Origin of the sequence: Terribacillus halophilus (genome assembly GCF_900101385.1) — a bacterium.
GTDB lineage: Bacteria > Bacillota > Bacilli > Bacillales > Amphibacillaceae > Terribacillus > Terribacillus halophilus.
In genome coordinates, this window is record NZ_FMZB01000001.1 from 630,304 (window position 1) to 677,014 (window position 46,711).

48 protein-coding genes, 1 rRNA gene, 2 riboswitches and 1 other annotated feature (1 of these 52 cut by a window edge) are annotated in these 46,711 nt (G+C 46.0%); of the genes, 28 read left to right on the forward strand and 21 right to left on the reverse strand.

The features are described 5' to 3' along the window. Both BLQ53_RS03040 and BLQ53_RS03045 read right to left on the reverse strand, forming a co-directional pair. Positions 1–355 carry the 5' portion of a Crp/Fnr family transcriptional regulator gene (locus BLQ53_RS03040; protein ID WP_093725781.1) on the reverse strand. It extends 338 nt beyond the left edge of the window, so the window shows 355 of its 693 coding nt (coding positions 1–355); its start codon is at positions 353–355; its stop codon lies beyond the left edge, outside the window. Positions 356–502: 147 nt separating this feature from the next. Next, the gene (locus BLQ53_RS03045; RefSeq protein ID WP_093725782.1) at positions 503–1,108 is read right to left on the reverse strand and encodes an esterase/lipase family protein; all 606 of its coding nucleotides are present in this window, start codon (positions 1,106–1,108) and stop codon (positions 503–505) included. A 271-nt stretch (positions 1,109–1,379) separates the two neighbouring features. On the opposite strand from BLQ53_RS03045, the gene BLQ53_RS03050 reads away from it, so the two are divergent. Next, positions 1,380–1,847, forward strand: a complete 468-nt coding sequence (locus BLQ53_RS03050; protein ID WP_093725783.1) for a GNAT family N-acetyltransferase — start codon at positions 1,380–1,382, stop codon at positions 1,845–1,847. A 175-nt stretch (positions 1,848–2,022) separates the two neighbouring features. Further along, a complete protein-coding gene (locus BLQ53_RS03055) occupies positions 2,023–3,498 on the forward strand; it encodes a sugar porter family MFS transporter (RefSeq protein WP_093725784.1) in 1,476 nt (491 codons plus the stop codon). Between the two features lie 51 nt (positions 3,499–3,549). On the opposite strand, the gene BLQ53_RS03060 is transcribed toward BLQ53_RS03055, so the two are convergent. From BLQ53_RS03060 to BLQ53_RS03070, 3 genes are all read right to left on the reverse strand, one after another. After that, complete coding sequence (locus tag BLQ53_RS03060; RefSeq protein ID WP_093725785.1) at positions 3,550–4,005, reverse strand: ASCH domain-containing protein; 456 nt, start codon at positions 4,003–4,005, stop codon at positions 3,550–3,552. A gap of 126 nt (positions 4,006–4,131) precedes the next feature. Further along, positions 4,132–4,929, reverse strand: coding sequence for an MBL fold metallo-hydrolase (locus tag BLQ53_RS03065; RefSeq protein ID WP_093725786.1), 798 nt, complete (start codon positions 4,927–4,929; stop codon positions 4,132–4,134). A 104-nt stretch (positions 4,930–5,033) separates the two neighbouring features. Then, positions 5,034–6,017, reverse strand: coding sequence for an NAD(P)/FAD-dependent oxidoreductase (locus tag BLQ53_RS03070; RefSeq protein ID WP_093725787.1), 984 nt, complete (start codon positions 6,015–6,017; stop codon positions 5,034–5,036). Positions 6,018–6,318: 301 nt separating this feature from the next. On the opposite strand from BLQ53_RS03070, the gene BLQ53_RS03075 reads away from it, so the two are divergent. Together BLQ53_RS03075 and BLQ53_RS03080 are read left to right on the forward strand one after the other, a co-directional pair. Continuing rightward, the gene (locus BLQ53_RS03075) at positions 6,319–7,536 is read left to right on the forward strand and encodes an NAD(P)/FAD-dependent oxidoreductase (RefSeq protein ID WP_093725788.1); all 1,218 of its coding nucleotides are present in this window, start codon (positions 6,319–6,321) and stop codon (positions 7,534–7,536) included. 49 nt (positions 7,537–7,585) lie between these two features. Beyond that, positions 7,586–7,825 (forward strand): hypothetical protein, encoded by a 240-nt coding sequence (locus tag BLQ53_RS03080; protein ID WP_139180831.1) that lies wholly within the window; start codon positions 7,586–7,588, stop codon positions 7,823–7,825. On the opposite strand, the gene BLQ53_RS03085 is transcribed toward BLQ53_RS03080, so the two are convergent. The 3 genes from BLQ53_RS03085 to deoD form a co-directional block, all read right to left on the reverse strand. Beyond that, positions 7,781–8,254, reverse strand: a complete 474-nt coding sequence (locus tag BLQ53_RS03085) for a divergent PAP2 family protein (protein ID WP_093725790.1) — start codon at positions 8,252–8,254, stop codon at positions 7,781–7,783. The genes BLQ53_RS03080 and BLQ53_RS03085 overlap by 45 nt on opposite strands. Positions 8,255–8,329: 75 nt before the next feature. Next, a complete protein-coding gene (locus tag BLQ53_RS03090; protein ID WP_093725791.1) occupies positions 8,330–8,920 on the reverse strand; it encodes a biotin transporter BioY in 591 nt (196 codons plus the stop codon). Positions 8,921–9,028: 108 nt separating this feature from the next. Continuing rightward, positions 9,029–9,739, reverse strand: a complete 711-nt coding sequence (gene deoD, locus BLQ53_RS03095) for a purine-nucleoside phosphorylase (RefSeq protein WP_093725792.1) — start codon at positions 9,737–9,739, stop codon at positions 9,029–9,031. 194 nt (positions 9,740–9,933) lie between these two features. Here deoD and BLQ53_RS03100 point away from each other — a divergent pair, with 194 nt between their 5' ends. Next, positions 9,934–10,194, forward strand: coding sequence for a phosphocarrier protein HPr (locus BLQ53_RS03100; RefSeq protein ID WP_093725793.1), 261 nt, complete (start codon positions 9,934–9,936; stop codon positions 10,192–10,194). 224 nt (positions 10,195–10,418) lie between these two features. On the opposite strand, the gene kapB is transcribed toward BLQ53_RS03100, so the two are convergent. The 3 genes from kapB to BLQ53_RS03115 form a co-directional block, all read right to left on the reverse strand. After that, on the reverse strand, positions 10,419–10,802 hold the full coding sequence (gene kapB / locus BLQ53_RS03105) for a kinase-associated lipoprotein KapB (protein ID WP_093725794.1): 384 nt from the start codon (positions 10,800–10,802) through the stop codon (positions 10,419–10,421). After that, positions 10,799–11,977, reverse strand: a complete 1,179-nt coding sequence (locus BLQ53_RS03110) for a MalY/PatB family protein (RefSeq protein WP_093725869.1) — start codon at positions 11,975–11,977, stop codon at positions 10,799–10,801. The genes kapB and BLQ53_RS03110 overlap by 4 nt, the downstream gene beginning before the upstream one ends. 70 nt (positions 11,978–12,047) lie before the next feature. Beyond that, on the reverse strand, positions 12,048–12,860 hold the full coding sequence (locus BLQ53_RS03115) for an alpha/beta fold hydrolase (RefSeq protein WP_093725795.1): 813 nt from the start codon (positions 12,858–12,860) through the stop codon (positions 12,048–12,050). A 267-nt stretch (positions 12,861–13,127) separates the two neighbouring features. Between BLQ53_RS03115 and yugI the strand changes: the two genes are divergently transcribed. After that, positions 13,128–13,493 (forward strand): S1 domain-containing post-transcriptional regulator GSP13, encoded by a 366-nt coding sequence (gene yugI / locus BLQ53_RS03120; RefSeq protein WP_093725796.1) that lies wholly within the window; start codon positions 13,128–13,130, stop codon positions 13,491–13,493. A gap of 45 nt (positions 13,494–13,538) precedes the next feature. Here the strand turns inward: yugI and BLQ53_RS03125 are convergent, their stop codons facing one another. Further along, the gene (locus tag BLQ53_RS03125) at positions 13,539–13,772 is read right to left on the reverse strand and encodes a DUF378 domain-containing protein (protein WP_093725797.1); all 234 of its coding nucleotides are present in this window, start codon (positions 13,770–13,772) and stop codon (positions 13,539–13,541) included. A gap of 145 nt (positions 13,773–13,917) precedes the next feature. On the opposite strand from BLQ53_RS03125, the gene BLQ53_RS03130 reads away from it, so the two are divergent. Continuing rightward, positions 13,918–15,264 (forward strand): glucose-6-phosphate isomerase, encoded by a 1,347-nt coding sequence (locus BLQ53_RS03130; protein WP_093725798.1) that lies wholly within the window; start codon positions 13,918–13,920, stop codon positions 15,262–15,264. 41 nt (positions 15,265–15,305) lie between these two features. Here BLQ53_RS03130 and BLQ53_RS03135 read toward each other — a convergent pair whose 3' ends face one another. Continuing rightward, on the reverse strand, positions 15,306–16,307 hold the full coding sequence (locus tag BLQ53_RS03135) for a potassium channel family protein (RefSeq protein WP_093725799.1): 1,002 nt from the start codon (positions 16,305–16,307) through the stop codon (positions 15,306–15,308). 58 nt (positions 16,308–16,365) lie between these two features. On the opposite strand from BLQ53_RS03135, the gene BLQ53_RS03140 reads away from it, so the two are divergent. Then, positions 16,366–17,163 (forward strand): phosphotransferase family protein, encoded by a 798-nt coding sequence (locus tag BLQ53_RS03140; protein ID WP_170829559.1) that lies wholly within the window; start codon positions 16,366–16,368, stop codon positions 17,161–17,163. 51 nt (positions 17,164–17,214) lie between these two features. On the opposite strand, the gene BLQ53_RS03145 is transcribed toward BLQ53_RS03140, so the two are convergent. Then, the gene (locus BLQ53_RS03145; protein ID WP_093725801.1) at positions 17,215–17,772 is read right to left on the reverse strand and encodes a thioredoxin family protein; all 558 of its coding nucleotides are present in this window, start codon (positions 17,770–17,772) and stop codon (positions 17,215–17,217) included. 111 nt (positions 17,773–17,883) lie between these two features. On the opposite strand from BLQ53_RS03145, the gene BLQ53_RS03150 reads away from it, so the two are divergent. Next, positions 17,884–18,942: a M20/M25/M40 family metallo-hydrolase gene (locus BLQ53_RS03150; RefSeq protein WP_093725802.1), complete on the forward strand. Its 1,059-nt coding sequence runs from the start codon at positions 17,884–17,886 to the stop codon at positions 18,940–18,942. A 57-nt stretch (positions 18,943–18,999) separates the two neighbouring features. After that, positions 19,000–19,148: riboswitch (FMN riboswitch) on the forward strand. A 178-nt stretch (positions 19,149–19,326) separates the two neighbouring features. After that, entirely contained in the window at positions 19,327–19,905 is a 579-nt protein-coding gene (locus BLQ53_RS03160) for an ECF transporter S component (protein WP_093725804.1), read from the forward strand. 186 nt (positions 19,906–20,091) lie between these two features. Here BLQ53_RS03160 and BLQ53_RS03165 read toward each other — a convergent pair whose 3' ends face one another. The 3 genes from BLQ53_RS03165 to BLQ53_RS03175 form a co-directional block, all read right to left on the reverse strand. Beyond that, positions 20,092–20,475: a TraR/DksA C4-type zinc finger protein gene (locus tag BLQ53_RS03165; RefSeq protein WP_244499222.1), complete on the reverse strand. Its 384-nt coding sequence runs from the start codon at positions 20,473–20,475 to the stop codon at positions 20,092–20,094. 14 nt (positions 20,476–20,489) lie between these two features. Beyond that, positions 20,490–20,876: a PaaI family thioesterase gene (locus BLQ53_RS03170; protein WP_093725806.1), complete on the reverse strand. Its 387-nt coding sequence runs from the start codon at positions 20,874–20,876 to the stop codon at positions 20,490–20,492. A gap of 85 nt (positions 20,877–20,961) precedes the next feature. After that, a complete protein-coding gene (locus tag BLQ53_RS03175; protein WP_093725807.1) occupies positions 20,962–21,906 on the reverse strand; it encodes a 1,4-dihydroxy-2-naphthoate polyprenyltransferase in 945 nt (314 codons plus the stop codon). A 212-nt stretch (positions 21,907–22,118) separates the two neighbouring features. Between BLQ53_RS03175 and BLQ53_RS03180 the strand changes: the two genes are divergently transcribed. From BLQ53_RS03180 to BLQ53_RS03215, 8 genes are all read left to right on the forward strand, one after another. After that, positions 22,119–23,474: an isochorismate synthase gene (locus tag BLQ53_RS03180; protein WP_170829560.1), complete on the forward strand. Its 1,356-nt coding sequence runs from the start codon at positions 22,119–22,121 to the stop codon at positions 23,472–23,474. Continuing rightward, the gene (gene menD, locus BLQ53_RS03185; RefSeq protein ID WP_093725809.1) at positions 23,471–25,216 is read left to right on the forward strand and encodes a 2-succinyl-5-enolpyruvyl-6-hydroxy-3-cyclohexene-1-carboxylic-acid synthase; all 1,746 of its coding nucleotides are present in this window, start codon (positions 23,471–23,473) and stop codon (positions 25,214–25,216) included. Before BLQ53_RS03180 ends, menD begins: the two co-directional genes overlap by 4 nt. Continuing rightward, on the forward strand, positions 25,209–26,021 hold the full coding sequence (gene menH, locus BLQ53_RS03190) for a 2-succinyl-6-hydroxy-2,4-cyclohexadiene-1-carboxylate synthase (protein ID WP_244499223.1): 813 nt from the start codon (positions 25,209–25,211) through the stop codon (positions 26,019–26,021). The genes menD and menH overlap by 8 nt, the downstream gene beginning before the upstream one ends. Beyond that, positions 26,021–26,839: a 1,4-dihydroxy-2-naphthoyl-CoA synthase gene (gene menB, locus BLQ53_RS03195; RefSeq protein ID WP_038565044.1), complete on the forward strand. Its 819-nt coding sequence runs from the start codon at positions 26,021–26,023 to the stop codon at positions 26,837–26,839. The genes menH and menB overlap by 1 nt, the downstream gene beginning before the upstream one ends. A gap of 71 nt (positions 26,840–26,910) precedes the next feature. Further along, positions 26,911–28,386, forward strand: coding sequence for an o-succinylbenzoate--CoA ligase (locus tag BLQ53_RS03200; RefSeq protein ID WP_093725811.1), 1,476 nt, complete (start codon positions 26,911–26,913; stop codon positions 28,384–28,386). Then, complete coding sequence (menC, locus tag BLQ53_RS03205) at positions 28,383–29,483, forward strand: o-succinylbenzoate synthase (protein ID WP_244499224.1); 1,101 nt, start codon at positions 28,383–28,385, stop codon at positions 29,481–29,483. The genes BLQ53_RS03200 and menC overlap by 4 nt, the downstream gene beginning before the upstream one ends. Positions 29,484–29,519: 36 nt before the next feature. Continuing rightward, a complete protein-coding gene (locus tag BLQ53_RS03210) occupies positions 29,520–29,717 on the forward strand; it encodes a YqaE/Pmp3 family membrane protein (RefSeq protein WP_093725871.1) in 198 nt (65 codons plus the stop codon). Positions 29,718–29,825: 108 nt separating this feature from the next. Further along, on the forward strand, positions 29,826–30,572 hold the full coding sequence (locus BLQ53_RS03215; RefSeq protein ID WP_093725812.1) for a SurA N-terminal domain-containing protein: 747 nt from the start codon (positions 29,826–29,828) through the stop codon (positions 30,570–30,572). Positions 30,573–30,611: 39 nt separating this feature from the next. Here the strand turns inward: BLQ53_RS03215 and BLQ53_RS03220 are convergent, their stop codons facing one another. Beyond that, positions 30,612–31,433 carry a DUF6612 family protein gene (locus tag BLQ53_RS03220; protein WP_093725813.1) on the reverse strand — a complete coding sequence of 274 codons (822 nt, stop codon included), beginning with the start codon at positions 31,431–31,433 and terminating at the stop codon, positions 30,612–30,614. A 400-nt stretch (positions 31,434–31,833) separates the two neighbouring features. Here BLQ53_RS03220 and BLQ53_RS03225 point away from each other — a divergent pair, with 400 nt between their 5' ends. Beyond that, the gene (locus BLQ53_RS03225) at positions 31,834–32,349 is read left to right on the forward strand and encodes a hypothetical protein (RefSeq protein WP_093725814.1); all 516 of its coding nucleotides are present in this window, start codon (positions 31,834–31,836) and stop codon (positions 32,347–32,349) included. Positions 32,350–32,376: 27 nt separating this feature from the next. Then, positions 32,377–32,853, forward strand: coding sequence for an RNA deprotection pyrophosphohydrolase (ytkD, locus tag BLQ53_RS03230; protein ID WP_093725872.1), 477 nt, complete (start codon positions 32,377–32,379; stop codon positions 32,851–32,853). Between the two features lie 43 nt (positions 32,854–32,896). Here the strand turns inward: ytkD and pckA are convergent, their stop codons facing one another. After that, complete coding sequence (gene pckA, locus BLQ53_RS03235) at positions 32,897–34,480, reverse strand: phosphoenolpyruvate carboxykinase (ATP) (RefSeq protein WP_425288277.1); 1,584 nt, start codon at positions 34,478–34,480, stop codon at positions 32,897–32,899. 188 nt (positions 34,481–34,668) lie between these two features. Further along, a riboswitch (SAM riboswitch) is annotated at positions 34,669–34,773 on the forward strand. A gap of 182 nt (positions 34,774–34,955) precedes the next feature. Between pckA and metK the strand changes: the two genes are divergently transcribed. Further along, complete coding sequence (gene metK / locus BLQ53_RS03240; protein WP_093725815.1) at positions 34,956–36,155, forward strand: methionine adenosyltransferase; 1,200 nt, start codon at positions 34,956–34,958, stop codon at positions 36,153–36,155. A gap of 134 nt (positions 36,156–36,289) precedes the next feature. Beyond that, positions 36,290–38,197 (forward strand): asparagine synthase (glutamine-hydrolyzing), encoded by a 1,908-nt coding sequence (gene asnB, locus BLQ53_RS03245; RefSeq protein WP_093725816.1) that lies wholly within the window; start codon positions 36,290–36,292, stop codon positions 38,195–38,197. Between the two features lie 33 nt (positions 38,198–38,230). Here asnB and BLQ53_RS03250 read toward each other — a convergent pair whose 3' ends face one another. Beyond that, complete coding sequence (locus BLQ53_RS03250) at positions 38,231–38,740, reverse strand: gamma carbonic anhydrase (protein ID WP_093725817.1); 510 nt, start codon at positions 38,738–38,740, stop codon at positions 38,231–38,233. Positions 38,741–38,828: 88 nt separating this feature from the next. Here BLQ53_RS03250 and BLQ53_RS03255 point away from each other — a divergent pair, with 88 nt between their 5' ends. Then, positions 38,829–39,911, forward strand: a complete 1,083-nt coding sequence (locus tag BLQ53_RS03255; RefSeq protein WP_093725818.1) for a tetraprenyl-beta-curcumene synthase family protein — start codon at positions 38,829–38,831, stop codon at positions 39,909–39,911. A gap of 17 nt (positions 39,912–39,928) precedes the next feature. On the opposite strand, the gene mnmM is transcribed toward BLQ53_RS03255, so the two are convergent. Continuing rightward, entirely contained in the window at positions 39,929–40,498 is a 570-nt protein-coding gene (mnmM, locus tag BLQ53_RS03260; RefSeq protein ID WP_093725874.1) for a tRNA 5-(aminomethyl)-2-thiouridylate-methyltransferase MnmM, read from the reverse strand. Between the two features lie 185 nt (positions 40,499–40,683). Here mnmM and BLQ53_RS03265 point away from each other — a divergent pair, with 185 nt between their 5' ends. The 5 genes from BLQ53_RS03265 to BLQ53_RS19035 all read left to right on the forward strand — a co-directional run. Further along, positions 40,684–41,631 (forward strand): BMP family ABC transporter substrate-binding protein, encoded by a 948-nt coding sequence (locus BLQ53_RS03265; RefSeq protein ID WP_170829561.1) that lies wholly within the window; start codon positions 40,684–40,686, stop codon positions 41,629–41,631. Positions 41,632–41,636: 5 nt separating this feature from the next. Beyond that, on the forward strand, positions 41,637–43,298 hold the full coding sequence (locus tag BLQ53_RS03270; RefSeq protein WP_093725820.1) for a methyl-accepting chemotaxis protein: 1,662 nt from the start codon (positions 41,637–41,639) through the stop codon (positions 43,296–43,298). Positions 43,299–43,339: 41 nt separating this feature from the next. Next, positions 43,340–43,552, forward strand: a binding site (T-box leader). Between the two features lie 74 nt (positions 43,553–43,626). Beyond that, positions 43,627–46,041: a leucine--tRNA ligase gene (leuS, locus tag BLQ53_RS03275; protein ID WP_093725821.1), complete on the forward strand. Its 2,415-nt coding sequence runs from the start codon at positions 43,627–43,629 to the stop codon at positions 46,039–46,041. Between the two features lie 60 nt (positions 46,042–46,101). Continuing rightward, entirely contained in the window at positions 46,102–46,407 is a 306-nt protein-coding gene (locus BLQ53_RS03280; protein ID WP_093725822.1) for a rhodanese-like domain-containing protein, read from the forward strand. A gap of 223 nt (positions 46,408–46,630) precedes the next feature. Further along, positions 46,631–46,711, forward strand: a 16S ribosomal RNA gene (locus tag BLQ53_RS19035); the annotation flags it as partial.

Below are 46,711 nucleotides of genomic sequence, written 5' to 3' on the forward strand. Positions count from 1 at the left end.
CGCTCGTAGCCCGCAGCCGATTTGCTTCAATCACAGAAATCCGCCCAACGACTATTGGAGTGACTGCTTCCACCGTATTTAATAGATGTCCATTCTGAATTAGCTCCACATCTCCAAACACCTCTAAAGGACGATTAAACGCAACGATTAATTGTCTGCCTTCAGGAGAAGTGGTATAAATCTTCACCTTCCCTTTAACGAGGAAATAAATATACTCCAAGGGATTTCCCTGTTGGCAGATAAGCTCGCCTGATGTGAATTCCAACCATCTAATTTTGCAGTTTGATAGCTTATACTTCATCTGGATCTGTTCTAAATAAGTAGTATTCACCGCTTGATCAGATAGGAACTTCATCGAAAAGACCTCCTTCTTCTCAGTTTATCGAAAGACTCAAATCTCTTAAAGGACATATGTCCGGAAACATCCAAGAAAGTGAAAAAAGCCAGCAGGGAATGAGAATTCCCTGCTGGCTTGAATGATACCAGTGACGTTAATAAAAGATTAATTTTGAAGCGCTTCTTTGATATGGTTGTTTACTTGATAGCTGTTCAGAAGACCGATATGAGAAACCCCATAGATCCTGATATTATTTGCACCAGATAAAATAGACAAGTAGGAACTGACAATAGAGTCACTCGTCGAGTAGATGGAAGTAGTGTCTATGCCATCAGGAGCTACGCTTGTGGTAAGTCGATTTGCTCCTCCTAATGTCACCAGCTTATCCACTTTATCATTGCCGCCTTTGTTCAAGATGTAATAAAGGCTGTTTGCTCCGCCCATGCTATGCGCGACGATGTTTACTTTGTCACTGCCTGTTTCCGCGAGTACATCATCAACGAATTCTCGAATGGCAGCTGAATTCAATTCTTGATGCCCTTGTTTACTAGGTAGGTCAATGGCAAACAGCTCTTCTTCCGACCAGCCTTGTCTCTCCAGATATCTTTCAATAAAATAGAAATTCGAATCCGACCCAGTTAAGCCGTGAACAAAGACGACTGGTGTGTTGTTGACAGCAGCGTAGGATTTTGCTGGCTGCAAGGAGATAGTCAATGAAAGTACCATTGCGAGACTGACGAACAAAACAGTTATAAACTTACTTCTATTCATTTTATGTTTCCTCCTGAATCTTAATTTATGTAATCCTATCTTAAATTGTAAAATATAAAATGGAAAACCGGTATTGGGAAAATGATGGTGATGAACCTCCTTTTAAATTTCTACTTGAAAGCTAATATCAGCTTTGCAATCATTTTTTTCCGCCCTTACATGAGACTCTATTTCCCAAATAGAGTGTGTCAGGGGGTATTCACATATAGATAGTGACAATATATGCCAGGATAATATTTGAAAAATCTAGCACAAAAGCAGGAGGGATAGGATGATCACATTCGCTGAACCGAAGGATGCGTATGAAATCCATCGTGTCATGCTCGCCGCATTTGAGGAATACAGATACACCGCCGCTCCATCCAGTGCTTTGGATGAAACGGCAGCTTCTATTAAATCTGTATTAGAGGATGAAAAAGAAAGAGCCCTTCTATATTGGCATGCCAATAAAGTGATAGGTGCTCTTCGATTCAAAGAACAAGATGATGCTTTATACTTTTTCCGTTTGTCTGTCCGTCCAGAAGAAAGGGGACGAAAAATAGCGAGACAATTACTTTCGGCTTTAGCCGACCATGCTGTCAGTCGTGGATTTAATATGCTGTGCTGTCAAGTGAGGCTTTCCGTCCGGCGAAATATGGCATTATATGAGCAGGATGGGTTTTCCATCAGTGATAGGAAGATTGTCATAAAACCTGATGGCGCTGAAATAGAAACGGTCTTTATGACCAAAAAGCTGTAACAAGTAAAAACGTTCTGTAATACTACTGTTACGCGGAAAATGAAATTGACATACAACAAATATGATTATCTTAATAAATTACGGGTATATAACTCCTACCAACCCCTACATACAACCAAGGGTAAAAGCACTGTTTGTACTGCAGACAACATGCGAAAAATGGAGGAGAGAGAAGATGGACAAACAAGCGAATGGCAGAGGGAATGTCCCTCAAATCGAGGATGATGGCCGAAGTTCGAAGCGGAGGTTGAGACTGATTGCATTCATCTCTACCTTCGGAGGATTATTATTCGGTTATGACACAGGTGTCATCAATGGAGCACTGCCTTTCATGGGGCAGGAAGACCAACTGAATCTGACACCCTTGACGGAAGGAATGGTGGCGAGTTCCTTGCTTCTTGGTGCAGCGTTTGGTGCTGTATCCGGCGGGAAGCTTGCCGATAAAGTCGGGCGCCGGCGTGTCATTTTATACTTAGCTGTCTTATTCTTTATCGCAACCTTGGGCTGTTCTTTCGCACCGAACACGGAGACGATGATTGCCTTTCGCGTATTGCTCGGGCTAGCTGTCGGTGGTGCATCGGTTACAGTTCCGGCTTATCTTGCGGAAGTGTCACCTTCTGAATCGCGCGGGAAAATGGTGACGATCAATGATTTAATGATCGTTACCGGTCAGCTGCTTGCTTATTCTTCCAACGCATTGCTTGGAAACCTATTTGGAGATACTGCACATATTTGGCGTTATATGCTTGTCATCGCAACATTGCCTGCGATTGTATTATGGTTCGGAATGCTTGTCATGCCGGAGAGTCCAAGATGGCTGGCGCAGCAAGGCATGCTGAAGACCGCTTTCCAAATCTTGTTAAAGATCCGCCGTAAAAATCGGGCTAAACAAGAAATTGAACAAATCAAAAAAACAGTGGAAAAAGAAAAGAATCTTGATAAAGCTTCCTTTAAGGATTTGGCCATTCCTTGGATCAGGAGAATCGTCCTTATCGGATTGGGTATCGGTGTCATCCAGCAGATAACCGGTGTCAACTCCATCATGTATTATGGTACGCAGATTTTAAGTGATGCAGGGTTCGGCCGGGATGCAGCATTGATCGGTAATATTGCTAATGGTATCATTTCCGTCGCTGCCGCAATCTTCGGTATCTGGCTATTAGGCAGAGTACGGCGCCGGCCCATGCTGATAACCGGTTTTATCGGAACGACAAGTGCATTGCTTTTGATAACTATCGTGACTACTTTCTTTGAAGGCACTGCAGCGCTCCCATATTTGGTGTTGGGACTCACAGTAACTTTCCTGGCTTTTCAGCAAGGGGCAGTCTCACCTGTCACGTGGCTGATGCTGTCTGAGATCTTCCCTTCACGCATTCGCGGAATGGGGATGGGGATTGCGGTATTCTTTCACTGGATGACGAACTTCACGGTGAGTTTGACATTCCCGGTCCTGCTCAGCGCAATCGGACTGTCCAGCACTTTCCTGATCTTTGTCATACTGGGTATTGCTGCGATTATCTTCATCCATAAAACGTTGCCGGAAACGAAGAATCGCACATTGGAGGAATTGGAGCAGGACTTCCGTCAAAAGACAATCCGCAAAACAGTACCAAAAATAAAGAAAAAAACAGAAGTGGGCGAAAGGGTTTGAAGCAGTTCAATGCTAATGAAAAGGCGCTCGGAAACTTTTCCGAGCGTCTTTTCATCGTTTTTTTATGTCTACTAATTCAAAACGCTCACACACTAGCTTCATGTCTTCTGAATATTCGAGCCCTAACTTTTCCAGCTCTGCCGTAAAGAATTCTACGTGAACATCTTTCCAGTATCGGTACGTTCTGTCTCCTTCACCTTCAGCAATGGCAAACTCCTCTGGAACCTCATTCATCGGCATTATTTTTACATCAGAGGTTCTGATGATTGCCAGAGGCTCATCTTTGCTGTTTAAGACAATACTGTAATCATCAATGGAAGGTAAAGGCTCGTTTTCGAGTTCATAAAAAATCAGTCCAGAACAAGTGGCTGTTTTTATACCATCCATTACTAATTGAGCCAAGTAATCGGGATCAGCTCCGAATTGCCATGCACTGACTTTGTTTGGTTTTTGTTTATCTTGGGCCTTCCAGAATTCATCCCAATATGACTCTGATAACTGATTCATATTTTTCGCTCCTCATACAAAAATAAACAGTTCCAACATATTATATCATTCGAAATCCAGTAAGACGCAAAACAAAAAGAAAGCCCAATTCGCAAGTGAATTGGACTAATCAAATGTGCAGGAATTTTATTCGTTTTTTTTAGCTAACTTTTTGAGACCTTCTTCCAATTCTTCAAAGAAAGCAGGCATACCGTGACCGGTCCCGGCTGCTTGGGGATGCAGGTCTTTCAATTTCTGGATCGAGCGGAAGGCTTCTTGCTCGTCCATGGTGAAGTAGCGGGGAGGACCATTGAATTCTTTTTGCTGTGTCAGAACTTTATGCAGGGATTCCTGCTGGACAGTCGTAAATGCGTCGCCGGCAATCAAGACTTTGTCATCCGGGTGGAATAAGCTGATATGCCCCGGTGTATGTCCAGGAGTGTGGATCCATTGCCACCCCGGCAGATGCGGTACTTGATGATCAAGCGGGATGAGGCGCACATGCTGGCTCAAATCGATGCCTGCATTTGGGAATGTTTTGGACATTTTCGTGATCAGACCACCGCCTGCATTTGTATTGCCTTCCGGATAGTCCAGCTGTCCGGTCAGATAAGGCAATTCCAATTCATGCGCATAAACAGGAACATCCCATTCTTTCACCAGCTCTACTATACTGCCGACATGATCGAAGTGACCATGTGTAAGGATGATACAGGCTGGTTTTGCGCCTTTTCCAAACAGCTCGGCAGCTGCCTGCTTGATATTGCTCGCGGTATCGGGTACACCGGCATCGACAAGCACCCATTCTTTTGTATCAGGGTTTTCAATGAAGAATACGTTGACGATTCTGTCCAAATATCCATGGACGGTCGGGGAGACGGTCGTTTCTTTTCCGCTCTTGATTGAAGCAAGCGGAATCAAGCGATGTTCGAATTCGTTTTCCATACAGCTCCTCCTTTATCGCTACTAGTGTGTGATAGAAGGGCTTCCTTATACAAAAAGCATATAAAAAGCACCGGTTTCCTTAAAGGTAACCGGTGCGCTTGTGTTTAAAACATGCTTGTGGAATGCTTTGGCTGTACACGTGCATCTGGATCGATATACGTTTTGGCATTGTTGATAGCTGTCGGGCCTTCACCGAATCCAGAGGCGATCAAGTTGACTTTACCTGGATATGTGCAAATATCACCTGCAGCATAGATACCAGGGATATTCGTTTCTTGTTTTGTATTGACAACGATGCTGTTTTTCTCTATTTCCAAATCCCACTGCTTGATCGGTCCAAGGGAGGAGATGAAGCCATAGTTTACAAGCACTTCGTCTACATCAATCGTTTCTTTTTCTTCGCTCTTCACCTTTTGCAGGACGACTTGCTCGATGCGGTCCGTACCCAGCATTTCGACTGGAGTATAAGGAGTCATGATTCTTACATTGGACTTCATAAGTCGTTCCACACTGTGTTCATGGGCACGGAATTCATCCCGGCGATGGACGAGGATGACTTCCTTGGCGATCGGTTCGAGCATCAGCGCCCAGTCGACCGCGGAATCGCCGCCGCCAGCCAGCAATACACGCTTGCCAGCGTATTTTTGCATATTATCCACGTAATAGTTCAAGTTGATGCCCTCGAACTCATCACATCGTTCAACCGTCAAGCGGCGGGGCTGGAAGGCGCCGTTGCCTGCCGTGATGATGATGGTCTTGGAGAAATGCACGTCTTTGTCCGTCTCAATGCGGAATGTATTATCTTCCAAACGCTCGACTTTATCGACTGACTCACCGAGTGCAATCGTCGGATCGAAGCGTTTCAGCTGTTCCATAAGGTTGTCCACCAATTCCTGTGCACGGATCTGTGGGAAGCCTGCTATATCATAGATGTATTTTTCTGGGTATAGGGCAGAAAGCTGTCCGCCGACTTGGGGAAGGCTTTCAATGATTTTGACACTTTGCTGACGCATCCCACCATAGAATGCGGTGAAAAGTCCGACTGGACCTGCACCGATGATGGTCACATCATATACTTGATCTGACATACCGGTTCCTCCTAGTATTTTTAAACGTAACAACTGGTATTTTATCATAGTTACAGAAATATGAGTAAGAAGAAGGATTTTTATCTCGAAAGTACCAGGCTCTAGGACAGGAATAGCTTCCCCTTTATTGGTTGATTAAAGGAAAGAAAACGTTTACCATAATATTGATGAAGGTTTTGTGACAGTTTTATGTTTTCATCTGCTTTATAAAGTGAATAGTATCACAAACAAAAAAATTAATGTTTTGTTAGGTTGTTGCAAGCTTTGGAAAACCAAACTATGTTAATGGATGTGATCGAAGATGAGCAAACCGAAAATTGTGATTGCAGGTGCAGGATACGGCGGCCTGATCACGACAGTGAAACTTCAAAAACTGATTGGAGCGGACGAGGCGAGCATCACACTCGTCAACAAACATGATTACCACTACCAGACGACGTGGCTCCATGAAAATGCGGCTGGCACGAGGCATCATGACCAGACACGCATCGCAATCAAGGATGTCATCGATGCGAAAAAAGTCAATTTCGTCCAGGATACAGTGACGAAAATCAAACCGGATGAAAAGAAGCTGGTGATGGAGAATGGCGAACTCTCTTATGACTATCTTGTCGTCGGACTGGGCTTTGAGCCAGCGAACTTTGGCATTGAGGGACTTCTTGACCATGCGTACATTATCCGCAGCATCAACTCTTCCCGCTTGATCCGGGAACATATCGAGCATAATTTCGCTGTCTATAATAATGAAAAAGAAAAGAAAGAAGAGCGGTTGAATATCGTCATCGGCGGAGGAGGATTCACTGGCATAGAGTTTGCCGGAGAGCTTGCAGAACGTGTGCCGAAGCTGTGCAAGGAATATGACATCGACCGTGATAAAGTGAGAGTCATCGTTGTTGAGGCTGGGGCATCTGTCATGATGGGATTCGATCCGCAGCTTGTCGAGTATGCCTTGAATTCGTTGGAATCACGCGGCATCGAATTCCAGACGAATGCCTTCCTCAAGGAAGTGACGGCCGACAGCATCGTTTATGAAAAAGCAGGCGAAAGGCACACGGTGAAAACCAATACAACTGTATGGGCTGCCGGGGTCAAAGGCAATTCCATCCTGGAAGAGTCCGGGTTCGATGTAAACCGCGGCAAGGTGATGGTGACAGAAGATCTGCGCGATCCGAATCATGACGATATCTTTATCGTTGGTGACTGTGCTGCCATCATGAATGAAGAAACCGGCAAACCATTCCCTCCGACAGCCCAGATTGCCACGCAAATGGGATTTAACTGTGCTCAGAATCTAAAAGCACTCATCCGCAAGGAAAGCAATACGCAGAAATTTGTTCCGGAGATCAAAGGTACACTCGCTTCCTTGGGTGGCGGTGATGCCATGGGCGTCGTAATGGGCAAGAAGCTGTTCGGGAAACCAGCTAATGTAATGAAGAAAGCATCCGATAATCGCTATCTCTATCAGCTGGGCGGTGTCGGATTGGTCTTGAAAAAAGGGAAATTCAATATCTTCGGCTAACGAAAAAAGCAGCCAAGCGGCTGCTTTTTTCGTATAGGGCGTGATTCATTTGTCGATGCTGTTACCAGAGGTGAAAGATATGATCCGACGCTGGTGCAAAAGAGCTTTGCTTTGTACCCTCTGGTTTGCAGCTATGTATGTGACATGGAGCCAGCTGACCAATTTGACAGTGGAAGACGTCATCGAATACGAACAAAGACAGCTTCCGGTACATGATTCAGAAGTCAAGCAGCTGCAGTTGCAATCAAAACAGCAAATAGATGACAAGGGAGATGGCGATGCCGGTTAATGCTCCGAAAAAGACTTCTATCGGCTGGTGGCCGAGCATTTCCCTGATCTCGCGATTTTTTTCGAATTCCTGCTTACTGCCCCAGTTTCTTGCTTCCTCGACAAAGCGCTGAAAATCCTTCAAAAGTAAATTCAGCAAGATTGCTTGTTCACCTGCTTGCCTTCTGACACCGGATGCATCAAACATGATGATGATGCTAAAGACGAAGGAGGCAGCAAAAACTGGAGAGCCCAGTCCGCTTTCAAAACCAATGGAAGTCGTGAGAGCAGCTACCGCAGCCGAATGGCTGCTCGGCATTCCTCCTGTACTGAATGCTAAATCAGGCTGAATGCGTTTATCTGCAATGGCACGGATGGGCACTTTGATTACCTGTGCGAATATAATCGCAATCAACGCACTCCATAAAGGCATATTCTGGAACAATGACATGTGCTGCGACATCCTTTCGGGGAAAAGCTATAATATGTGGTGTAATCATTATAACTAAAATTCCCCGAGAAAATGTCATTTAAACGAAGTATTATATGTTACTTTACCTTTTCCAAACGCATGAGCCACTCTCGGATAAAACAGTGCTGCAAGTATTGCGAAGCAGAAATCTTTTAGAAAGAATGGGACCATACTGACCCATGCGGCTAAATAACTTATATCCACGCCCATCCAAAGTTGCATGCTAGTGTACATATAGGTGACCCCGATAAGATAATTCACTAGCACGCCAGCGATCACCGCTCCGAAAATACGAAATCGAAAGTGGGTTTTTTCCATGATGAATCCAGCGATGAATGCAATGAATATGAAAGATAGCAAGAAACCGCCAGTAGGTCCGGCAAAGGCAGCAAAACCGCCTGAGAGATCCGCGAAGATCGGCAGACCAGTCAAACCAAGCAGTATGTAACAAATCATGCTGTAAGATCCCCACTTGTACCCTAACAGCAAACCAGCAAGCAATGCGAAAAACGGCTGCATCGATAACGGTACTGTTTGTCCTCCGATTGGAACGGCGAGAAAAGGCAGCCAGACGGAAATATTCGCACCGACGGTCATCAAGCCGACAAACATCGCGCTTGCAGTCAATTTACCAGTACGGTTCATAATTTATCAACTCCTTGAAGAAATAGTAAACAAGCTCTTGTTTATTGTCAACCTATTTTTTTATCAGGTTTACAATTTGAGCATAGAAAAAGGCATAGAAGCCTTCCTCTATACCTGGATTGCTGCATCCAATGCAATTTCCATCATGTCGCCGAATGTAGTCTGACGCTCTTTGGCAGTTGTTTCTTCACCTGTCAGGATGTGATCACTGACTGTAAGGACGGATAGTGCCTGACAATCATGTTTCGCTGCAAGTGTATACAGGGCAGTTGTTTCCATTTCAACAGCCAAGACGTTATAATCCGCTAATTTTCCATAGAATTCCAAAGTGTTGTCGCGATAGAAGCGATCACTTGTAAAGACGTTTCCAACTCGGATATTCAAGCCCTTAGCCTGTCCCGCCTGATATGCTTTCAATAGCAAATCGAAATCAGCTGTCGGAGCGAAATCGACCGTACCGAATTCCTGGCGGTTCATTTGGGAATCGGAGCTGGATGTGGAGGCGAGGATGACATCCCGCACGTTGACATCTTTTTGGATAGCGCCACATGTGCCGACACGGATGAGTTTCTTCACACCGTAGCTCTGAATCAATTCATTCACATAAATACTGATGGAAGGAACACCCATTCCTGTACCTTGAACAGAGATTCTTTCTCCTTTGTATGTACCAGTATAGCCGTACATTCCTCTTACTTCGTTATAGAGCAACGCATCTTCCAAAAATGTTTCAGCGATGTATTTTGCGCGCAGCGGATCTCCAGGAAGCAGGATCTTGTCCGCAATCTGGCCAGCTTTTGCATTGATATGTACACTCATGACAGCACTCCTTTTTGCTAGATGTGTCAAAATTACCACAAAAACAGGATAAACTCAAACTTCCGCCGCGTGGCGGTTTTTAAACTTAAAAAAGTGGCATATCCATTTAAAACCGCTTTCTTATCTCCTATAATGAAATATGTTATAACATTCACATTTAATTTCAATGTACATAAGCTCTGGAGGGAATCAACATGCAAGAAAAGACTTTCACAATCACAAGCGAAACGGGTATCCATGCACGCCCCGCAACGTTACTCGTCAATAAAGCCGGTCAGTTCAATTCTGAAATTGAACTGACATTCAAGGAGAAAAAGGTCAATCTGAAATCGATCATGGGTGTCATGTCACTAGGTGTCCCGCAAGGCGCGCAAGTGGTCATAACTGCAGACGGTAACGATGAGGAAGCTGCATTGGAAGGTATCCAGGAAGTATTGGAAAACCACTTGAGCTGATTAAAAGTGCTGGAGATTTTCTCCGGCTTTTTTACTTTTCTAAAGGTATAAAGGAAACGGATATCTTGTTATTCTATGGAAACAGCTACCATAGATATTTTTAAAAATTGTAATTCTTACTCTGGTTATGCGTTTCCGAATGAAATACTTATTTCATTTGCTTAAAAAACGTAATCTCAGGGGAATTGATGAAAGGCAGGAGCAATGCTTCCTGCCTTTTTCTTTCAACCAAAATAATCTTTTTCCAGCGAATCCATATTGGAGAGTGCAAGATCACGGTAGGCGGAGGCAGGCTGCCCATTTAAATCTTCCCTGAGCTGCTGCAATGCTGTCCGTAATGAAGCGGGATAGTCTGGAATATCATCCGTGAATGCAGACACGGCAGACTTCGGTATATTCGCTTTTTCATGATGGGCGAGTGCCCGTCGTTCATGGAAGAAGACACCTTCTGTTTCCTTTGGATTGTGCAGATCGCCTTGCTGCGGATGTTTAAGGACAGCCAGTACTTCTACTAAATAGAATTTGCCGCGTTCTTCCTTGATTCTACCGATATAGGCACCAGTCTTGTATCGAGCTTTTACCATACTGCCGATTTCCAATGGGTTCATATCGCTGCCTCGAATTCTTTCAGGCTGTTTGTCAGGCGCTTGAGCGCATCGCGCATCGTTTCGGGCGGACAAGCGATATTCATCCGGACAAAACCAGTACCGGCTTCGCCGAATTGGACGCCGTCATTGAAGCCAAGCTTCGCTTTTTTAGCAAAGAAATCCATCAATTCTTTTTGTTCCAGCTTCATATTGCGGCAATCAAGCCACATTAAATATGTGCCTTCAAGCGGTGCAAGCTTAATCCATGTATTATCCGCCAATGCTTCTTCAGCCAGCTTTTTATTGACTGCCAATATATCCAGCAGACCTTTCAGCCATTTTTCGCCGTCCATGTATGCAGCTTCCATCGCAGCAACTGCCATTGTATTGAGCATATGGAATCCTTGCTTGGAGAATGTTTCTTGCAGCTGCTTGCGCTTATCTTCCTGTTCGACGATTGCATAGGATGCTTGCAGTCCTGCTAAGTTGAATGTTTTCGATGGTGATAAGAAGGTGATCGTCCGTTTACTCATGTCCTCGGACAGGCAAGCAATCGGGATGTGCTGATGTCCTTCATGAATCAAATCAGCATGGATTTCATCCGACAGCAGCAGAACATCATAGGATTGACAAAGATTCGCTAGCTGTCCGAGCTCTTCTTTTGTCCAGACACGACCAACTGGATTATGCGGATTGCATAGGATCATCGCTTTTGCTCCTGCTCGGAAACAGCTTTCCAACTGTTTGAAATCCATTCTGTATGTACCATTCTCGGCGATCAAAGGATTTTCGACAAGTTTGCGGTCATGTGCTTTGACGACGTTATAAAAAGGTGTATAAACAGGTGTTTGGATGACGACTTGATCGCCAGGTTCTGTGAATGTCTGAATCGCCATATGCAGACTAGTCACAACTCCCGGGCTATACAGGAGCCAGCTGGGTTTCACGCGCCAGCCATGGCGTTTTTCTACCCAATCGGTTACGACTTTGGAAACAGTGGCATCAGTGATCGTATAGCCATAGATGCCATGTTCTGCCCTATTCTTCAAGGCATCGATTACGGCTTGCGGAGATTGGAAATCCATATCCGCAACCCACATCGGCAAAACATCTTCTGCTCCATATAGTGCCTTCAAATTGTCCCATTTTACGGAGCGGGTATTCCGGCGGTCTTGAACTATTTCGAAATTATGCATAATTCCCATTCCTTCCATCATTTCTTTCTCTCATTATATAAATAAATGCTTCGAAAAGCGAAATGATTGTTCAGCCCATAAAGGAGACCAGTGTCTCGGGTGTCTCTTCCGGCAGGAGATGGCCGGCATCCGGAAGGGCATGAAGCGTGGCGTTGGGAAGCTCTGCAAGCAGACGATAGCCGATGGAAGGTGGAAGCAATGGATCTAAATCGCCCCAAAAAATGACTGTCTCTGCTTGGATCTGTTGCAGGCTATCATTTGGCAAGTCACCGCCTCGTGTCCGGATGAAAGCTGCCAGATTAGGATAAAATTCCTTTTCCATGAATGGGATGCTGTACGCTACTACCATGCGCAGTGTGACTTTCTCGGGATTGGCGACGAGATGGTGCAGGAATTTGACAACACTGCTTGCTTCGAATACGAGCCGCATGATAGCAGGGAAGAAATTGGCGGAGGCGATCAGGCTGCTGAATCCGTCAGTTGGCAGCATATAGCTTGATGGGGCGAACAGAAACAGTTTATTTATGCGGTGGGGATACGCATATGCAAATCGCATCGCAATTTGGCCGCCCATGGAATGACCGCCGATATCCAGTCTTTTGATATGCAAATGATCCAAAAGAGAGATGACAAGACGGGTGTAGTAGTCATATGAAAACACGGTCTTTGCACTTTTGCCACTATTGCCGAAAGGGGGGAAATCCATTGTCAGCACATGATATCGCTTGCGCAGATCGGGAATCATGCGATGGAAACAGTATCCCGATGCTAGGAAACCATGAAGCAAAAGGATTGTATCCGAAGTATGATCGTTGATAGATGGGTAAAAACGGTAATGAATAGCTGATTCATCATGATGGAAGATATCGTTTGAGTAAGACATCCTGCGTTGCCCCTTTGCCTGCAATTGTCATTAGTTTCAGTTGCTTTCGCCTTTAATATGCAAAAAAAAGAGCAAAGCGATACGCATCGCTTTGCCTACAGGGGGAATACGAGAAAGTCTTACAGTAATATGTATTGCCAAAATAATTACGATACAAACCTCTTCTGGGGAAAAAATCATCATTTTATAAATTTTTGCCGAATCCAACTTACTATGATAGAATTATATATTGCGAATAAAAGTAGAAAAAATCGGGAGTTGTTTAGTATGGCAGAGAAGTTTGAAACAGGACAAGTATTGACAGGAAAAGTAACAGGAATCCAGCCTTACGGCGCGTTTGTCGCTTTGGATGAACAAGTACAAGGTTTGGTTCACATTTCCGAAGTGACTCATGGATTCGTGAAAGATATCAGTGAACACCTATCCGTGGGTGATGAAGTGAGAGTTAAAATCCTTGATATCAACGAAGAAAACGGCAAGTACTCTCTTTCTATCCGTGCGACGGAAGAGGCTCCTGCCAAAACGCAAAACAGCCCAAAACAAGCTGTTTCCGAGGAAGCTCCAGCAGGCTTCAACACATTGAAAGATAAACTGCAAGACTGGATCAAACAAACAGAAGGCAACCGTAAATAATGGAAAGACCCCCTATCGAAGGGGGTCTTTTATTGATTTATCCGCTTATGCTTTGGTTGTTGTCGCTTCTTCCACTTCTTTGCGCTCCAGGAAAAGTGCAGAAATCGACACTAAACCAGCCAAGCCGACAAGACTGTAGATGATCCGTGGGAAAGCAGCCGCCTGACTACCGTTACCAAAGATACCTGCAACCAAGTCGTAGTTGAATAAACCGACTAGTCCCCAGTTGATCGCACCGATAATGACAAGAACAAGAGCGATACGCTGTATTGTATTCAACTGCATAACCTCCATTTCATAAAGCGAGATGATAAATCTTTCTTAGCATGCCTTTGTTGACTGATTATATTCCTACAACAAATCTTGATTTACTTGTCCAGTTTCGGTAAAGTTGCAGTAGTAAGCAGTTTCAAGGAGGATGAATATGACACACATCGGATTCGATTATAAGAAAGCGATGCCATATATCGGGGAGCAGGAGCTGGATTACCTTGCACCGCTCGTACAGGCTGCGCATGAACAATTACATAATAAAACAGGTGCCGGCAATGATTTCCTTGGCTGGCTTGAGTTGCCGACAGATTATGATAAGGATGAATTTGCGCGCATCAAAAAAGCTGCTGAAAAGATTCAATCCGACTCGGATGTCCTGCTCGTTGTCGGAATCGGCGGTTCCTATCTTGGTGCTCGTGCGGCAATCGAAGCACTGACGCACAGCTTTTTCAACGTACTTTCCAAAGAAGACCGTAAAGCACCTCAGGTATTCTTTGTCGGCAATAGCATCAGCGCCCCTTATTTGAATCAGCTGATGGATGTGATCAAAGATAAGGACGTCAGTGTGAATGTCATTTCCAAGAGTGGTACGACGACTGAACCGGCCATTGCCTTCCGCATATTCAAAAAATATCTGGAAGAAAAGTACGGGGTCGAAGAAGCACGTAAACGGATTTACGCGACAACGGATAAAGCCAGAGGAGCACTGAAAACACTTGCTTCCAAAGAAGGCTACGAATCATTCGTCATTCCTGATGATGTGGGCGGGCGTTTCTCAGTCTTGACAGCAGTGGGATTACTGCCGATTGCAGCAGCTGGCGTCGATATCGACAGCATTATGGCTGGTGCACAAAAGGCACAGGAAGAACTGGCTGTATCCGGCCTTAAAGAAAACCCGGCTTATCAATACGCAGCAGTTCGGAATGTTTTGTATAATAAAGGTAAAAATATCGAGCTTCTCGTGAACTATGAGCCATCCCTGCAGTATTTCAGTGAATGGTGGAAGCAGTTGTTCGGAGAGAGTGAAGGGAAGGACCTGAAAGGATTGTTCCCGGCATCCGCTAACTTCTCGACAGATCTGCATTCCCTTGGTCAATATGTCCAGGAAGGCCGCCGCGACCTGTTCGAAACAGTCGTGCATGTCAAACAGCCTGTATCCGATGTGACGATCGAAGCCGAGGAAGAGGATCTTGATGGCTTGAACTATCTTGCGGGAGAGACAGTCGATCAAGTGAATCACAAAGCGTTCCAGGGAACATTGCTTGCGCATACGGACGGGAATGTCCCGAACTTGGTTGTGGAAGTTCCAGCGCTTGATCCATTCAGCTTCGGCTATCTGGTATACTTCTTCGAAAAAGCTTGTGCGATCAGCGGATACTTGCTTGGTGTGAATCCGTTTGATCAGCCGGGCGTGGAAGCATATAAGAAAAACATGTTCGCGCTTCTTGGCAAACCTGGCTACGAGGAAGAAAAAGCAGCCTTGGAAAAAAGACTTTAAACAGATAATCCCTTCAGTCCATAGCGGGCAGAAGGGATTTTTTATTCGATATGCTGCAAGATGATAATACTATCTTCTATATGCATCGGCTCTTGGAAGTCCGGACTCATATCCATGTTTGTACCTCGCATATAGCCGATTGTTGTCTTGTCTTTACGGGCGAAGTAACGGTTTGCTTCAAAGTAGCTTTTACCGACTAATTCACTCGGTAAAGGGATGACCCGTATCTCCTGTTCTTTCAGGAAATGCAGCAAAAGCTCCAGATGACTCTTCTTCTCTTTATGATACACCTCATGGAAAAACAACGTACTTACGAAATCATTCGTCCGGATCACGACATCCGCTCCTGCCCGACGGAGATTTTCTTTTTGATTATGAGTCAGCACTTCTGCCACAATATGAAGATTAGGATTGTTCCCGCGCAAAGCAATCGTTGTCAGGATTGTCAGATAATCAATTTGTTTTTCATTCTTTCCTGCGTTTGCCGTAATAATGGCGGTGGTTGCTTGCTGGATATTGGCTTTTTGAAGTGTCTTATCCTCTGAAGCATCTCCACGGATGAAGTGTAACGGATGTTCCCGGTAGGGGAGCTGGGTCAATGTCTGATCGATCAAGACGACGGGCTGTTCCGGATGTTTTTCGGTCAGCCGCTGCAGCAGTGTCCGCGCCCGCTCATTCCAGCCGACAATGATGATATGATTGGATCCTTTGAAATCGGTCAGCCCCTTGGAGAGGTCTTGGGTGTACTTGACGGTCCCAGCCGCGATGGTAGCCAAATAAAACGTGAACAAACCTGCACCTGAAAGGATGAGTATTATTGCAAGGATCTTACCATGTAATGTTTCCGGGATGATATCACCGTAGCCGACAGTGGATGCGGTCACGAAAGCCCACCAAATTCCGTCAAAAAAAGTGGGGAATTGCTTCGGTTCTATATAGTGCATACTGATTCCGAAAACCAGCATGACAAAAAGTACGGTTGAGAAGAGACGAATGAAAATAGGCAGTCGAAAATAGAAGCGTCGTAAAAACTGAGTGACCAACCTATCCCTCCTCTTTTTTTGTTAGTATATGTATATTCACATGCTTTAAACGGAGGTGGTGAATCTGACTGAGTTAAGATGGTTGGAAACATACATCAACGAACCAATTAAAGAATGGGAAACCATTGATACAGGCTGGGATCACGAAGTGTATGTCGTGAATGGAAACTGGGTGCTGCGGATACCGAAGGAAGAAAGGCATGTCAATTGCGCTGAACAGAAGCTTTTATCGGAATTGCAGCTCAAAGCCGATATCAGGCTGCCAACATATCGTATTTGCAAAGCTCCGGATGGTAAAGAGGTAATGCTTTACCGATATATTTCCGGTCATCCGATACATAGGGACATACCTGCAGATGCACGGAAAGAAGCTGCGGTTCAACTGGGATCTTTTCTCACAGAACTTCATCATGTCGATACTTCCCGGTATGAATTGCCGAAGCGGGATAAGGTTTATTATGAACTGCTGTTTGAAAAAATAAGGCGTTATTATCCGAGCATGCCAGCATCCATCATCCATCACACGGAGAAGTTATTTACAGTTCTACAGACTGAACCTATGGCTGTCGTGCATGGGGACTTGAGAACGGCGCATATTTTATGGGAAAAGGCAATCGGCAAAATCGGTATCATCGATTTCAGTGATGTCCATATCGGCGACCCGGCTATTGATTTTGCGGGGATTTCCCAAGTGGGTGATGGCTTTATGGAGCAAGTGCTTTGTCATTATGATGGTGATAAACATGGCATTTCTCAGCGTGCAGGCGAACTAAGCAAGTTAGGTTTGTTTTATGACCTGCTTCATAATGGGCCCAGCAGCGCATTATTGGAAGAAATGGAGAGCAAGTTGAAGTAGTATATATCTCCGCATGCTGATAAAAGAAAAAAACATCCAAATTGGATGTTTTTATGCTTCTTCAAGTCCTCTTTTCATACTTGCATATACGCGCTGCCAGAAATCATGATTGTCTCGATAGGATTTTGTGATGAAGGTGAGCATCTGATCACGTTTTTCTCCATATTCAGGGGCATCCTTGTCGGGCAGGCTGCTGAATGACTCATCGATGTATACTTGCAATTCAGGAGCGCGCGGACCCCATTTCGCGACTTCATCCCCATTTTGGTTGATGAAGATGATGATCGGAATGGAACGGCTCTTGCCATTCGTCAAGTATTGGTCCATCAGTTCAAGATTTTCATCACGGCGAAGGATGCGGACATCGATTGCGCCTGCCTGGGCGATATGATAAAAAATCGGCAGGTTCAGCATCGCATCCCCGCACCAGTCTTCTGTCAGCACGATGGCTCGAAGTCTTTGGGAACGGAGTGTGTTAAAGAACTCCGTATCGGCCGGAAGCTCGTAATGATCGTAAATATGCAATGTATTTTCTTTATGCGCCTGCATGGATTCCAAATAGGCATCGATATGGATTCCTTTGTCAAACCATTCATTCAATGTCGTCATATGTCTCATCCTTTCTGATGTTTAGTTTACCCGACCGGTCGGTTAAACTAAACAAATAAGCCTCTGTTTGTGCTACAGTGTTAGAAGACTTCATATAAAGGCGGAATAGATATGCAACTAGAGAATCAAAACTTTTTAATGGATCTGCTGCGGACAGCCTCACCGTCCAGCTTCGAAATGGAAATACAGAAAAAGTGGATCAAGGAATACGCACCATTTGCCGATGAAATGCGCACCGATGCGTCAGGGAACGCTATTGCGGTCATCAACCCGGAGGCGAAATTCAAAGTCCTGCTTGCCGGCCATTGTGATGAGATTGCGATGATGGTTACAGGAATCGATGAAAATGGATTCCTCCGCATCGATGAAATGGGACGATTCAACGCCAAGGCAGCGCTGGGTATGACCGTGCAAGTCTTAGGATATGGCAAGACGATTCCTGGTGTTGTTGGCGTGAATGCAATGCATCTTGGCGGGGTGAAGGGAGATTTCGAACTGCCGGATTTGTATATTGATTGTGGTGCAAAGTCCAAACAGGAAATCGAGCAATACGTGCAAGTGGGAGACTTGATCGTTTACCAGCGACAGCCGTCTGTATTGATGGATCGCTATTTGACAGGTCGAGGATTGGATAACCGTACTGGTTCTTTCATTGTCGGGGAAGTCGTCCGACGGCTTAAGACAGAGAAGCTGCATGTAGGCGTATATGCAGCCAGTACGGTGAATGAAGAAACGAATATGGGCGGTGCATATTTCGCTGCGGCTGGTATCCAGCCTGACTTAGCGATTGCATGTGATGTGACTTTCGCAACCGACCACCCAGGTGTGAACCGGCGAAAAGCAGTCGATGTCAGCTTGGATGGAGGTCCTGTACTGGCCAAGGGAGCACCGATCAACCGCAAGGCGAACCTGTTGCTTGAGCAAGCAGCAAAAGAGCTCGATATCCCGCTGCAATACGAATTGACGCCGCGCATCACCGGTACGGATGCAGATAAGATGCGCTATTCAGGAAAAGGTGTATCGACTGCACTCGTATCCTTACCGCTTCGCTACATGCATTCACCGGTAGAAACAGTCAGTCTGCAGGTCATCCAGCAGGAAGTCGACCTGCTGGTAAAATTCTTGACAAACCTGACAGGCGAAGAAAGCCTGAATCCATTGGATCTATGAGCATAGGGGTTGCAAATGCATGAAAAGCAGGTATAATAAAATGACAAACTAAATCGATTCTATCTTCGGGGCAGGGTGCAATTCCCGACCGACGGTGACAGTAGCAAGTTGCTGCTGAAGTCCGTGACCCGCAGGACGCTTGTTCTGTGGCTGATCCGGTGCAAGTCCGGGACCGACAGTGAAAGTCTGGATGGGAGAAGATACGAAGCAGAAGACGGGTGCCATACGGCTACCTCTTGTTTCCTTATGAGGAACATCTTCTTGCTTATTTGCGTATATTCCAAGCCCCAGAGCACTATGCTCCGGGGCTTTTTGACGTAAATAAGCTGCTTTCCCTTCATCAAGAGTTAGAATCGAAAAACAAGATGAAGGAGGAGAACGATCATGCGTTCATCCAAATTGACTAAAACGATTACTTTTGCTTTACTGGGAGCAATCAGCATGGTGCTTATGCTGCTTAATTTCCCGCTTCCGATTCTTCCGTCTTACTTGAAGATCGACTTCAGTGAGATTCCGGTATTGATTGCAGCCTTGCTGTTTTCACCGCTGGCAGGTGTAGCTGTCGAAGCCATCAAGAACTTATTGTATCTTATTTTCACAGGAGCCGGGGATCCGGTTGGAGTCGCAGCCAATTTCCTGGCAGGCATGCTTTTCGTCATGCCGGTTGCATACTTTTATCATAAATTCAAAGCAGGCAAAAAAACACTCATCTCTGGATTGGCTACCGGTACAGTTGCCATGGCAGTCGGAATGAGTGTGCTGAATTACTTCATTGTCCTGCCGCTATATAGCATCTTCTTGGGATCTCCTGTCATGAGTGACAATGCGAAATGGGTTGCAGTCACTGCTGGTATCCTACCTTTCAACCTTGTGAAAGGTATTGTCATAGCGATTGTCTTTGTACCTTTATTCGCTAAATTAAAGCCATGGTTCGCCAAACGTAATCGAACAGCTGCAGTATAAAAAGCTTCCTTTGGGGCTTTTTTGAAGCAAAACAGTTATTGCAAATAACGACAGATCATGCTACAATAATCTAGCGATGAGCTGAATTGCATAAGTCGGTAAAGCACGTCTTTGACACGTGTGGATGTGGCCGCACGGCTTTACACGCCGCAATTAACAAAGGCACCCTGCGAGGGTGCCTTTTTCTTATGCTCTTCTCGCTTCTTCCATTTCTGCCTGTTCCTCAACGAGGAGGCGGGCAGTCGGCTCGGCTTCCAGCCGCTCCTCTGGAATAGGTTTGCCGGATTTCTCACTTCGTCCATAAGTGCCTTCTTCTATGCGATCAAGTGCATCCTCAATATCGCGCAAGCGTTCACGAGCAGATTCCTTAAGTGTATGCGCTGTTTCGCGATCATGCATTTCCGTACCGAGATCACCAGGGTGATTGACGATGGTGGACATTTCACCGATAGAATCATTCGGAAATTCTTTTGCGCTGTTATAGCTATCGTTCCCTTTGATTTGTTCTTCTGCTTCTTCTTTCATCGCAAGTAATTGTCTGCGGAAAGAATCCAATTTATCTTTATCCATTCCATCCATCTCCTTTATTGCTGTTTCGTTTTCACAGCCAGCGTACAGCGGGCGATAGAGAGCAGGTTTTTGTTCTCATCCGAAATGTTGATTTGCCATACCATCGTCGATTTCCCGATATGGATCGGCGAAGCGATAGCTGTCACGATTCCGGATCGGACACTGCGAATGTGATTCGCATTGATTTCCAGGCCAAACACAGCTTGGGTTGATGGATCTGCATGTAGATTGCCGCCGATGCTTGCTGCTGTTTCAGCCAACGCAACACTGGCGCCGCCGTGCAAGAAACCCATTGGCTGCCGATTATGTGGTCCTACCGTCATCTTCATCACAACTTGATCCTTACTTGCTTCAACCACCTGCATTTGTAGTTGCTCCATTAATGTGTTTGAGAAGTCCATAAAACTTTACCCGCTTTCTGTATGTATTGTATTCCCGCACAAGCCTGCATTAAACCTAAATAAAAAGCGGGCATGCTGCCCGCTTTTAGAATGAGAATGGCACGAACTGCTGGATCAATAAAGCGATCACTAGCAAAAGTCCATAAATCGTATTTGTTTGTCCTGTGGCCTTCATGGCAGGCATCATCTCAAGCGGTTTGGTCTTGCCGAGAAAACCTCGGTATGCATCCCGAGCTTTCTTGATGCTCAAAAATGTAATCACAGCCCAAATTGGGAGCAATCCTACAGCGATGAATACCGCAGTGATCACATAGCTGATGATGAACCAGATACCAAGGAACGTAACGCCTTTTTTTCGGCCGAGTAAGATGGCGACAGTCCGTCTGCCATTAACTTTATCTCCGTCATGATCACGCAAATTATTGGCAAAGTTGATGCAGGCAATAAAGATGGTGACGGGGATACTGATCAATACGACACTGCCGGTAAGCGTATCCGTCTGGATATAATACGTAATACAGATGATGATGGCACCCATGAAAACGCCAGACGTCAATTCACCGAATGGTGTATACGAAATCGGATAAGGGCCACCTGTATACAAATAACCGCAGAGCATACATGCGAGCCCGATCAATGCGATATACCAGCTGGACTCCATACAGATATAAACGCCTAACAGCATGCTGATGAAATAGAATGTCAACGCAAGTGCCAGGACAGTTTTCGGCTTGATACCGTCACGTACAATTGTACCGCCGATCCCGACAGACTGCTCATTATCAAGTCCGCGAACAAAGTCATAATATTCATTGAACATATTCGTCGCACATTGGATCAAGATACATGCAAGCAGCATGGCCCCAAACAGCAGCCAGTTGATCTCATCCAATGGAGTGAGCATCGTTCCGATAAAGACAGGGACGAAGGAAGCTGTCAATGTATGCGGACGCATCAGACGCCACCAGATCTGGAAGCCTTCGCGCTCATTAAGTGCTTGTCGCACATTATCGTTTCCGATAGATTGCATAATACTTTCTCTCCTTAAAAATGCAGGGCATTATATCATATTAATTTTAGGGAAACAAAGATAGCATGTCAATGTTATTTACTTACTTAAGATAAGTTAATAAGTGCTCCTCCTTGTTAATCGGCGAAAAAGGGAATAGAATAGGGAAGGACATCCAAAAATGAACGTAAACGTACTTTATTGTCCTTGCAGTAATGTGGAGGTCGGAAAACATGATTCAACAATATAAGACAGATTTCGAGTCTTTTCTTCGTGAAGCTGCCGAGAATCGGCAGCAGAAAATACTGGTCAGCTGGACGGAGAAAGTCGGAGCGATAGATCCTCTCCGTTTCTTTGCCAATGGTTCTTCTTTGGAAGGGCATCGTAATTTCTGGTACAGCCAAAAGGATGACTTTTGCTTGGTTGGTGCCGGACCAACAGTGATGGATATGCGTACAGCCGATGAATGGGAGCATGCTATAGAAAGTGCAGTTGTTCACAATCTTTCGGCGGGAGCAGGAACGGGTCCAGTCGCTTTCAGTGGAATCAACTTTCAAAAAGAGCGAGAACGCGACCTGTGGCAGGACTTCCCGGACACGCAATATCGCATACCCGCTTTTACTTTGACCAAAACAAAGACAGATTATTATCTAACTATCAATCAGTTGGTCGATGGCTCCAATATAGAGAGCCAAATAACTGCTATCCTTGGTCAGCTGGAACAGCTATTCGCTGAAGGTACCATTCCAGCTGTTCGAAAAGAGCTCATCAGCAAGGAGGAGCTTGAATCAGAAGCTTGGAAGCGGTTAGTAAAAGAAGCAACGGACACAATAAAATCGACTGAATTGGATAAAGTTGTGCTGGCACGTGGGATGAAATTGGAATTTAAAGAGAAAATCCACGTGTCACATGTCCTTGGTAATTTGCTGGATACGCAAAAGGACAGTTTCCTTTTCGCGGTGGAGAATGGCTCTGCTTGCTTCCTTGGAGCTACGCCTGAACGTCTTGTGCGTGTACAGTCCGGCATATTGCATACAAGCTGTGTCGCAGGAACTGCACCACGAGGCAGAAATGAGGCCGAAGATCAATCGATAGGAGAAGCGTTGCTGCACGATAATAAGAACCAAGAAGAACATCAATACGTCGTGAAGATGATTTCTGGTGTGATAAGTAAATATGCCAAGGATTTACGCTTGCCTGGCGGGCCGCAGTTAATGAAGCTCCGTCAGCTCCAGCATTTGTACACGCCTGTTTCTGCTAAGCTCCTCCCAGGGGCATCTTTACAGCAAATCATTCAGGAACTGCATCCGACTCCTGCTTTAGGAGGTCTTCCCAAGCAGGAAGCACTGGATTTCATCGAAGTGAAAGAACCGCTCGAGCGTGGCTGGTACGGTGCACCGATTGGCTGGCAGGATAGCTATCGCAATGGAGATACTGCCGTTGCCATACGATCCGGCTTGCTGAATGAGAAACAGGCTGTTTTATTTGCAGGCTGTGGTGTCGTGAAGGATTCTGATCCTGAGATGGAATTCGAGGAGACGGCCATTAAATTCCGTCCGATGCTCGAGGCTTTGGAGGTATCAAAATGAGCCATATTGAAACATTGACCAAATACGTCGGGCATTTTGTGGACGCGCTTTGGCGCAGCGGTGTGGAGCAGGTCGTCATTTCACCTGGATCTCGTTCCACTCCGCTTGCCCTCTTGATGACGGAGCATCCGCATATGAAGCATTGGGTGAATTTGGATGAGCGTTCCGCTGCGTTTTACGCTCTTGGTCTGGCGAAGGAAAGCCAAAAGCCCGTGGCGCTCGTCTGCACATCGGGAACTGCAGCAGCCAACTACATGCCTGCGGTCGTCGAGGCTTTTTACAGTCGTATTCCTTTGATTCTATTGACAGCTGACCGTCCGCATGAATTACGTGATGTAGGTGCACCACAGGCAATCAATCAGATTCAAATGTATGGTGGTTTCGTCAAATGGTTCCATGAGATGATGCTGCCAGAAGCTAACCCGGCTGCATTGCGATATGTACAGCAGCAAGCTGTCAGGGCGATGCAGCAGGCGCAGGAAGGGAATCCTGGACCAGTACATCTCAATTTTCCGTTCCGCGAGCCACTTACGCCTGACTTTACCGTAGAGAATATTTGGTCTTCAGGGGAATCCGCTGCGAAGCCGCCGTTGTATGGCACAGCCCGATTGGATGAAAACGAGATACAGCGTCTTGTCGAAATACTTGAGACTGGTAAAAAGGGCTTGATTGTCGTCGGTCCCCAGGAAGATGCGGAACTTGCACATGCTGTTGTTAGATTGGCAGAGAAATGGCAGCTTCCAGTCCTGGCCGATCCATTATCGCAATTGCGAAGCGGGACTCATACAAAGGACGTTATCATCGAAACATATGATACAATCTTAAAATCGGCATCTGTGCGTGCGAAACTGCAGCCGGATTTCATTATCCGCTTTGGAGCGATGCCTGTATCCAAGCCGTATTTATTCCTTATGAAAGAATATGCAGGCAGCGACCATATTGTTGTAGAAAAACACGCCGGATATCGTGAGCCGGTGGGCATGAACACGCAATTTGTTTACAGCGACCCGGTCAAGCTTTGTGAGGCACTATCAGAATCTGTCCCTGTCAAGATGGAGACATGGCTGCTCGAATGGCAGCAAATGAACCGCATTGCGCGGCAGGTTCTGACTGATGACACAGGAAATATGGAGCTTACAGAGGGAATCGCAGTTCAGGACATCCTCCGAAATACTCCTGATGAAAGTAATGTGTTCGTTGGGAATAGCATGCCGATCCGAGATTTGGATAGCTTTTTCTTCACGACGGACAAGCACATCCAGCCCTGGTGCAATCGCGGCACCAATGGGATAGATGGTGTCGTCTCTACCGCATCAGGCGTGGCAGCCAGTGGCAAACGCACCACACTCGTGATTGGGGACCTTTCCTTTTATCACGATATGAATGGACTGATGGCGGGTCGGAATTACGGCCTTGATTTGACCATTGTCGTCATCAATAACAACGGCGGGGGCATCTTCAGCTTCTTGCCGCAGGCGCAGGAAGCTGCCCATTTCGAGACGCTTTTCGGTACACCGACCAATTTGGACTTCGAGCATGCAGCAGGTCTTTATCAGCTGCCATATACACTGGCAGCTGATCGAGCAGCTTTTGCCGATGCCTTGCAGGAGAGCTACAATAAAAAAGGCATGCACATCATCGAAGTGCGTACGGAACGGGAAGACAATGTCAACTGGCATCGAGAAAAATGGCAGGAAGCGGAAAAAGAGCTTTTGCATTATCTGGAGAACAGTCATGCTTGATATCCATTACATGGAGTATGGAAAGGGGCATGATGAGACACTCTTGTTGTTTCACGGCTTTACTGGTTCTTATCAGACATGGCTGCCATTCCTGGATGCATGGGCTGAAAAACATCATGTGATAGCAATGGATATGCCAGGCCATGGCCAGTCGGACATTCAAGATGACCTGACGATGAACCGTTTCACGGATGAGATTGCTGTTTTTCTTGATAAGCAGGGTATTCAAAGGGTGAAGCTGCTCGGATATTCCATGGGAGGCAGGGCAGCACTTGCTTTTTCCTGCCGTTATCCAGGCAAAGTGAGCGAACTGCTTTTGGAAAGTGCATCACCTGGATTGCTGACAGCCGAAGAGAGGTTGGCCAGACAGCGGCAAGATGAGCGTTTGGCCAGTATGCTGGAAGAGGAAGGGTTGGAACAGTTTGTGGATTTCTGGGAAAATATCCCGCTGTTCGAAACACAAAAAAGCCTGCCTGATCCGCTCCGAATGGCAATCAGGTTGGAGCGGCTTTCCCAGCAAGCCAGCGGTTTGGCTAAGTCACTCCGCACCATGGGGACAGGAAGGCAGGATTCCAATTGGGGCAAACTATCCCAGCTGGATATACAGGTGACGCTTGTCACCGGAGCATTGGATCACAAATTCGTCGGTATCAATCAGGAGATGGAAAGGCAGCTGCCTGCTGCCGATTTGCACATCGTGGCAGAAGCCGGTCATTGTATCCATGTTGAACAACCGCGAATTTTTGATAAAATAGTAAGAAGATACTTGCTTCATGTCGAAGCGGATATATTGGAGGAATCATAATGGCAATTACATGGGAAGCTACCCGTACGTACGAAGATATCTTGTACGAAGAATACAATCAAATCGCAAAAATTTCGATCAACCGTCCGGAAGTTCGCAATGCGTTCCGTCCGCAGACGGTAAATGAACTGATCGATGCGTTTACATACGCTCGTGACGACTCTAACATCGGCGTTATCGTACTTGCTGGTGTCGGCGACAAAGCATTCTGTTCAGGCGGTGACCAAAAAGTTCGCGGTCATGGCGGGTATGTAGGAGAAGATCAAATCCCTCGCTTGAATGTACTTGATTTGCAGCGTTTGATTCGTGTTATCCCGAAACCAGTCGTAGCAGAAGTATCTGGTTACGCAATTGGTGGCGGACATGTTCTTCATGTAGTCTGTGACTTGACGATCGCTGCAGATAACGCGATCTTTGGTCAGACAGGTCCTCGTGTCGGAAGCTTTGACGCTGGTTACGGTGCTGGTCTTCTTGCACGTAACATCGGTCAGAAGAAAGCTCGTGAAATTTGGTTCCTATGCCGTCAGTACAATGCACAAGAAGCATTGGATATGGGCTTGGTCAACACAGTTGTTCCTTTGGATCAGCTGGAAGCAGAAACAGTTAAATGGTGTGAAGAGATGCTTTCCATGTCTCCGACAGCATTGCGTTTCTTGAAAGCTTCTCTTAACGCAGATACAGATGGACTTGCTGGTTTGCAGCAAATGGGCGGAGACGCTACATTGCTTTACTATACAACGGATGAAGCGAAGGAAGGCCGTGACGCATTCAAGGAAAAACGCACACCTGACTTCAAAAAATTCCCGCGTTTCCCTTAATAAACAATGACTGGAACCTTTGCAGCGAATTGCAAAGGTTCTTCTTTATGACAGAAAGGAATGGATGAAACATGTCGGAAATCATCCCGCATTGGCTGCAAAAGCAGGCGTCGGTCAGTCCGGAGCGGCTGGCTTTGGAAACACCGGAAGGAACGAAGATGACTTTCCGCGATCTGCACGAAGCAGTCGATGCCAGTGCCTGTAGACTCGCTTCTTTAGGTGTGCGGCGTGGTTCGCGCGTTGCTGTACTTTCCCATAACAGTGTGGAGATGGTAGTGCTTGTCCATGCACTTAGCTATATCGGTGCAACGCTGATCCTGCTCAATACAAGACTGACAGTGGCTGAATGGTCCTTTCAACTGCAAGACAGTGAAGCGGAACTACTGCTTGCTGCTGCAAAATATGAACAACAGGCCAAGGCCACTCCAGTTGCCCTCCAGACCATTGAGATGCTGCATGAACAGCCGCCCCAGGAGTATACATGCTGCACAGAACTTCGTCTTGATGATGTATTCAGCATCATCTATACCTCCGGGACTACAGGAAATCCGAAAGGTGTTGCGCATACTTATGGCAACCATTGGTGGAGTGCCATTGGTTCTGCCTTGAATCTTGGGCTTTCCCAGGAGGACAAATGGCTGTCTCCGCTGCCGATGTTCCATGTTGGCGGTTTATCCACCATTTTCAAAAGTGCCATCTATGGGATGCCGCTGTATGTGACACAGGGCTTCGATGAAGAAATCGTCCAGACAGCAATCACAAAGCATGGTGTCACAATCGTATCGGTTGTAACAGTCATGCTTCAGCGCCTTTTACGTCTGCAAGAGAAAGACGGTATCACCTATCCGGATACTTTCCGCTGCATGCTGTTAGGCGGAGGGCCGGCGCCGCTCCATTTGCTGGAAGAGGCAAAAACGAATGCCATTCCTGTGTTCCAGTCCTATGGCATGACCGAAACTGCATCTCAAATCGTGACATTAAGTCCAGAAGACAGTATCCGTAAGCTGGGCTCGGCTGGAAAAGCGCTCGTTCCGGCTCAGCTGCGCATCATGACCTCAACAGGCTTGGCCAAGCCTGATGAAGCAGGAGAAATCCAAGTGAAGGGCCCGATGATCACGAAAGGATACTATCGAAACCCGGAAGCAACCGGAGCAGCTTTCCAAGAAGGGTGGCTTGCGACAGGTGACATCGGTTATACGGATAGAGAGGGTTATTTGTATGTGCTTGATCGAAGGAAAGACCTTATCATCTCGGGCGGTGAGAATATCTATCCTGCCGAAGTGGAAGGAGTTTTGGCCAGCCACCCCGCTATCAATGAGGCAGCTGTCATCGGACAAACTGACACACAGTGGGGAGCTGTGCCTGTTGCGTTCCTTGTAAAGGATAAAGAGATCAGCATCGAAGACCTACAGGCATACTGCCAGGAAAGATTAGCCCGCTATAAAATCCCGAAATATTGGCACTGGGTCGATGGACTTCCGCGGAATGCGAGCAATAAGCTGATGCGCTATAAGCTGCAGCAGAAACTCGAAGAGGGCAATGCATGATGGAGGTAAAAGGCTATCGCTTGTTCCGCTATACCTTGCCGCTCAAACAGCCTTTCACAACACATGCTGGCGTCCTGCATGAAAGAGAAGGAATCATCGTCGAATTACAGGATATTGACGGACGGTTGGGATATGGCGAAGGAGTCGCTTTTGCCGAACCGTTCTATACGAGTGAAACAGTGGCATCGAGCTGGATACTGCTTCAGCAATCGCTGCTGCCGCTCTTGTTTGCCGGAAAAGTGAATCACCCGACAGATGTTCCGAAGCTGTTTGCCGGCATCGTCGGTAATCAAATGGCCAAAGCTGCTGTGGAAGGAGCCATTTGGGACTTATATGCCAAGCAGCAGAATCGGAGTCTTGCTTCCTGTATAGGCGGTACGAGGACAAAAGCGAAGGCGGGTGCTGTCATCAGTCTATCGGACGATCTTGAACAGACGATCGAGATGATTCGCAGGCAAGGCTTTGAACGTGCCAAGCTGAAAGTATCAAAATATAATGAACGGCAGGCTATTGAGCAGGTTACATTAATTGATCCGGAGCTTTCGCTGATGATCGATGGAAACGGTATGTACAGGGAACGGGATCTGCCTCTGCTTGCTGATCTGGACAGCTTGAATCTGCAGATGATTGAACAGCCATTTCCCTCGGGGGATATTGTGCTGCATCAACGGCTGCAAGAACAGATGCAGACGACCGTTTGCCTTGATGAAACGGTGGAAAGCTGGCAGGACGCCTGGCAGGCTCTTGCGCTAGGAGCATGCCGGACCATCAACATCAAAATTGGAAGGGTTGGCGGTCTGACTGCCGCAATCCGCATCCATGACTTGTGCCAGCAAGCCGGCTTGCCTGTCTGGTGCGGCGGTATGGTGGAAACAGGCATTTCGAAGGCGCATAATCTGGCGCTGGCCTCTTTGCAGGGCTTTTCGATACCTGGTGATTTGTCTGGTTCTGACAGGTACTTTGAGAGAGATTTGCTGCAAGAGCCACTGCGGGTGGAGAAAGGAAGCATCCAAATTCCAGCTAATCCGGGTATCGGGGTAGAAGTGGATATGGAGTATCTGCTGCATGTATCCAAAGAGGTAAAGGAAGGGGAGTAGGTGTCAAAAGGAGTGAAAATGGGTATTTCTAAAGTAATGCAGCAAAGAGAAGGAATACTGTTGGCGATTTTTCTGCCGCCAGTGGCCGTATTATTCACTGGTAAACCATTCAAGGCATTACTGAATCTGGTTTTGACACTACTATTTTTCGTACCAGGAGCCGTACATGCTGCCCTGGTCGTGAAAGATCATAAAGATCGCAAAAAGCAATTGCTTAAGAAAGGCGTCCTTTAAAGGGGCGTCTTTGTCTTACTTATCTTCCAGAATAACGTGGTATACTTGTGTTGACTGTTGATAGATGTTACATTCGTAACCATATACGAAGAGAGGGGTTTCTATTTTATGAAACGTTTGATGACCCTATGCTTAATGCTGGTACTGGCTATAGTATTGGCTGCATGTGGGAATGATGAGGATTCTTCATCTGATTCTTCCAGTGCTGAACAAAAAGCGCAGAAGCAAGCAGAAGAAATGCAGAAGAAGATGGAGGAACAGCAAGTGGATCCGGACGAAACAGTCGCGACTGTTAATGGTACCGAGATAAAAGGTGAGGAGTATAATTCACTCCTATCTAATGCACAGCAACAATCACAGGCAAACGGCGAGGATCCGACTACAGATGATGGTGCGAAAGAATTAAAGGATCAAGTATTGAAAAGTCTTGTAGGAAATAAACTGCTTTTCCAAGAAGCGGAGAATCAAAACTATGAGGTTTCCGATAAAGAATTGGATGAAGAAATGCAATCTGCCAAAGACCAATTTGAAAATGAAGATAAATTCAAGGAAGCTTTGGAAGCTGCTGATACAACAGAAGAGGAGTACAAGCAGCGGCTGAAAGAAGGCCTGCTTGTAAATAAATATGTCGATAACGAGCTGTCACCAAAAGAAGTGACGGAAGACGATATGAAGACATATTACGAAGAGATGGAAAAGCAGGCAAAAGAAAGCAATCAAGAAGACAGCCTGCCAAAATACGATGACATCAAGGATCAGCTGAAAACGATGATGGAACAACAGAATTTGCAGACAGTCATGCTTGAAAGAGTGGATGAATTAGAAAAAGACGCAGATGTGAAATACAATATCTAATAAAAGAGGCACCAGGGATAATCCTGGTGCCTTTCATGTTTAATACGTTAAAGCTGCTTGGTCAGAAATATCAACTGCGCTCTCAGCCTCTGCTGGAATGTCAATGCTTTCTGTTGCGTTAAAGTTGTCGTAATTCATATCCACTACTGCATTGACAGTTGCTTCGTCACCTGCATCTTCCATATTCATGACCATATCCAATTTGATATTCTTCGGATAATTTGTTTCTTTATCGATGGAGATGGTGTAGTTGAACTTATCGAAAGTGAAGTTACCCAAGCTTTCGATGCTTTCGCCTGCTGCACCCATTTGTTCTTCCATGAAGCTCATCATTTTATCTTCGGCTACTACAACATCCAGTACATATTCTGAGTCTGTTTCGGATACTTTGATGTTATCAGCCAAATCCTTCACTTGTTGGATCTGCTCATCCAAAGGCTCGGCAACTTGATCTGTTTCAAGGGAAGCACCGATTTCTGATTCAGCATCCATTTTCAGCCACATGGCAGATGCTGGTTCGTACATATAAATCATATTGTCTTTGATATACATATCGAACTGTTCTCCCATGGATTCCATGCTGAGCTTAGAAGACAATGGATCCATCACGATCGTTCCGTTTGCCGTCGTTGTCATGGACTGATCCAGACCGGTTGCTTTCACATCCATATCCATTGACATATCCATATCATAGCTATTCAGATCTTCATTGGCTTTGGATGTGCTTTGCAGGATTTCTTCAGGTGTAGGACCTTTCTTCTCTTTGCTTTCTGCATCTGTAGAAGCGCTGTCTGTACCGCATCCAGTCAAAAATAGTGCCAGTGCCAATACGAACCAGCCAAGATGTTTTACCGCTTTCATCTAATCCCTCCAAAGGTAATTTGCTCTCTAAAGTAACGGACTCAATCACTTTATTTCTGCATAAGTATGTCTTATTACAAATCATTCCTGAAAATTAGTCCGCCTTGGAAAGCTTACCAAAGTTTAACGAGTTTTACAGCGATTTGTTTCACATTTTTTTACAAAAAGCAACAATTGAGAAGAAATCCCCACAAATTTTTCATAGCTTAAGATGAAATAGATAAAGAATGCCTAGGGGCAGATGTGTAAACTTTACTATGAACTTCAAATTTATGGGTTTTGATTCAGAGGAGTTCTTCGTTCGATACAGAGGCTAGTAATCAGCTCATAATCGATACTGTGTTTCAAAAAAGGGAAAATGAGGAATACCTATAATATGACTACATAAGGAGGACTGATTATGCTTCAACCAAGATGGAAAAAAGCAATAGGTGTCATCATCATGCTCCTAGTCCCATTTGCATTCGCGCTATCATACCAATCAGATAATATAACTGCAGTAACAGCCGAAAAAAGCCAGTTCCCCGCAAACCAGGAATTGGATAAGGAACAAATAGAACAGCTGACATCTTCCTTCATGGACAAAGTCACCCAGGAGATAGATGAAAATTACAAAGTGCTGCACTACAATACCAAAGAAGAATTATTGAAGAGTTTTGACGAAGTAGCCACAAGGGATGTAAGCGAATCGATCGTCGACTTCTATTTCTCGGAAGAAGCTGATGGCTTGTATATCTTGCCGACTGAAACACCTGCATGGTTCAACCCGGATAATTCATACAAAGTAGAAACAGACTCCGATAAGTATGTTACAATTACACAAAGCAATACCGATGATTTGCACGGTAACTATACAATCGAGATCAAATTCTTGTATGACGGAGGCTGGAAGATCGCAGCAGTCAAATACTTGTAGGTTTGATGTGAAGAAGGCAGTGGGATGATGATTACGTTCAGAGATTACTATAACAATGAAGTGAAGATGTCTTTCGCCGATCATCCATTTTCTGATCAGCCTAAACATGTGTGGGTGATTTGCCGGTACGGAAGCAAATGGCTGCTCACACGCCATAAAGATCGGGGATTGGAGTTCCCGGGCGGCAAGGTCGAAAAAGGCGAAACGGCAGAGCATGCGGCGATGCGGGAAGTGATGGAGGAGACTGGTGGCGTAGTCCAGCAGCTGAAATATGTCGGGCAGTACTTCGTAGCCGGCAAAGCGGGGCATATTGTGAAAAATGTCTATTACGCCATCATCTCGGAACTGAAGAAGAAATCCAATTACTTGGAGACATATGGACCAGTGATGGTGGATAAGTTTCCTTCCCACCTGGCCCAGCACGCAGAATACAGCTTCATGATGAAAGATAAAGTGCTGCCTAGTGCACTGCATCACATAGATCAGCTTGAAAAAACGATGTAAAGAATCGCCCCAAAAGACAGCTGTCTTTCGGGGCGGTTCTCTTTTATTTGTATAGCGGACCCGCTTGGCGTACCGCGTCGTCAATAAAATCAAATTTTGCGAAATGTTGATGGAACTGAACAGCCAGTTCCTGCGCTTTTTGCTTATAAGCTGTTTTATCTTCCCAAGCATTCTCCGGCATCAGGAGTGCTTTTGGTACATCAACGATGGAAACAGGAACATGCAGGCCAAAAATAGGATCTTGGATCGTATCTACATCGCGTAATTCCCCACAAAGAGCTGCCTGTACCATCGTTCTTGTATAAGCAAGCTTCATCCGGGAACCCGAATGATAATCTCCACCGGTCCAGCCTGTATTGACCAGGTACACATCTGCTTGATGCTCGCGGATCTTGCTGCCCAGCATATCAGCGTATACGGATGGTGCCAGCGGCAGGAACGGGGCTCCAAAGCAGGTGGAGAATGTCGCTTCCGGTTCAGTCACACCACGCTCCGTACCAGCGAGTTTACTCGTATAGCCGCTCAAGAAGTGGTACATCGCCTGCTCGGTCGTCAGCTTGCTGATCGGAGGCAGCACGCCAGTTGCGTCGGCAGTCAAAAAGATGATCGTTTTGGGATGGGACGCCAAACTTTTCGGTAAACTGCCCTTGATATAGTCGATCGGGTAAGCAGCACGTGTATTCTCCGTAACAGATCCATCTTCATAATCACAAATGCCAGCTTCATCAACGGATACATTTTCAAGGATGGTTCCGAATTTGATCGCACCATGGATTTCAGGCTCTTTTTCTGCGGAAAGATTGATGCACTTGGCGTAACAGCCGCCTTCGATATTGAAAATGCCATCTGGTGACCAGCCATGTTCATCATCCCCGATCAAAGGCCGGTTCGGATCGGCGGAAAGCGTCGTCTTACCCGTTCCAGATAGACCGAAGAATAGAGCCGTATCGCCATCTGTACCTACATTCGCAGAACAGTGCATCGGCATGATTTCTTGCTGCGGAAGCAGGAAGTTCATCACAGAGAAGATCGATTTTTTCATTTCACCGGCATATTCCGTGCCGCCAATCACAATCACACGCTGTTTGAAGGAAACGATTACAAAAGCTTCCGAATTGGTGCCATCGACCAACGGATCTGCTTTTACGCCCGGAGCGGAGATGACGATGAAAGAAGGCTTATGGGATGCCAGCTCCTCATCACTCGGCCTGATGAACAGCTGGTGGGCGAATAAGTTATGCCAGGCATATTCATTGATCACCTGTATCGGCAGGTGATAGCGTTCATCGGCTCCTGCAAATCCCTGGAATGAGAATACTTCTTCTTTTGCTTGCAAATGATCGACGACCTTGCCTAACAGATGCTCGAAAGTGGCTTCACTTATCGGCTGATTCACTTTTCCCCAGTCTACCTTGTTTTCAGAAAGTTCATCTTTGACAATGAATTTATCTTTAGGGGAGCGGCCGGTATATTTGCCAGTAGCTGCCCGCAAGGCACCTGTTTCTGTCAGGCGTGCCTCTTGGCGGGACAATGCCGCCTCAGTCAATTGAGCCGCAGATAGGTTCCTTTTCATATTGGGTTGGTTCCGCAATTCCTCTAACGCTGTTACTGCGTGCATCATTCGCATATAGATCCCGCCTTTTGAGTTGATTTTAAATTAGTATAACACATTAAAATATTAATACATACTATTTTGAATTGCAATCATTTGCTGAGAATTAGGTGACGGATAATTCCGATAATTTTTGTCGGTGATTGCAGGATTTGGTTGACTTCTGAAGGCTGTTTCGATAACATAGTTGCGAACGGAAAACACTCTTATTCAGAGTAGGCGGAGGGACAGGCCCTAAGAAACCCGGCAACCGTCACATTTGTGAAATGGTGCTCAACCTGAGCAAGGGATACCTTGAACGATAAGAGAGGGAATAAGCCAGCCTTCTGTTATGATGGAAGGTTTTTTTCATGTAACGGCTTAATAATAGAAAAAGAACAATACTAGCTGTAGTGTTCTTTCACCTTCACCCATTATCAAGTTTCTTAATAACATACTTGGAAAGAGTAAAACTTCCGTATTAATCGTAGTTGAAGGGGGATTTGGCAGAATGACTGCTAATCGTCGATTATTTACCTCAGAATCCGTTACTGAAGGCCACCCGGATAAAATCTGTGACCAGATTTCGGATGCTATATTAGATGAAATCCTATCCAAGGATCCGAATGCCCGTGTAGCTTGTGAAACGACAGTTACGACTGGTCTTGTACTAGTAGCTGGTGAAATCACAACGAACGCTTATGTAGATATCCAAAGCATCGTGCGTAAGACAATCAAAGAAATTGGTTATACACGTGCTAAATACGGCTTTGATGCCGATACATGTGCAGTGCTGACAGCAATTGATGAACAATCGCCCGATATCGCAGGGGGCGTCGATCAAGCGCTTGAGGCCCGCGAAGGCTTGATGACGGACGAAGAAATCGATGCCATTGGTGCGGGTGACCAAGGATTGATGTTCGGGTATGCCAGCAATGAAACACCGGAATTCATGCCGCTGCCGATATCATTGGCTCACCGTCTTTCCAAGCAATTGGCGAACATACGCAAAGAGGAAGTCGTGGATTACTTGCGCCCGGATGGGAAAACACAAGTAACAGTGGAATATGATGAAAACGATCAGCCTGTACGGATTGATACGATTGTCATCTCTACACAGCATCATCCCGAAGCGGAGCAAGCACAGATCCATGCTGATCTGAAAGAGCTTGTGATCAAACCTGTCGTGCCAGCAGAGCTGCTTGACGAAAATACGAAGTATATCATCAACCCGACAGGCCGTTTCGTTATTGGCGGTCCGCAAGGGGATGCTGGTTTGACTGGCCGTAAAATCATCGTTGATACGTATGGCGGCTATGCACGCCATGGCGGCGGTGCATTCAGCGGCAAAGACGCGACGAAAGTGGACCGTTCCGGCGCTTATGCAGCACGTTATGTGGCGAAGAACATCGTTGCAGCAGGTCTTGCGGATAAATGTGAAGTGCAGCTTGCTTATGCCATCGGTGTTGCTGAGCCTGTTTCCATCAGCATCGACACTTTCGGGACTGGCAAACAAACCGAGGAAGCATTGGTGAAAGCAGTACGCGAGCTATTCGACCTTCGACCTGCTGGCATCATCAAGATGCTGAACCTGCGTCAGCCGATCTATCGGGATACAGCTGCATACGGTCATTTCGGGCGTACTGATAAGAGCTTCCCTTGGGAGCAGACAGACAGAGCAGCACAACTTGAAAGCTATACATTCGCATAATCGGATGCAAAAGCAAGAGCTATTTTTTAGCTCTTGCTTTTTTTAAGTCGCCGCCCATAATCTTCCTTCAAGAACCGAATTGTTTTATGCTATAATTAATGGCTAGAAGTAATGAAAGAGAGGCTAATAAGTAAATGTGTGGTTTGATTGGCGTCATCAGAAAAAACGTAAAACAACTAACGCAAGCTGATAAGGATAAATTCAAACAACAGAACAACATCATCACCCACCGCGGTCCGGATGATGAGGGATATTACCATGACGAACATGTTTCATTTGGTTTTCGCCGTTTGAGCATCATCGACATCGAAGCTGGGGTTCAGCCGCTAAGCTATGACGATGAGAACATCTGGATGGTTTTCAACGGGGAAATCTATAACTATGTAGAGCTTCGTGAAGACCTGCTGAAAAAAGGATCTGAGTTCAAGACAGAATCCGATACCGAGGTCATCGCTGCGATGTACCATACATACGGAGCGGAAGCATTCAAGGAGCTTCGCGGTATGTTCAGCATCTTGATCTGGGATAAACAAAAGAAGATATTTTACGGGGCTCGTGACCCGTTCGGCATCAAGCCGCTCTTCTATAAAGAAACGGACGAGGAAATCTTCTTTGCTTCCGAGAAGAAAAGCATCACACTTCTTGAAGAATCCGATACCGTGGATACAGAATCGCTGCAGCAATATCTGAGCTATCAATATGTACCCGATCCTTTCTCTATGACAGAAGGTATCAAGAAGGTTGAGCCTGGTCATTACTTCGTAAAACGTGAAGGTGAACCAATCGAATTCCATCGCTACTGGCATGCGACATTCTCACCAAAAATTATGGACAAGCAAGCTTGGATCACCCGAATCCAGGACGTGCTGTATGATTCCGTCAGCAAGCATATGCGAAGTGATGTGCCGGTTGGATCCTTCCTTTCTGGGGGAATCGATTCCTCTGTCATCGTAGCCATCGCAAAGGAATTCAACCCGAACTTGAAGACATTTTCCGTAGGATTCGAGCGTGAAGGCTATTCTGAAGTGGATGTTGCGAAAGAAACAGCTGAAAAAATCGGTGTGGAAAACTATTCGCACATCATCACACCGGAAGAATACCTTGAGAAGCTACCGAAAATCATGTGGCATATGGATGATCCATTAGCTGATCCGTCTGCTGTAGCACTGTACTTCGTTGCAAGGGAAGCCAGCAAGCATGTGACTGTTGCCCTTTCAGGCGAAGGTTCCGACGAACTGTTCGGCGGATATAATATCTACCGTGAGCCAGAGTCCCTGCGTATGTTCGACAGCATCCCAGGACCTGCCAAGGCATTGCTGGCCCGCGTGGCGAAGATTCTTCCTGAAGGTGTACGCGGCAAGAGCTTCCTGGAGCGCGGTACGACTCCTTTGAAGGATCGCTATATCGGTAACGCCAAGATGTTCGAGAAAGCGGATCTGCAAAAGCTGCTGAAAACGTATGACAGCTCGATCAGCTATCAGCAGTTAACCGCACCTTTATATGAAAACGTCAAGAATGAGCCTCCTGTCAATCAGATGCAGTATATCGATATTCATACTTGGCTTCGCGGAGATATCCTTCTCAAAGCCGATAAGATGACAATGGCGCATTCACTCGAGGTTCGCGTACCGTTCCTTGATAAAGAAGTTTTCCGAGTTGCCCGCGAAATTCCGCAAGACCTGAAAATCGCCAACAATACGACGAAGAGCTTGCTGCGTGAAGCAGTGGAAGGCATTGTACCTGATCACGTATTGCACCGGAAAAAACTCGGCTTCCCGGTACCTATGCGCCACTGGCTGAAAAATGAACTGAATGGCTGGGCGAAGAAACTCATCCATGAAAGTCAGACAGACCATCTCCTGCATAAGGATTATATTCTTAATCTGCTGGATGCACATTGCCAAGGCAAGGGTGATTACAGCCGTAAGATCTGGACTGTTCTTGCATTCATGCTATGGCATCAAATTTACGTCGAACGTAAATACGACTTTGCCGAATTCCAAAAAGTTGATAGAGTGCAAAGCAAGCTGCAGACCGTATAACATAAAAACCGTCCCAACGAAAGGGACGGCTTTTTATGTTGTTTCTTTATATAATTTACTTTTGCTGATATATTCCAACCGAATTCGCTCCATGTCCTGGTAATCGGTTTCCGTCAAATCCCGCACGACTTTGGCAGGTCTGCCGAATGCAAGCTTGCCGGAAGGGATCGTTTTGCCTGGAGGTATGAGTGAACCCGCTCCGACATACGCGCCATCTTCCACGACCGCTCCATCAAGGATAAGGGAGCCCATGCCGACCAGAGCATTCTTACCAATCGTACAGGAATGCAGTGTAACTTGATGACCGATCGTGGCACCTTCCTTTATAATAAGGGGGAGATCAGGACTTTGATGAAGAACACAGAGATCCTGGACATTGGCACCTTCTCCAATCATAACGGGTGAAACATCTCCCCGTATGACCGTTTTGAACCAGATGCTGGCATCTTTTTGAATGGTTACATCTCCTGTAATAACAGCATCTGGAGCTACATAAGCTTCATTGTGAACATGTGGACGTTTCTTGTCGTATTCGTATATCATTTGAATACTCCTTTCGTTTATGTTCTTATAGAATTAATAGATTTTTTGGAAAGAAGACAATCCCGGATTCGAGGAGCGATATTGAACAATGGCCCAACAAATACCAAAGTCATCGGTTTTACTTATGCATCAAGTATATCGAAAAATATTCCCTGAAGTACATAAAGAATTGGAATTATGGAAACAGCGGGCAGAAGCAATCCCGGACCCGGAACTGCGGAAACAGGCACTGGAAAGTATTCGGACGAAACGCTTCCATTGTCAGGGTGGGGCTGTATACAGTCTGCTGGCAGGGGATGCGTGGAAACAGGCTATCAAGTTCATCATAGCGTATCAGACCATCAGTGACTATCTGGATAATTTATGCGATCGCAGTACTTCGCTAGACCCCAATGATTTCCGGCTTCTACATCAATCCATGCTGGATGCGCTGCAGCCTGGCGAAAAGCTGAAGGATTATTACGCATTACGCGAGGAGGGTGAAGATGGCGGCTATTTGCATTCTCTCGTTTTCACTTGCCAGACAATCCTCGGAAAACAGCCGAATCTGCAAATCATGCATCCTTATCTGCTGAAGCTCTCCGGATTATATGGCGATCTGCAAGTGCACAAGCATGTAGCGAAGGAAGAGAGAATCGAGCGGCTTACGAATTGGTTCTCCCTTTATCAAGAGGACCATCGTGACCTTACTTGGTATGAATTTTCGGCTTGCAGCGGATCGACACTTGGCATCTTCTGCTTCGTATCTTACGGAATGGGGATGGAGCTTGATCATCAATTGGCTGAAGATATCTATCGAAGCTATTTCCCGTATATGCAAGGTCTGCATATCCTGCTGGATTATTATATCGATCAGATGGAGGATGAGGCCGAAGGTGATCTGAACTTCTGTCACTACTACCGGGACTCGGAGGAAATGCGCGAAAGACTGCAGTATTTCATCGAACGGACGAATGAAAGTGTACAGCGTCTGCCGCATGCTTCTTTCCATGAAATGGTCCATCATGGGCTTGTCGGTTTGTACTTGGCAGATAGTAAGGTGAGTCTGCTAGCCGATGGCAAGCAGATGATAAAATCGCTGCTTAGGGCCAGCGGCAATAAATCGAAGTTTTTCCACTTGAACATCAAAGCATATAATAAAATGAAAGAAGCGCGTACCCCGATCGGCTAAAGGGGTCTGCGCTTCTTTCATTTTTTCTTCTCGATTGCAATGATGAATGGTGGATTGTTCTTTTGATTAAGGAAGCGGTACTGCAGGACACCATAATACTTTTGATCATAATCCTTCACATAAGCAAGCAGTCCTTCTTTTTCAATCGCGCCCTCTGGATGGCCATGATAAACAACCAATACGATTCTGCCGCCTGGCTTCATTGCATGGCGAATTTTCTCGATGGCAGTGATGGTGCTTTCTGCGTTGGTTGTAATCGCTTTATTGCTTCCTGGCAGATAACCTAGATTGAAAATAGCCCCGGCAAGCTTTCCTTCGTCTGCGGGCTTTATATAATGATCGACACGCTGGTGGCTATCCAAGATCAAAGTCGTATTGGTGACATCGTGCATGGCCAAGTGCTTGCCTGTTATCTCGATGGCTTGTTCCTGTATATCGAATGCCAGCACCTTTCCTTCATCTCCGACCAAGTGGCTGAGCACGAGTGTATCGTTGCCGTTGCCGCATGTTGCATCAATAACCGTATCTCCTGGCTGGATTACTTGCTCCATCAGTTCGTGCGCATAAGCGATGACATGTTTTAGCATTTCCTGAAATCCTCTCTCTGACAAATTGTTCTCTCTTAGTTTTACGCTACCTGCTTCCATTTAGCAAATCAAATCTCTCTTATGTAAAGATAAATTTACAAATAATTTACCGAAATTATGTAGAAACGTGTCGGAATAAGGACCATAGTAGTAGTGTAATGGAAAAGAAAGGAGTATATCGACACATGCATAAGCGCATCCTTATACCTATTTGTATTTTGCTTCTATGTTATGTAACTGGGTGTGCCGCCAATTCGGCAGCTGCCAAACTGGATGAAGAGAAACGTATCGGAATCATACTGACAGAAGCGGGTCTTGGTGACCAGGAATGGAATGACGTGGCAATCGAGGGGTTGACTAAAGCAAGAGACCGTCTTGATATCGTTTATACATATAAGGAAATAACCCCAGAGCAATCCTATGAGAAAGCATTGGAAGAGTTGGCTGAAGAAGGTATGGATACAATCATCACGATAGAGTCAACAGCCAAGGATGCTGTCTCCAAACAAGCAAAAGCCAATCCTGATATTACATACATCGCTTTTGAAACCGATTTGAAAGGTGATAATCTGTACGGCTATCAGTTTGATGCCGGACAGGCGGGTTATTTGGCTGGTGTAGCCGCTGCCACCGTAACAAAAACTAACAAAGCAGGCTTTATCGGTGATCGATCCAGTGCATATCTTAAAGGGTTCGAACAGGGTGTGGCGGATACCTCCAAAGAAACCGAACTGCTCGTCAAGGAAGCATCCATAGATGATGAAGCTGCCGGTAAGCGATTGGCGCGGGAGCTGATCGATGAGGAAGTGGATATTCTTTTCGCTGAACCGGGAGATGCTGGAAAAGCAATGATCGAGCAAGCAGCCTTGGCAGATAGATATGTGATCGGAGCTGGTGGTGACCAAGCCTATCTTGCTCCTGATCATGTCGTTACATCTGCCATGCTGCAAATCGATCATGTCTTATTCGAATTTCTGGAACGATTATCCAAAGGCAAACAACTGCCTGAGGGCGATGTGATTGGTTTGAGGGAACAAGCGGTAGGCTTGAGTCCGATTGGCGTGGTCAGTATCACTGACACAGTCGAGGGGAAAGTTCATACGGCAACACAGAAGCTGATAGAATCGGAGTGAGTTAAATGAAACTGACACGGAAACTTTTTCTTCAATCAGCAGCTACGAGTATATTAGCTTTAGCGCTTATTGCATTCATCATCTTCAGTATGGTGAGAATCAACGCCTCAAGCTACGAGCAAGTCCAGCACCTCCTGCAGCTTCAGCAGCTGGACAGCCAGCTGAATAATGCTGGACAGATACTAAAGAACACGACTACGATTCGTACGGATACATCGGCTGCAGAATTACGTTCTTATTTGGAACAGAGCCAATCGAGCTTCGAGCAGCTGGCAGCAACATCAGAAGGTCAGTCATCCGCCTATCTCAACGCGGGATTGGAAAAATATGCTGAGTGGCAAGGAGAAGTGACGAGCCTCCTGACAAATGTGAATGAGATGGAAGCACTGCGGTTATCGAGCCGAGTTCAAGGGCTGCTGAATGATATATATATGGCGAACGCATACAGTACGGCAGCATATGAAGATGAACAGCTTGCACTGCAGAATCAAATTACTTTTGTAATAGTGGTGTCGGTTGTTGGTGTGTTATTGCTGATTCTCATCACTAGCTATACTTCGAGAAGGACGAGCAAATCCATTGCTAATCCATTGCTGGCATTGGCATCAAGGACAAACCAGATTGCGTCCGGAGATTTGACTGTGCAACCGATAGAAAAGGCTGGCAGTCTGGAAATCAGTGAGATGAATCTTTCATTCGGCCAAATGACAGAACAGTTGAAGAGCCTGATTCGATCTATCGAGAAAGCCAGTGATGAAGTGGCTGGAATGTCTGAGGAAATTGACAAAGACAATCGGAATCTCCAAGCACTGCATAAGGAAATTGCTGCTTCTGTCGGCGAAATTACATCCGGCTCCCAGCGCATTTCCTCCGATCTTCAGCAGACGGTAGCCTTGATTGAACAGATGGACAAGCAGGGAAGTGAGAACAGTGCATTTGCGACAGAGACAGTTGAACTTGGAAAACTTGCGTCAGAAGCAGCCCTCCGCGGTCGTGAAACTGTACAGAATCAGCAGAAGCTGACAGTCCGGAACGGAGAAAGCAGGGAGTTGATGGAAGCGTCTTTGCGGGATTTCATACAATACTCACAGCAAATCGAGCAAATGGTTGCGTCGGTTGCTTCCGTTGCGGAACAAACTAATTTGCTTGCTTTGAATGCGGCAATTGAGGCGGCCAGGGCTGGTGAGGCGGGTAAAGGCTTTGCTGTCGTTGCAGAGGAAATCCGCAAACTTGCTGATGAATCCAAATCTTCGGCTGATAGTATTTATCAAACAGTAGGTGCGATCCGCAAAGGTACGATGAATTTATCAGAGGCTGTGCAATTCGGTCACGAAACAGCCAAAGCTGAAACAGCTTCCATGGAAAGTATGGAATCATCATTTGTAGAGATCGAGGAAAAATTCGAATCCATTGCCAACCGACTGCACCAAATCCAGAGCGGAAGTGTCCAGTCTGAACGGTTTGGGGCGGAGGTGCTTGCCAGAGTGGAACAAATTAGCAGCACACTTCAGGAAAATACAGCAAAGACGGATGTTGTCCATCATTCTACCAATGCCCAGTATGGAGCATATGAGCAGCTTGCCATGACAGTCGGTCAGCTTGACCGCGTAACACGTGAACTACAGGAGGCTGTTTCGGTATTCCGGACGGAAGATGCCGAATCTTGACAAATGCGGCACAGTTCCGTACACTGAACACAACAATACTGTGAACGATGAGGAGAAGGAGTAGTAGCAAGCACTGCTTGGTTTAAGAGAGACGGCACTCTGGTGCGAGCCGTCCCGGCATCTTGTGAACTCGCCTTTGGAATTGCAAAAGGGAACTGCCAGTACTTTTTGCCGTTTTCCGCGTTAAGGAATGTCGAGCGGGCGCATATGCGCTAAGTTGGGTGGTACCGCGGGAGAAGCCTCTCGTCCCATTATTGGGATGAGGGGCTTTTTTCTTTGCTTCACGGTCAGATTGTTCAAGTTGAAGAGAGTACAGGAGGCACACGATATGTCATTCAATCATCATGAAATCGAAAAGAAATGGCAAGCTTATTGGGAAGAAAACAAAACGTTCAAAACAGATACTTCCTCTGAAAAACAAAAGTTCTATGCCTTGGATATGTTCCCTTATCCATCAGGTGCGGGTCTGCACGTCGGGCATCCTGAAGGTTACACAGCTACAGATATTTTGTCTCGTATGAAACGGATGCAAGGCTATGAAGTGCTTCATCCAATCGGATGGGATGCTTTTGGTTTGCCGGCGGAGCAGTATGCGCTGGATACTGGGAATGATCCTGAAGAATTTACGAAAAAGAATATCGCAACCTTCACAAGGCAGATCAAAGAGCTTGGTTTCTCATACGACTGGGATCGTGAAGTAAATACAACAGATCCAGATTACTATAAATGGACGCAGTGGATTTTCCTTCAATTGTATAAGAAGGGACTTGCTTATGTTGATGAAGTAGCAGTTAACTGGTGTCCTGCACTTGGTACTGTCCTTTCCAATGAAGAAGTTATCGACGGAAAGAGCGAACGCGGCGGTCACCCTGTCATTCGCAAGCCGATGAAGCAATGGGTGCTTCGTATTACTGCTTATGCTGATCGTCTGCTTGAAGACTTGGATGAACTGGACTGGCCGGATAGTTTGAAAGAGATGCAGCGTAACTGGATCGGCCGCTCAGAAGGTGCTGAAGTTACCTTCCGCATAGAAGGCACAGAAGAAAGTTTCGATGTGTTCACGACTCGTCCGGATACTTTGTTCGGGGCCACATTTGCGGTCATGTCCCCTGAGCATCCGCTTGTTGACAAAATTACGTCCGATGCCCAGCGCGAAGCAGTCGATGCCTATAAGGAAGAAGTAGCTGCAAAGAGTGACTTGGAGCGTACCGACCTTGCAAAAGAGAAAACAGGTGTATTCACTGGTGCATATGCCATCAATCCAGTCAACGGTGAAAAAATGCCGATCTGGATCGCTGATTACGTGCTGATGAGTTATGGTTCTGGAGCAATCATGGCTGTACCGGCACATGATGAACGTGACTATGAATTTGCGAAGACTTTCGATTTGCCGATCAAAGCGGTTATCGAAGGTGCCGATATTGAAAAAGAAGCGCATACTGGTGAGGGAGCGCATATCAACTCTGATTTCCTTGACGGTATGAATAAAGAAGAAGCTATTACGGCAGCGATCAAGTGGCTGGAAGAGAACGAACATGGTTCTAAGAAAGTAAGCTACCGCTTGCGTGATTGGGTATTCAGCCGCCAGCGCTACTGGGGTGAGCCGATTCCTGTCATTCATTGGGAAGATGGCACAATGACAAGTGTGCCGGAGGAAGAGCTGCCGCTGGTACTTCCGAAGACTGATGAAATCAAATCATCTGGTACTGGTGAATCCCCGCTTGCAAATATTACGGAATGGGTGAATGTCACAGATCCGGAAACAGGTAAGAAAGGCAAGCGTGAAACACATACAATGCCACAATGGGCGGGAAGCTGCTGGTACTTCCTTCGTTACATCGATCCGAAGAACCCGGAAAAGCTTGCCGACTTCGAAACACTGAAGAAATGGCTGCCGGTTGATGTATATATCGGTGGAGCAGAACACGCTGTCCTTCATTTGCTATATGCACGTTTCTGGCATAAGTTCCTTTACGACATCGGAGCAGTCCCGACAAAAGAGCCTTTCCAAAAGCTGTATAACCAAGGGATGATTCTTGGTGAAAATAATGAGAAAATGAGTAAATCCAAAGGGAATGTTGTCAATCCTGATGATGTCATCGAGTCTCATGGCGCAGATACACTTCGTTTATACGAAATGTTCATGGGTCCATTGGATGCTTCGATTGCTTGGTCTACAAATGGACTGGATGGTTCCCGTCGATTCCTTGATCGGGTATGGCGCTTATTCATGACAGAAGCAGGGGAGCTTTCGGATAAGGTGCAGGATATCGATGCCGAAGAACTGCAAAGAAGCTACCATGAAACAGTGAAAAAAGTGACTGAGGACTTTGAGGCTTTGCGTTTCAATACAGGCATCTCCCAATTGATGGTATTCATCAACGATTGCTATAAAGCACCTGTCATCCCGCGTGAATTTGCGGAAGGATTCACGAAGCTGCTTTCACCAGTTGCACCGCATATCGCCGAAGAGCTGTGGAGCAAACTAGGTCATCAGGAAACCATTACGTACGCGGCATGGCCGGTTCATGATGAGTCGAAGCTTGTAGAACAAGAAATTGAAATCGTATTACAGGCGATGGGTAAAGTGCGGGCAAAAGCAATGGTTCCGCATGATGCATCCAAGGAAGAACTGGAGAAAATCGCACTTGATAATGAACAAATGCAAAGCTGGCTTGAAGGAAAGACTGTTCGAAAAGTGATTGTCGTTCCAGGCAAGCTAGTGAATGTAGTAGCAAATTGATAGATGAATCCCTTCTGTGCTTGCAGGAGGGATTCTATTTAAGTAAAGGGGAACTGTGGGATGCGCAATATACAACCGGAAGAACTTGATGAACTTATTGAAAACGGTACTTTGGCTTATAAAGTGATTGATGTACGGGAAGATGAGGAAGTGGAGCAAGGCATGATTCCGGGCGCCATTCATATTCCGCTGCAGCAGATACCTGAGAAGCTGCCGGAATTGGCTGTGGACGAGACATATGTACTTGTATGCCGAGGTGGCCACCGCAGTATGAATGCAGCAGCCTTCATGGAAAACCAAGGGTATGATGTGATCAATATGGATGGCGGTATGCTGGAATGGAAAGGCGAACTAGTTTTCAAGTGAGATGAGAAACATGGCAAGGGAGGCGTTTTCGACGTCTTCTTTGCTAATAATCTATTTTTCTTTGAAACTAGTGTTGACAGTCTCGAATCATGGTGGTAGTATGTAGTTACTGTCGCAAGGCAGTCATTGATCTTTGAAAACTGAACAAAACAACCAATTACGAACTAAACGACATGATCATTAAGATCAACGTCAGCTCTAACGAGCGCAAAGCATCAACACTTTCATGGAGAGTTTGATCTTGGCTCAGGACGAACGCTGGCGGCGTGCCTAATACATGCAAGTCGAGCGCAGGAAACCAGAT

Coding starts and splice junctions, on each gene's coding strand:
- BLQ53_RS03100 (WP_093725793.1), top strand. CDS start 9,934: ATGCAAGAAAAGACTTTCACAATCACAAGCGAAACGGGTATCCATGCA.
- menB (WP_038565044.1), top strand. CDS start 26,021: ATGGCAATTACATGGGAAGCTACCCGTACGTACGAAGATATCTTGTAC.
- BLQ53_RS03085 (WP_093725790.1), bottom strand. CDS start 8,254: ATGTCATTGTTCCAGAATATGCCTTTATGGAGTGCGTTGATTGCGATT.
- BLQ53_RS03255 (WP_093725818.1), top strand. CDS start 38,829: ATGGCCCAACAAATACCAAAGTCATCGGTTTTACTTATGCATCAAGTA.
- BLQ53_RS03220 (WP_093725813.1), bottom strand. CDS start 31,433: ATGAAAGCGGTAAAACATCTTGGCTGGTTCGTATTGGCACTGGCACTA.
- BLQ53_RS03090 (WP_093725791.1), bottom strand. CDS start 8,920: ATGAACCGTACTGGTAAATTGACTGCAAGCGCGATGTTTGTCGGCTTG.
- BLQ53_RS03065 (WP_093725786.1), bottom strand. CDS start 4,929: ATGGAAAACGAATTCGAACATCGCTTGATTCCGCTTGCTTCAATCAAG.
- BLQ53_RS03070 (WP_093725787.1), bottom strand. CDS start 6,017: ATGTCAGATCAAGTATATGATGTGACCATCATCGGTGCAGGTCCAGTC.
- BLQ53_RS03150 (WP_093725802.1), top strand. CDS start 17,884: ATGCAACTAGAGAATCAAAACTTTTTAATGGATCTGCTGCGGACAGCC.
- BLQ53_RS03170 (WP_093725806.1), bottom strand. CDS start 20,876: ATGGACTTCTCAAACACATTAATGGAGCAACTACAAATGCAGGTGGTT.
- ytkD (WP_093725872.1), top strand. CDS start 32,377: ATGATTACGTTCAGAGATTACTATAACAATGAAGTGAAGATGTCTTTC.
- BLQ53_RS03210 (WP_093725871.1), top strand. CDS start 29,520: ATGCAGCAAAGAGAAGGAATACTGTTGGCGATTTTTCTGCCGCCAGTG.
- leuS (WP_093725821.1), top strand. CDS start 43,627: ATGTCATTCAATCATCATGAAATCGAAAAGAAATGGCAAGCTTATTGG.
- pckA (WP_425288277.1), bottom strand. CDS start 34,480: ATGCGAATGATGCACGCAGTAACAGCGTTAGAGGAATTGCGGAACCAA.
- BLQ53_RS03165 (WP_244499222.1), bottom strand. CDS start 20,475: ATGGATAAAGATAAATTGGATTCTTTCCGCAGACAATTACTTGCGATG.
- BLQ53_RS03215 (WP_093725812.1), top strand. CDS start 29,826: ATGAAACGTTTGATGACCCTATGCTTAATGCTGGTACTGGCTATAGTA.
- BLQ53_RS03115 (WP_093725795.1), bottom strand. CDS start 12,860: ATGTCTTACTCAAACGATATCTTCCATCATGATGAATCAGCTATTCAT.
- menC (WP_244499224.1), top strand. CDS start 28,383: ATGATGGAGGTAAAAGGCTATCGCTTGTTCCGCTATACCTTGCCGCTC.
- BLQ53_RS03130 (WP_093725798.1), top strand. CDS start 13,918: ATGACACACATCGGATTCGATTATAAGAAAGCGATGCCATATATCGGG.
- BLQ53_RS03280 (WP_093725822.1), top strand. CDS start 46,102: ATGCGCAATATACAACCGGAAGAACTTGATGAACTTATTGAAAACGGT.
- BLQ53_RS03200 (WP_093725811.1), top strand. CDS start 26,911: ATGTCGGAAATCATCCCGCATTGGCTGCAAAAGCAGGCGTCGGTCAGT.
- BLQ53_RS03225 (WP_093725814.1), top strand. CDS start 31,834: ATGCTTCAACCAAGATGGAAAAAAGCAATAGGTGTCATCATCATGCTC.
- asnB (WP_093725816.1), top strand. CDS start 36,290: ATGTGTGGTTTGATTGGCGTCATCAGAAAAAACGTAAAACAACTAACG.
- BLQ53_RS03045 (WP_093725782.1), bottom strand. CDS start 1,108: ATGAATAGAAGTAAGTTTATAACTGTTTTGTTCGTCAGTCTCGCAATG.
- BLQ53_RS03055 (WP_093725784.1), top strand. CDS start 2,023: ATGGACAAACAAGCGAATGGCAGAGGGAATGTCCCTCAAATCGAGGAT.
- metK (WP_093725815.1), top strand. CDS start 34,956: ATGACTGCTAATCGTCGATTATTTACCTCAGAATCCGTTACTGAAGGC.
- BLQ53_RS03270 (WP_093725820.1), top strand. CDS start 41,637: ATGAAACTGACACGGAAACTTTTTCTTCAATCAGCAGCTACGAGTATA.
- deoD (WP_093725792.1), bottom strand. CDS start 9,739: ATGAGTGTACATATCAATGCAAAAGCTGGCCAGATTGCGGACAAGATC.
- BLQ53_RS03110 (WP_093725869.1), bottom strand. CDS start 11,977: ATGCATAATTTCGAAATAGTTCAAGACCGCCGGAATACCCGCTCCGTA.
- menD (WP_093725809.1), top strand. CDS start 23,471: ATGAGCCATATTGAAACATTGACCAAATACGTCGGGCATTTTGTGGAC.
- kapB (WP_093725794.1), bottom strand. CDS start 10,802: ATGAACCCATTGGAAATCGGCAGTATGGTAAAAGCTCGATACAAGACT.
- BLQ53_RS03160 (WP_093725804.1), top strand. CDS start 19,327: ATGCGTTCATCCAAATTGACTAAAACGATTACTTTTGCTTTACTGGGA.
- BLQ53_RS03050 (WP_093725783.1), top strand. CDS start 1,380: ATGATCACATTCGCTGAACCGAAGGATGCGTATGAAATCCATCGTGTC.
- BLQ53_RS03060 (WP_093725785.1), bottom strand. CDS start 4,005: ATGAATCAGTTATCAGAGTCATATTGGGATGAATTCTGGAAGGCCCAA.
- BLQ53_RS03075 (WP_093725788.1), top strand. CDS start 6,319: ATGAGCAAACCGAAAATTGTGATTGCAGGTGCAGGATACGGCGGCCTG.
- BLQ53_RS03145 (WP_093725801.1), bottom strand. CDS start 17,772: ATGACGACATTGAATGAATGGTTTGACAAAGGAATCCATATCGATGCC.
- menH (WP_244499223.1), top strand. CDS start 25,209: ATGCTTGATATCCATTACATGGAGTATGGAAAGGGGCATGATGAGACA.
- BLQ53_RS03250 (WP_093725817.1), bottom strand. CDS start 38,740: ATGATATACGAATACGACAAGAAACGTCCACATGTTCACAATGAAGCT.
- BLQ53_RS03175 (WP_093725807.1), bottom strand. CDS start 21,906: ATGCAATCTATCGGAAACGATAATGTGCGACAAGCACTTAATGAGCGC.
- mnmM (WP_093725874.1), bottom strand. CDS start 40,498: ATGCTAAAACATGTCATCGCTTATGCGCACGAACTGATGGAGCAAGTA.
- BLQ53_RS03180 (WP_170829560.1), top strand. CDS start 22,119: ATGATTCAACAATATAAGACAGATTTCGAGTCTTTTCTTCGTGAAGCT.
- BLQ53_RS03265 (WP_170829561.1), top strand. CDS start 40,684: ATGCATAAGCGCATCCTTATACCTATTTGTATTTTGCTTCTATGTTAT.
- yugI (WP_093725796.1), top strand. CDS start 13,128: ATGGCAGAGAAGTTTGAAACAGGACAAGTATTGACAGGAAAAGTAACA.